44 protein-coding genes, 1 tRNA gene and 1 riboswitch are annotated in these 49714 nt (G+C 70.7%); of the genes, 22 read left to right on the top strand and 23 right to left on the bottom strand.

Going from position 1 to position 49714, the window contains the following annotated elements; genetic code table 11:
• Positions 1–99: 99 nt before the first annotated feature.
• From ACZ6QO_RS36200 to ACZ6QO_RS36175, 6 genes are all read right to left on the bottom strand, one after another.
• Complete coding sequence (locus ACZ6QO_RS36200) at positions 100–4356, bottom strand: golvesin C-terminal-like domain-containing protein (protein WP_465857756.1); 4257 nt, start codon at positions 4354–4356, stop codon at positions 100–102.
• A 340-nt stretch (positions 4357–4696) separates the two neighbouring features.
• The gene (locus ACZ6QO_RS36195; RefSeq protein ID WP_465857755.1) at positions 4697–5218 is read right to left on the bottom strand and encodes a hypothetical protein; all 522 of its coding nucleotides are present in this window, start codon (positions 5216–5218) and stop codon (positions 4697–4699) included.
• Positions 5219–5448: 230 nt separating this feature from the next.
• A tRNA-Lys gene (locus tag ACZ6QO_RS36190) sits at positions 5449–5525 on the bottom strand.
• 150 nt (positions 5526–5675) lie between these two features.
• Positions 5676–6293 carry a hypothetical protein gene (locus ACZ6QO_RS36185; protein ID WP_465857753.1) on the bottom strand — a complete coding sequence of 206 codons (618 nt, stop codon included), beginning with the start codon at positions 6291–6293 and terminating at the stop codon, positions 5676–5678.
• A gap of 304 nt (positions 6294–6597) precedes the next feature.
• Positions 6598–6739: riboswitch (cyclic di-AMP (ydaO/yuaA leader) on the bottom strand.
• A 764-nt stretch (positions 6740–7503) separates the two neighbouring features.
• On the bottom strand, positions 7504–7899 hold the full coding sequence (locus ACZ6QO_RS36180) for an OsmC family protein (RefSeq protein WP_465857751.1): 396 nt from the start codon (positions 7897–7899) through the stop codon (positions 7504–7506).
• A 30-nt stretch (positions 7900–7929) separates the two neighbouring features.
• Complete coding sequence (locus tag ACZ6QO_RS36175; RefSeq protein WP_465857749.1) at positions 7930–8205, bottom strand: hypothetical protein; 276 nt, start codon at positions 8203–8205, stop codon at positions 7930–7932.
• 249 nt (positions 8206–8454) lie between these two features.
• Here ACZ6QO_RS36175 and ACZ6QO_RS36170 point away from each other — a divergent pair, with 249 nt between their 5' ends.
• Positions 8455–8832, top strand: coding sequence for a phage holin family protein (locus ACZ6QO_RS36170; RefSeq protein WP_465857748.1), 378 nt, complete (start codon positions 8455–8457; stop codon positions 8830–8832).
• Positions 8833–8858: 26 nt separating this feature from the next.
• Here ACZ6QO_RS36170 and ACZ6QO_RS36165 read toward each other — a convergent pair whose 3' ends face one another.
• Positions 8859–9875, bottom strand: a complete 1017-nt coding sequence (locus ACZ6QO_RS36165) for a LacI family DNA-binding transcriptional regulator (protein ID WP_465857746.1) — start codon at positions 9873–9875, stop codon at positions 8859–8861.
• A gap of 191 nt (positions 9876–10066) precedes the next feature.
• Between ACZ6QO_RS36165 and ACZ6QO_RS36160 the strand changes: the two genes are divergently transcribed.
• Together ACZ6QO_RS36160 and ACZ6QO_RS36155 are read left to right on the top strand one after the other, a co-directional pair.
• Entirely contained in the window at positions 10067–10966 is a 900-nt protein-coding gene (locus ACZ6QO_RS36160; RefSeq protein WP_465857745.1) for an amidohydrolase, read from the top strand.
• A complete protein-coding gene (locus tag ACZ6QO_RS36155) occupies positions 10963–11472 on the top strand; it encodes a cysteine dioxygenase (RefSeq protein ID WP_465857744.1) in 510 nt (169 codons plus the stop codon). Before ACZ6QO_RS36160 ends, ACZ6QO_RS36155 begins: the two co-directional genes overlap by 4 nt.
• On the opposite strand, the gene ACZ6QO_RS36150 is transcribed toward ACZ6QO_RS36155, so the two are convergent.
• Entirely contained in the window at positions 11427–12755 is a 1329-nt protein-coding gene (locus ACZ6QO_RS36150) for a glycerophosphodiester phosphodiesterase (RefSeq protein WP_465857742.1), read from the bottom strand. The genes ACZ6QO_RS36155 and ACZ6QO_RS36150 overlap by 46 nt on opposite strands.
• A 260-nt stretch (positions 12756–13015) precedes the next feature.
• Between ACZ6QO_RS36150 and ACZ6QO_RS36145 the strand changes: the two genes are divergently transcribed.
• Complete coding sequence (locus ACZ6QO_RS36145) at positions 13016–14311, top strand: ABC transporter substrate-binding protein (protein WP_465857741.1); 1296 nt, start codon at positions 13016–13018, stop codon at positions 14309–14311.
• A 21-nt stretch (positions 14312–14332) separates the two neighbouring features.
• Here ACZ6QO_RS36145 and ACZ6QO_RS36140 read toward each other — a convergent pair whose 3' ends face one another.
• Together ACZ6QO_RS36140 and ACZ6QO_RS36135 are read right to left on the bottom strand one after the other, a co-directional pair.
• The gene (locus tag ACZ6QO_RS36140; protein ID WP_465857739.1) at positions 14333–15487 is read right to left on the bottom strand and encodes a CynX/NimT family MFS transporter; all 1155 of its coding nucleotides are present in this window, start codon (positions 15485–15487) and stop codon (positions 14333–14335) included.
• A gap of 189 nt (positions 15488–15676) precedes the next feature.
• Entirely contained in the window at positions 15677–17137 is a 1461-nt protein-coding gene (locus ACZ6QO_RS36135; protein ID WP_465857737.1) for a benzaldehyde dehydrogenase, read from the bottom strand.
• 386 nt (positions 17138–17523) lie between these two features.
• On the opposite strand from ACZ6QO_RS36135, the gene ACZ6QO_RS36130 reads away from it, so the two are divergent.
• The gene (locus ACZ6QO_RS36130; RefSeq protein ID WP_465857736.1) at positions 17524–18315 is read left to right on the top strand and encodes an IclR family transcriptional regulator; all 792 of its coding nucleotides are present in this window, start codon (positions 17524–17526) and stop codon (positions 18313–18315) included.
• Here ACZ6QO_RS36130 and ACZ6QO_RS36125 read toward each other — a convergent pair.
• On the bottom strand, positions 18301–18423 hold the full coding sequence (locus tag ACZ6QO_RS36125) for a Scr1 family TA system antitoxin-like transcriptional regulator (RefSeq protein ID WP_465857734.1): 123 nt from the start codon (positions 18421–18423) through the stop codon (positions 18301–18303). The two genes, ACZ6QO_RS36130 and ACZ6QO_RS36125, sit on opposite strands and share 15 nt — an antisense overlap.
• Here ACZ6QO_RS36125 and ACZ6QO_RS36120 point away from each other — a divergent pair.
• The gene (locus ACZ6QO_RS36120; RefSeq protein ID WP_465857732.1) at positions 18410–18694 is read left to right on the top strand and encodes an ATP-binding protein; all 285 of its coding nucleotides are present in this window, start codon (positions 18410–18412) and stop codon (positions 18692–18694) included. The genes ACZ6QO_RS36125 and ACZ6QO_RS36120 overlap by 14 nt on opposite strands.
• Positions 18695–18868: 174 nt before the next feature.
• Positions 18869–19303: an ester cyclase gene (locus tag ACZ6QO_RS36115; RefSeq protein WP_465857730.1), complete on the top strand. Its 435-nt coding sequence runs from the start codon at positions 18869–18871 to the stop codon at positions 19301–19303.
• Positions 19304–19402: 99 nt separating this feature from the next.
• Here the strand turns inward: ACZ6QO_RS36115 and ACZ6QO_RS36110 are convergent, their stop codons facing one another.
• Positions 19403–20722, bottom strand: coding sequence for an MFS transporter (locus ACZ6QO_RS36110; protein ID WP_465857728.1), 1320 nt, complete (start codon positions 20720–20722; stop codon positions 19403–19405).
• Positions 20723–20839: 117 nt separating this feature from the next.
• On the opposite strand from ACZ6QO_RS36110, the gene ACZ6QO_RS36105 reads away from it, so the two are divergent.
• From ACZ6QO_RS36105 to ACZ6QO_RS36075, 7 genes are all read left to right on the top strand, one after another.
• On the top strand, positions 20840–21817 hold the full coding sequence (locus tag ACZ6QO_RS36105) for an ArsR/SmtB family transcription factor (RefSeq protein ID WP_465857726.1): 978 nt from the start codon (positions 20840–20842) through the stop codon (positions 21815–21817).
• Positions 21818–22581: 764 nt separating this feature from the next.
• Positions 22582–23958 (top strand): ricin-type beta-trefoil lectin domain protein, encoded by a 1377-nt coding sequence (locus tag ACZ6QO_RS36100; protein WP_465857724.1) that lies wholly within the window; start codon positions 22582–22584, stop codon positions 23956–23958.
• 234 nt (positions 23959–24192) lie between these two features.
• The gene (locus ACZ6QO_RS36095) at positions 24193–24807 is read left to right on the top strand and encodes a pentapeptide repeat-containing protein (protein ID WP_465857722.1); all 615 of its coding nucleotides are present in this window, start codon (positions 24193–24195) and stop codon (positions 24805–24807) included.
• An 871-nt stretch (positions 24808–25678) separates the two neighbouring features.
• Entirely contained in the window at positions 25679–25858 is a 180-nt protein-coding gene (locus ACZ6QO_RS36090; protein ID WP_465857721.1) for a hypothetical protein, read from the top strand.
• 94 nt (positions 25859–25952) lie between these two features.
• Complete coding sequence (locus ACZ6QO_RS36085; protein WP_465857719.1) at positions 25953–28004, top strand: ABC transporter ATP-binding protein; 2052 nt, start codon at positions 25953–25955, stop codon at positions 28002–28004.
• A gap of 95 nt (positions 28005–28099) precedes the next feature.
• Positions 28100–28438, top strand: coding sequence for an ArsR/SmtB family transcription factor (locus tag ACZ6QO_RS36080; RefSeq protein ID WP_465857717.1), 339 nt, complete (start codon positions 28100–28102; stop codon positions 28436–28438).
• Positions 28435–28746 (top strand): SRPBCC domain-containing protein, encoded by a 312-nt coding sequence (locus ACZ6QO_RS36075; protein WP_465857715.1) that lies wholly within the window; start codon positions 28435–28437, stop codon positions 28744–28746. The genes ACZ6QO_RS36080 and ACZ6QO_RS36075 overlap by 4 nt, the downstream gene beginning before the upstream one ends.
• Here ACZ6QO_RS36075 and ACZ6QO_RS36070 read toward each other — a convergent pair.
• Both ACZ6QO_RS36070 and ACZ6QO_RS36065 read right to left on the bottom strand, forming a co-directional pair.
• Positions 28691–29134 (bottom strand): MerR family transcriptional regulator, encoded by a 444-nt coding sequence (locus ACZ6QO_RS36070; RefSeq protein WP_465857714.1) that lies wholly within the window; start codon positions 29132–29134, stop codon positions 28691–28693. The genes ACZ6QO_RS36075 and ACZ6QO_RS36070 overlap by 56 nt on opposite strands.
• A 323-nt stretch (positions 29135–29457) precedes the next feature.
• On the bottom strand, positions 29458–30114 hold the full coding sequence (locus tag ACZ6QO_RS36065; protein ID WP_465857713.1) for a TetR/AcrR family transcriptional regulator: 657 nt from the start codon (positions 30112–30114) through the stop codon (positions 29458–29460).
• Positions 30115–30184: 70 nt separating this feature from the next.
• On the opposite strand from ACZ6QO_RS36065, the gene ACZ6QO_RS36060 reads away from it, so the two are divergent.
• Entirely contained in the window at positions 30185–31525 is a 1341-nt protein-coding gene (locus ACZ6QO_RS36060) for a GH1 family beta-glucosidase (RefSeq protein WP_465857711.1), read from the top strand.
• 47 nt (positions 31526–31572) lie between these two features.
• Here ACZ6QO_RS36060 and ACZ6QO_RS36055 read toward each other — a convergent pair whose 3' ends face one another.
• Positions 31573–32472 carry a coiled-coil domain-containing protein gene (locus tag ACZ6QO_RS36055; RefSeq protein ID WP_465857709.1) on the bottom strand — a complete coding sequence of 300 codons (900 nt, stop codon included), beginning with the start codon at positions 32470–32472 and terminating at the stop codon, positions 31573–31575.
• 414 nt (positions 32473–32886) lie between these two features.
• On the opposite strand from ACZ6QO_RS36055, the gene ACZ6QO_RS36050 reads away from it, so the two are divergent.
• Positions 32887–34323 (top strand): aldehyde dehydrogenase, encoded by a 1437-nt coding sequence (locus tag ACZ6QO_RS36050; protein ID WP_465857707.1) that lies wholly within the window; start codon positions 32887–32889, stop codon positions 34321–34323.
• 168 nt (positions 34324–34491) lie between these two features.
• Here ACZ6QO_RS36050 and ACZ6QO_RS36045 read toward each other — a convergent pair whose 3' ends face one another.
• Positions 34492–35619: an acetate/propionate family kinase gene (locus ACZ6QO_RS36045; RefSeq protein ID WP_465857706.1), complete on the bottom strand. Its 1128-nt coding sequence runs from the start codon at positions 35617–35619 to the stop codon at positions 34492–34494.
• Positions 35616–36371, bottom strand: a complete 756-nt coding sequence (locus ACZ6QO_RS36040) for an alpha/beta hydrolase (protein ID WP_465857704.1) — start codon at positions 36369–36371, stop codon at positions 35616–35618. Before ACZ6QO_RS36040 ends, ACZ6QO_RS36045 begins: the two co-directional genes overlap by 4 nt.
• 546 nt (positions 36372–36917) lie before the next feature.
• Between ACZ6QO_RS36040 and typA the strand changes: the two genes are divergently transcribed.
• Entirely contained in the window at positions 36918–38771 is a 1854-nt protein-coding gene (typA, locus tag ACZ6QO_RS36035) for a translational GTPase TypA (protein ID WP_465857702.1), read from the top strand.
• Positions 38772–38788: 17 nt separating this feature from the next.
• Here the strand turns inward: typA and ACZ6QO_RS36030 are convergent, their stop codons facing one another.
• The 3 genes from ACZ6QO_RS36030 to ACZ6QO_RS36020 form a co-directional block, all read right to left on the bottom strand.
• Positions 38789–39676 (bottom strand): polysaccharide deacetylase family protein, encoded by an 888-nt coding sequence (locus tag ACZ6QO_RS36030; protein ID WP_465857701.1) that lies wholly within the window; start codon positions 39674–39676, stop codon positions 38789–38791.
• Between the two features lie 29 nt (positions 39677–39705).
• On the bottom strand, positions 39706–40011 hold the full coding sequence (locus ACZ6QO_RS36025) for a hypothetical protein (protein WP_465857699.1): 306 nt from the start codon (positions 40009–40011) through the stop codon (positions 39706–39708).
• A 238-nt stretch (positions 40012–40249) separates the two neighbouring features.
• Complete coding sequence (locus ACZ6QO_RS36020; RefSeq protein ID WP_465857697.1) at positions 40250–40831, bottom strand: helix-turn-helix domain-containing protein; 582 nt, start codon at positions 40829–40831, stop codon at positions 40250–40252.
• An 88-nt stretch (positions 40832–40919) separates the two neighbouring features.
• Here ACZ6QO_RS36020 and ACZ6QO_RS36015 point away from each other — a divergent pair, with 88 nt between their 5' ends.
• Entirely contained in the window at positions 40920–41753 is an 834-nt protein-coding gene (locus tag ACZ6QO_RS36015) for an EamA family transporter (protein WP_465857758.1), read from the top strand.
• A 42-nt stretch (positions 41754–41795) separates the two neighbouring features.
• Here ACZ6QO_RS36015 and ACZ6QO_RS36010 read toward each other — a convergent pair whose 3' ends face one another.
• Both ACZ6QO_RS36010 and ACZ6QO_RS36005 read right to left on the bottom strand, forming a co-directional pair.
• Entirely contained in the window at positions 41796–42179 is a 384-nt protein-coding gene (locus ACZ6QO_RS36010; protein WP_465857695.1) for a RidA family protein, read from the bottom strand.
• A gap of 206 nt (positions 42180–42385) precedes the next feature.
• On the bottom strand, positions 42386–42982 hold the full coding sequence (locus tag ACZ6QO_RS36005) for a sigma-70 family RNA polymerase sigma factor (protein WP_465857693.1): 597 nt from the start codon (positions 42980–42982) through the stop codon (positions 42386–42388).
• A 286-nt stretch (positions 42983–43268) separates the two neighbouring features.
• Here ACZ6QO_RS36005 and ACZ6QO_RS36000 point away from each other — a divergent pair, with 286 nt between their 5' ends.
• On the top strand, positions 43269–44342 hold the full coding sequence (locus ACZ6QO_RS36000; RefSeq protein ID WP_465857691.1) for a PLP-dependent cysteine synthase family protein: 1074 nt from the start codon (positions 43269–43271) through the stop codon (positions 44340–44342).
• A 71-nt stretch (positions 44343–44413) separates the two neighbouring features.
• On the opposite strand, the gene ACZ6QO_RS35995 is transcribed toward ACZ6QO_RS36000, so the two are convergent.
• On the bottom strand, positions 44414–45424 hold the full coding sequence (locus ACZ6QO_RS35995; protein WP_465857689.1) for an ABC transporter substrate-binding protein: 1011 nt from the start codon (positions 45422–45424) through the stop codon (positions 44414–44416).
• Between the two features lie 311 nt (positions 45425–45735).
• On the opposite strand from ACZ6QO_RS35995, the gene ACZ6QO_RS35990 reads away from it, so the two are divergent.
• From ACZ6QO_RS35990 to ACZ6QO_RS35980, 3 genes are read left to right on the top strand one after another with little or no spacing between them, the layout of a single operon-like run.
• Entirely contained in the window at positions 45736–46800 is a 1065-nt protein-coding gene (locus ACZ6QO_RS35990) for a FecCD family ABC transporter permease (protein WP_465857687.1), read from the top strand.
• A complete protein-coding gene (locus ACZ6QO_RS35985; protein ID WP_465857685.1) occupies positions 46797–47954 on the top strand; it encodes a FecCD family ABC transporter permease in 1158 nt (385 codons plus the stop codon). Before ACZ6QO_RS35990 ends, ACZ6QO_RS35985 begins: the two co-directional genes overlap by 4 nt.
• Complete coding sequence (locus tag ACZ6QO_RS35980) at positions 47951–48754, top strand: ABC transporter ATP-binding protein (protein ID WP_465857683.1); 804 nt, start codon at positions 47951–47953, stop codon at positions 48752–48754. The genes ACZ6QO_RS35985 and ACZ6QO_RS35980 overlap by 4 nt, the downstream gene beginning before the upstream one ends.
• Positions 48755–49714: the final 960 nt, after the last annotated feature.

The raw sequence follows: 49714 nt of genomic DNA, 5'->3' as shown, positions 1-49714 counted from the left end.
CCCCCCCCCCCCCCCCCCCCCCCCCCCCCCCCCCCCCCCCCCCCCCCCCCCCCCCCCCCCCCCCCCCCCCCCCCCCCCCCCCCCCCCCCCCCGCGCCTGTCAGGTCCGGGGTCTGTCACACAGATTCACGGTATCCGGATCGGCGGGTCCCGTGGCGGGCGGCAGAACACCCCAGGGATTCCCCCACCGGTACGCGATCGACGAGCAGTTTCCCCACGGGTGACCCAGGGTGGCGATCGGCGTCGGCACCCGGCTGAATCCGACGAAGTCCCCCTTCATCACGGGCGCCGCGGTCTGCGAGAACGCGCCCTGCTGATTCATCGCCTGGCCATTGTGGTACAGGTAATGGTCGGGCATGAGGCTGGCGTTCAGAATGGGCAGCGGCTCGCCGCCGGAGGGCGCGTGGCGGCGCACCGAGCCGTCCGCGCAGGCGAGGAAGTCCAGCTGCTGCCAGATGGGCGGCGCGTTGTAGAAGATGGAACCGGTGTTGCCGGTGCGGAACAACAGGTTGTAGATCTCCGCCGCGACCCTGGAGGCCGCCGGTGACATGGACGTCGCCGCGTCGATGCGGGACGCCCAGGCGCCGAACCGGTCCGGCACGGCCGTGCCGAGCATCGGGCCGTAACCGATGATGCCGCCCGAGACGTATCTGGCGTGCACACAGTCGCCGTCGCCGTTCGCCGGGTTACCCTGGTCGTCCACCACCGTGGCCTCGCCCTTGTCGGCCCACGCCCTGCCGGGCAGCCGGCCGGTGGAGTTGGGCGCGGCGGTCCTGGACCCCCCGTCGTGGCGGTTGAGATTCGCGGCGGTGTAGCCCAGGTCGGGTGGCGCGAATCCATAGCCCTGCTGGAACGCCGCCAGCGTCTCCATGACGAAGGCGGGCAGAACGGTGTCGCCCGTACGGTGTTCGAACTCCGTGGCCTCACTGCCGCTCACGATCGTCCCGGTGTCGTCCACCACGAACGACACCCGCACCCGGGATCTGACCTTGTAACTGGTGTCGTCGGTGTCGAATCGCGTGGGCTTGGCGGCGCTGGTCGGGCGATCGGTGTAGGGATTGGCGAAGTGGATCCAGTTGGTGATCGCCTTGCCGGGCGAATGCTGGACGGGATCGACGCCGGCCTCGACGACCTGCTGTCTCCACCGTTGCATCGCGTCCTTGAGCTGCGGCATGACACACGAGGTGGTGGGACCGCCCGAGCAGGCGGGGGCGGCCAGCACCTCACCCGTGACGCTCATCGCCCAGTCGTACAACGCCTGCCGGTTCTTCAGCGGCGTGTTGAGCAGCCAGGTGGACGCCACGTCGGAATCGATGTCCTGGTCCTCGTCGAACAGGGCGACGGCGTCGACCGAATGCTCCGCGAAGGTGCCGTGGACGGGCTGGAACGCGATGGCGTCCCAGACCACCGCCTGGCTTCCGTTCCCGTTCTCCATGACGGTGCTGAGCCGCACCACCGGGGCGGCGTCGAACAGGTAACCGCCCAGCGAGACCCACCGGTTGCCGGTCCCGTCCTGGTCGACCGTGCGGGTCCTCGTCCCCCTTGCGGTCTCGATCTCGTACTTCACCGCCTTGGCGGAGCCGTAGTGGTCGGGCAGGTGGACGAACACCCTGGCCGGGCCGTTGATGGCCTGGCCGAGCGTCCAGGTACCCGTGATCTTGAACTGGGTCTCGGCGCTCCTCCTCGCGTATCCGATCCACTGGTGGCCGCCGAAGCCGTTGCCGAGCTGCTGGAAGTCCGCCTTCGAGACCTCCTGCCCCGCCCCGTTCCTGCCGAAGGCGAGCGACAGCGTGCCGGAGTTGACCCACCCGGAGTTGTCGCAGCCGCCGCGTATCGCGGGCACCGAACGCGGCACGTCGTCGACGATGAGCGCCCCCGACGGAAGGCCGGGCGTGCGGCACGGGGTCAGGTAGTCGGCCGGTTCCTCCCTTTCCGTTCCCGCCCAGACCGCGTCGGAGTAGCGGATGGTCCCCTCGTGCCCGCACGCCGCCGTGCAGTCGGTCTTCCATGTCTTCGGCGCGTGCCACCAGCATTTGAAGTCCGCCCGCGTACATCGCCCGGGGGTGCTGTCGGCCGGTGACTCGTAGTTCGTCGTCCCCGGCTGGCATTCGTTGTGCTGGCCCCCGCTCGACGCGGGCAGGCAGAAGGCGTTGAGGTCGACCGCGAAGAGGTTCGCCTTCTGGACGACCGGCACCACGGCGGAGCGATAGGCGTCGCTGTTCCACCAGGCGGCGTTGTATCCCGCCTGCTCCTTCCAGGTGCCGGAAGCGGTGTCCCAATAGCTCTTCGTGATGGGCCAGGCCGCCCAGCCGAGCACCTTCTCCTGGTAGGGCCAGTACTGCGGCGTCGCGGCGTCGGCGTAGGTGTTGCCGTCCAGGAAGGGATGCCGGCCGGGCCGCCAGACGCCACTCGACGGGTTGTTGGTCCAGCCGAGGCCCCAGGCGCCGCCGTTCGCGGAGGCCTCGGCCTTCGGATGCCAGCCGGAGTTGTAGGCCCAGACGGCGTAGTACCAGCTCTCCAGCATGGCGGGATCGCCGTTGTTGGCCTTCATCGTCCCGCCGGTGTCGGCGTAGATCTGGTTCCACTTCTGCACCAGCGTCCGCAGGCCCGCGGCGATGTTGGTGACGTAGTCCACCGCCACCGCCTTCTGGGTGCCGGCCGGCCACGCGGTCTCGCCCGGGCGCTCCGAGCCGGCCTTGCGCATGCCGTCGGTCTGCTGTGATATCCCGTATCCGCAGTCGGCCTTGGAGAAGTCGATCGCCCAGTCGTTGGAAGGGTCGTCGTCATAGACGTCCACACCGTAGTAGTTGCCGACCAGGGGATTTCCCGTCTCGCCTTCCAGCGCGAGGCGTTGCGCCTGCCACAGGTTGGACTCCTGGGCCAGGATGCCCAGCATGATGTTGGTCGGCACCCGTCCTCCGCCCTGAAGGTCGCCGGCGGCGAACATGGTCTGCGGTGACCAGGACGGCAGCCCCGACCCCTTCCAGCCGGCCGGCCGCGACAGGGTCAGGCGTCTCATGACCAGCTGGTCCACCGCCCACTCCACCTGCCGCCAGTGCGGCTGGTACACCTGCACCAACGGGTCGTTCCTGGGAACGGCGCAGGTGTACCCCTCGTCCACCGTGCCGGCGGCCGCGGCCAGCCGGGGGTTGACGACCCGGCCGGCGTCGCCTTCCGGCGCCATCTCGGCGGCGGGCCGCACCTCGAAGCTCACGTCCGACTTGGTCGAGGCGACCGTCGCGGTGATCGCGATCGCCTCCGGTCCCGCCGTCGCACGACCGGCGCCGCTGATCCCCGTGCCCTGGGGGTTGTCGCGCGGCCCGTTCCGCAGGCCGCTCGGCACCACTCCGCGGATGACCAGCCCGCCGTCGGAGGAGACCTGCGCCTCGGCCTTCGCCGGCAGCACGGAGATGCCCTTCGGCAGCTTCTCGACCTCGGCCGGCGTCCCGACCAGGAAGGTCCTGCCGCCTCTTCCCCCGCGGACGGCGAGCCGGCCCGGCTCACCGGTGGCCAGGGTCCGGGTCTTCGTACCCCGGTGGTACCTGACCCGGACGAGCTTGCCGTGCGCCTCGGTGAACGTGACGCCGCCCTCGCCGTCCGCGCGCAGGTCGAACGGGACCGAGTCGCCGGTCGCGACGGTCGTGACCTTGCCCGAACCGGTGACCCGCACGACGGCGTCGCCGTCGACCGCGAGCAGGTCGTCGCCGGAGGGCACGGCGGAGGTGATCTGGCCGGGGACCACGGCCGCCAGTTCGACCTTCGCGCTGCCGGTGTCCACCTTCAGCAGGCGGCTGCTGTTCTTGACCTCGTCGGCCCCTTGGACGAGCGCGACGTCGCCGCCCGCGCCGCAGCCGGGGTTGAAGTACGCCAGCGTGACCTGGTCGCGCAGCTTGGCGACCGCACCGGTCGCCACGTCGACGACCGCGGCGAACGCTCCTCGGGCGAACAACCTCGTCCGGTTCGTGAAGTGGCGCGGGGCGTACACGACGACGACCTTCGTCCCGGAACCGGTCAGGCACGCGTTCCCGATCCAACGGTCGGTGTCCATGCCGGGCTCGCTCAAGGTGGTCAGCGTCCGCCATTGGTAGCCGGATCGCGCCTCCGCGACCAGCACGTGGAAACCGGTCGCGTCTCCCGCCGTGGCGACGGCCAGGTCCTTGGAGGTCTTCCACCCCTCCGGCAGCGTCTTGTCCCGTTCGGCGACCGCGATGGAGGAGCGATCAGGCGTGGCGGGATCCGAACCGGTCCCCGGTCTGTCGCCCGCCGTCCCGTCCGGCGCCGATTCCGCGACCGCGCTCGCGGTGGCGGCGCCGCCGGGAACCACGGTCGCGGGCCCGAAGAGCAGTGCGGTGATCATCAATACCCGAGCTGATGTGCTGACAGTCCGCAATAACACGTTGGCTCCGATGCAGGGCTGGAAGGCGCCTTCAGCGGCGCATCACGACGGCTCGGCCGGGCGCGTTTCGAGGGCCGGCGAACGGGTTTTCCACCGAACGAATGCATACGAAAGAGAAGGGGAGAGCACGAGTCGCGTTCGAAAGGCGCGGAGTACCGGCCGCCATCCCGATTCTGCATAGCGCCGGCATGCCGCTCAAGGATCTGACGGATCCGCGACAGCGTGCCGAATGAACCCTTGCCAATCAGACCGGCAGGTGTTATCAGCGGAAATGAGCGCGGACGTACGCGGAGGGAACCGGCTATCGGCCGCTGTGCGGCGTTCCGGCCAAGAAGCGGTCGGCCGCCAGCTCCACCACGCCGTCGCTGACCCTGACGATGGCGGGATACGCGCCGACCCGCATCGCCTCGTGGACCGACTCGCCCAGAGGCGCGACGCAGGCGACGACCATCCCGCGCGGCAGCCCGTCGATGACCTCCCGCACCTCGCGGCTCGACGGCGAACCCGCGACGAAGACGACGGGCGGCGCCTCCTCGTAGCTGATCTTGTGCAGGGCTTCCACCACGCCTTCGCAGGCATCGCAGTCCGGAGTGACGAACACGGCGAGCCTCGGTCCCACGGAGAAGTCCGCACGAGACAGCCGGGTGCCGTTCAAGGCGGTCACCTCGAATTCACCGACGACGTGCCCGGCTTCGGGGAGCGTCGAATGCTCGTCATGGTGCCCCGCTCGTTTCAACTCCCGCAACCGCCGCACGATGGCCAGCGTCACCGCCATGTTCGCCGCCAAGAGCAGACCCATGAACGCGACCGCGATTTCCAGCATGAGCGGGACCATAGGCGCGGCGCGTCCTTCCGCACCACGTGCGCCGATCAGGCGGTCGGAAACCCGACAGAGACCACGCCTTTCTGCGCCTTTTCCGAGGCCGTCGGCGGCATTGCCACCGGGAAGACCTGGCCGGGGACGAAAGCCCGCGACGATCGGGCGCGGGCCCTGGAAATGACTGTGGGCACCCTCCGTCAAGTGGAGAGTGCCCAGGTCATCGGCTGTCGCCGTGGTGCGCCGCCAGGGACTCGAACCCCGGACCCGCTGATTAAGAGTCAGCTGCTCTAACCAACTGAGCTAGCGGCGCGTTGACTACCGTGACTTTAGCAGTCCCGGCGAAGCTACGCACATCGGCGGGAGGTCGGCGTGCCGGTACCAGGGGGAAGCACCGGCACGCCGTTTCCCGGGGAGGCTCGGGAGCACAGCGGCTTCGGCCCGCCTCGATGTGCGCTGAAGGTCAGGGAGCGGAGACGAGCGCCAGGGTGGGCTCGGCGGGGTCGTGGTCGTACTCGCCCCATGCTCCGTCGGAGAAGGGCACCGGGAGGTTCTTCTTGCCCGGGCCGCCGCCCCACTTGGTGATGACGTAGTCCACCTTGATGTGGCCGGCGTCGAAGCCGGTCACCATCAGGTTGGAGTTGTTGAAGTCGCCGCCGGTCAGCTCGGCGAAGGTCTTGCCGTCGATGTCGAGCATGACACCGCTCTGGGAGGGGATGCCGGGGCCGCGGTCGCCGATGAAGAACGGCGCCTTCCTGCCCTTGTAGATCACATAGCCTTCGGTGCCCAGCGGCCAGCTCGGGCTCGCGAACAGACCCTTCTGCATCGGCTTGCCGATGGCCGGCAGACCGGTGTCACCGGCGCGGCCGGAGGAGTCGTCCCAGAAGTAGGAGGCCATGGTGGAGCCCTTCAGCATCACTCGCTGAGTGGCGACGGTGGTGGCGACGCCGTCCTTGGTGCGCTCCGGGGAGCTGGCGGCGTGGGCCGCGCCGGCCGTCCCCACCGCGGCGGTGCAGATCATCGTGGCGCCGATGATGCGGGAGACCATGCGACATCTGGGGGTGTTCGTGAAAAAAGACATGGGAGGTCAGGATCTTTCATCAGAAGACATGGGGACCCGGGCTCCGAGTTCGGTCAAGAGGGTTCGGCGCCGGGAGAGGAAAGCGTTCTCAACAGGCGCGAGCGGGCGACGAGGGCATGGTCTACCGCTGCGCGAACGCTTTCTTACGTGGGTCGGTCGGGGGGTGGCGTCGATGCCACCACGTCGCAAGGCTGCTGCGAGTCACCCGGTCGGTTGTTAGAAACCGACTTTTGTGCCGCTTCTGACGGCAAGATCCGGGTCTAGGGTAGCCCGGAGGACGGAGTGGGGCGGTGTGTCCACTCGAGTCTCCTCTCCAATGACGTCTACCGGGTTAGCTGACGGGTTCGGACGTGGAGTTCGCCCTACCGCTCGCGCGGATTCACCCCGGAAGGACTTGGGTCCCCGGTTCCCGTGGGCCGGGTAGGCCCGATGGGATTCGACGTTCGGACGGCGGCCTTCCGGCTGAAGACCAGGTCACCGTTCGTTCTGGTAGAAGACGTTACCGGCCAAGTCAGGACAAAGCAAACGAAGTGTCTACAAAGCATTAGAAGATCTACGTTACAGGCACGAAACACCACATATCGGGCAATTCTCCCCAACCGGGCGGCCGACGCGGGGGTCCGACGCGATACGGGTGTGACGGCTGTGACCACAAGGGAAGCGGTGCCTGCCAGAACGTCTTCGCACGCCCCTCCTGGGCCGTCATCGGTAAAGCCCTGGTTGGCGAACACCCGCCGGAGAAGGTGCCCGCCCGCCACCACAACGAGGGCGGCAGCTTCGCGGCGGAAGGGCGAGGGGCCTCGCGAGGGTGAAGGGCTCCGGGATGGCGAGCGGCTTCGCGAGGGTGCGGCTTCGCGAGGGTGAGGAGCTCCGGGAGGGTGAGCGGCTCCGGGAGGGTGCGGGGCTTCGGGCGACCGGGGGTGGACATGAGTCGGGGCCGGACAGTCCCCCGCCTGTCCGGCCCCGACCTTTCACGGTCCAGCGCCGATGCCTTCCCCCAAACGCATCGGGCGGTCCCGCTATACGGACGCGGTCCCCCACCGCGTCCTCTGGTGAAAGCTTCGCCGCGCCCTTCCGGGCGCCGGTCGCATCCCCCTTGACCTGCCTTAACACTACATACCGGGGCCTGAGGCGCTCGTCATCCCACGGTATAGATTCGGTCTAAGTCGCGGGCATGACCAGGTACGGGACGACCCGGCGGCCGGAGCGGCTATTCGGGCAGTTCGAGGTTGACCTCGACGCCCTTCTGCAGCGTCCGGCTGACGGTGCAGTGCCGCTCGTGCACCCGGTGCGCGACGGCGCGGAAGACCTCGTCCGCCTCGGCGTCGCCCTCGGGCAGCTCGACGTCGTAGGTGATCGTCATCGGTCCGAGCAGCGTGGGCTCGACCTTCTCGGCCTCGACCGTCATCGCCAGCCGCACGAGCCGGTGCCCGCGCTTGGCGGTGAGCGGCTCGACGGTCACGATGTTGCAGCCGCCCAGCGCGGCGAGCAACAGTTCCACAGGGGTGAACAGACCCTCTTCGCCGCTGCCGATGGGGATCTCCGCCCCGCGCCCGTTCCGGGCCACGAAGCCGCTCTCAGTACGCTCTACATTCACCGATGCCATAACTGGAGCCTAAGAGCGTGTCCGGCGTCCTCAGGCGTCGGGGTGCTTGGACAGGTACGCGAGGTACACCGGGCGCAGCGCTTCGCCGAGTTCGCCCTCGCCGGACGCCACGGCGTCGCTGAGCAGTGCCGACACCCGGCTGAGGTCGTTGGCCGTCTCCTCGGAGTGACCGCTCGCGGCCTCGGCCGCCGGGATCACCTTGAGAAGGTCCCACAGGAAGCCCAGGTCGCCGTGCGTGACCGCATAGCGCACCGCCCTGTCGTGCAGTTCCCTGGGCGACAGCGACTGCAGCTCGTCCTGATCCATACCGGCTCACCCCCTTGTAGCCCTTTCCCCCCGATCACAAGGGATATGCACATCCAGCCCCCCTGACGATCACCTCGCACACCTGCCCCGCGCTCGGACGCCCGCCCCGCCGCCGCCCTCCGGAGGCGGGGATAGGGCCGTCCGGCGACCGGCGGTCCCGGCGGCATCGATCTTCACCGGCGCGAAAAGCGCGTACACCAGGTCCTCACCCTCTACCGCCCGCCGTCGACTGGTGCCACCATCGAAAGAGTGAAGATCATCATCAAGATCCTTATCGTCGCGGGCGCACTCTGGGCGGCGACCCGCCTGATTCCGGGCATCACCGTCTCGGGGGGCACCACCGCGCGCACCGCCGGCACCCTCGTGGCGGTCGCCCTGATATTCGGCATCGTCAACGCGGTGCTCAAACCGATCATCAAGACGTTCGGCTGCGCCTTCTACGTGCTCACGCTCGGGTTGTTCGCCCTGGTGGTGAACGCGCTGCTCCTGCTGCTGACCAGTTGGATCGCCGAGCAGGTGGACCTGCCGTTCCACGTGGACGGCTTCTGGGCCGCCTTCCTCGGCGCCATCCTGGTCGGCGTGATCACCTGGCTGCTGGACATGCTGCTCGGCCTCAACGAGGACTGAGGGCTACCGCGCCGGCCTGCCGGCCCTCAACGAGCGCCGAGGTCGGCCACCGAGCCGCGCTCGCACAGCTCGGGCGCCTGGATGATCCTGCGCCTGCGGTGCCGGCCGTCCGCCGCCGCGGCCACCAGGCGGACGGCCGCGCGGACGATGCCGTCGATGTCCCAGTCGACCGTGGTGAGGCCCGGGGTGAGCAACCTGGACATGGGATGGTCGTCGTAGCCCATGACCGAGATCTCGCCGGGGATCCGCAGGCCCAGTTCGGCCGCCGCCGCGTACACCCCGTAAGCGATGGAGTCGGAGAAGCAGAACGCCGCGCTCGGCCGGGACGCGCCCGAGAGCAGCTCTCGCGCGGTCCCGGTCATGGCGGCCAGCCCGTGCGGCGCGGTCACCACCTCGATGTCCAGCCCCAGGCGCTCGGCCTCCGCCGTCACGTGGACGTCGGCCGGGCGGTCAGGGGTGCTGGGCCGGGTCGGAGTCAGGACGGCGATGCCGCGGTGCCCCTTACGGCGCAGGTAGTCGAGGGCCAGTGTGACCCCGCTGCGGTTGTCGAAGACGACCTCGCCCGCCGTCCTCGCGTCGAGGAGCGCGTCGCCGATGGCGACCACCGGAAGGCTCTCGGCCAGCTGTGACCAGAACTGCGCGGCCGGGTCGACCGGCTGCACGATCAGCCCGTCGACGCGCTGGTCGCGAAGCTGGAGCGCCAGCGCGCGCTCGCGGGCGGGGTCGCCGGCGGCGTCCAGGATCAGCGCGTAGCGGTCCTTGTCGCGCAGAGCCCGCCCCAGGCCGATGGCGAGCGACTGCTGCCAGAGGTCCTCCAGCGAGCCGCACAGCACGCCGATCATGCCGGTGCGGCCGCTGGCGAGCGCCCTCGCGATCGGATCGGCCTCGTAGCCGAGCGCCGCGGCGGCCCGGCGCACCCGCTCGATGGTCTTGTCGGAGACCTGCATGCCGCGCAGCGCGTACGAGACGGCCGCCGGCGACAGGCCGGTCGCCTCCGCCACCTCGCGGATCGTCGCCCGTTTACGCGGCTGGGAACGCGGCATCCGCCCAGCTTATGCCGAACCCCCCCGACCGGTGGGGTCCAGACCGTCTCGCAGCATGGACGGACGGTTGACGGGCGAAGAGGTGAAGCGTTTCACTGAAACGTATCAGTGAAACGATTCACAGGCGGCCCGACGAATAGCCAACTAAGCCAGTAGGTAATATAGGATGGCCTGGTCGACGAGGAGGTGTCATGGGGATCGACGTTCACCAGCACATCTGGACGCCCGGGTTCGTGAGCGCGCTGCGCCGGCGCGCCGCGCCGCCGTTCCTCTCCGGCTGGACGCTCTTCCTCGACGGCGAGGCGCCCTACGAGGTGAACCCCCTCGACCATGACCTCGGTCACCGGCTCGCCTTCAACCGCGACCACGGCGTCGGCCTGGCGCTGGTGTCGCTGTCGAGCCCGCTCGGCGTCGAGCACCTGCCGCCGGCCGACGCCTGGCCGCTGCTCGACGCCCACCACGAGGGGTCGCTGGCGCTGCCGCCGTCCTTCCGGGCCTGGGCCTCCACGTGCGTCAGCGAGATCGACGCCGGCCGCACCGCCGAGGCGCTGGACGCGGGCTTCGCCGGGCTTCAGCTCCCCGCGACCGCCCTGGCGGACGCCGCGGGCCTGGCCCGCGTCGCGCCGCTGCTCGACCTGCTCGAAGAGCGCGACCTGCCGCTGTTCGTCCACCCGGGTCCCGCCGCGGCCGCCGAGGGTCCCGCCTGGTGGCCGGCGCTGGTGCCCTACGTCCAGCAGATGCACGCCGCCTGGTACGCCTTCCAGGCGTTCGGCCGGGCCCGGCACCCCCGCCTGCGCGTCTGTTTCGCGCTGCTGGCCGGTCTGGCGCCCCTGCACGTGGAGCGCCTGATCGCCCGGGGCGGTTCCGGCCGCGGCACAGTCGACCCGGACGTCTTCCTCGAGACCTCCTCCTACGGCCACCAGGCCATCGACGCGATCACTCGCGTGGTGGGCGTGGAGGTCGTGGTCCTCGGCTCGGACGCGCCCTACGCCGCGCCCGCCCCCACGCTGCTCGGCGAGGCCATCGAGCAGCAGATATCCCTCACCAACCCCACGCGTCTGCTCGATCTGGAAGGAGCGGTGCACCGATGACCTGGGAATCCCTGCCCGACCGATACCTCGACAAGCACGAACTGCGCGTCCTGGTCGAAGACCTCGCGGCCCGGCCCGAGCTGTGGTCGCCGCACGTGGCCTTCGGAGAGAGCGGAGAGGCGCGTCACTACGCCTCGCTGCACCGCGACTCGTTCGTCGACGTCTGGGTCATCTGCTGGCGCCCCGAGGACGACACCGGCTGGCACGACCACGACGTCTCCTCCGGCGCCGTGCGGGTGGTGGCGGGCACGCTGAGGGAGTCCAACCCGCGCATCGGCGGCGCCCCGCTGGAGACCCTGGTGTCCGAGGGCGAGGTGCTGGCGTTCGGCCCCGAGCACATCCACCGGATCAACGGCCACGCCGAGGCGAGCGTGTCGATCCACGCCTACTCTCCCCCGTTGTGGCGCCTCGGCCAGTACTCCATCAGCGACGACGGCGTCATGCGCCGAGCCTCGGTGAGCTACGCGGACGAGCTGCGCCCCGCGGGCTCCGAGGCGCTCGTCTGACCGAGGCCGCCCTCGACGGGCATTTCGACCGCCATGGCGTCGCGGACGTGCCGCGCGATGCCGGGGTCGTCGCTGAACACCCCGTCCACCCCGAGCCCGTACAGCAGCCGTAGCCAGCCGGCGACGTCGCCGTGCGCGCTCGCGTACCGGGGCGCCGCCGGGTCGCCCCGGCGGAACGCGCCGGGCAGGTAGGCGTTCTCCGGCCGGACGGTCCAGACGTGGATGTCCAGGCCCTGGAGGTGGGCGTCGGCCACCAGCGTGGTGGCGGCGCGCAACCGGCCGTCGCGGTCGACGGGCTGTACCAGATGGGTCGGGACGCCGACGGCGTCGGCGTAGGAGGCGATCTCGGCGAGCCCCTCGGGGGTCGCCAGATCGCGGTAGGTGCGCGGGTCGCCCTTGACGGCCAGGTCGCGCGGCGCGCCGGTCGCCTCAAGGAGCTGGACCAGCCGCAGCCGCGTCCTGCCGTGCAGCGCCCGCAGGTTGCCGGTCTCGAACGACTGGACGAAGACCGGGTCGGTCCGCTCACGCCAGCCGTGCCGGTCGAGCGTCGCGAGCATCGGCTCCTCAAGCGGCAGCCCGATGGAGGCGAAGTAGCTCGAATGCTTGGTCTCGGCATAGACGCCGACGCCCCACCGCTTGGCCAGCGCCACCACCTCGTCGAAGGTGGCGATCGGCGCGAGGCCGTCGAAGGCGGCGCTGAGCGGGCGCAGGGCGGGCAGCCGCTCGACGGCGCGCAGGGTGCGCAGCTCGGCCAGCGTGAAGTCCTCGGTGAACCAGCCGGTGAACGCGCGGCCGTCGATCACCTTGGTCGTCCTGCGCGAGGCGAACTCCGGGTGCCGGGCGACGTCGGTGGTGTGGGAGATCTCGCTCTCGTGCCGGACGACGAGCACGTGGTCCTTGGTGGACACCAGATCGGGTTCGAGGAAGTCGGCGCCCATCGCGATGGCGGTCCGGTAGGAGAGCAGGGTGTGCTCGGGCCGGTACGCGCACGCGCCGCGGTGCCCGATGACGATCGGGTACGACCTCGAGACGGCACGGCGCGCGGAGAAGAGGCCAACAGACGCGGCGGAGAACGGGCCGGCCGCAGCGGACACCTGACCGGCCGTCACGGAAACCGGACCGGCCGTCGCGGACAGCGGACCGGCCGCGGCGGAGACCGGGTGAACCATCGCGGCGGTGAGGCCTGACGTGCCGGACGACGCGCCGGCGGATGCGGCGCCGCCCGGCAGCAGGGTCAGCATGCCGGCCAGCGCGCCGGCCACGGGCCATCGAACGCAGGTCACACTCGATGGTATGCCTGGTCAAAGGCCATGCTCTCGGCAGGACACGCGCGGCGGGACATACCGATGGGCACCGACTATCGGCGATCACCAGCGACCGCCCGCCTTTATCGGCAATCATCTCCACAGAGGAACGATCATCCCCGCGTACCAGTAGAACCGGCTGCCTTTCCGGCCAGATCAGCCCAGATCCGTCCAAATTCGTGGCGGGATCCGGCCGGATCCGGCGCGGACGTGTGGGCAGCGCGATCTCGGAGGCTTGCATGCAGGGCTTACCCCTTCCCCGCCGCGCCTTGCTCAAGGGCTTGGGTCTCGGCGCGCTCGCGGCGGCCGGCACCGCCTGCGACGTGGCCGGCGGGGACTTCCGGGGCGACACCGACAAGATCGTGATCGGCTTCGTGAGCCCGCAGTCCGGAGCGCTGGCCGGCTTCGCCTCCGGGGACGACTTCGTCGTGGACCGCGTGCGCCAGACCCCGCCCTACGCCAAGGGATTCACCGTCGGCGGCAGAAGGTACGACGTCGAGATCGTGGTCAAGGACAGCGTGTCCGACCCCCGCCTCGCCGCGCAGGCGGCCCGCGACCTCATCGCGCACCACAAGGCCGACATGATCCTCACCAGCTCGGCCCCCGAGACGACCAACCCGGTGGCGTCGGTGTGCGAGGCGAAGGGCATCCCGTGCGTGGCGACCGTCGTCCCCTGGGAGGCCTGGTACTTCTCCCGGCAGGCCGACCCGGACAACCCCCGCCCTTTCACCTACACGACCATGTTCTTCCTCGGCGTCGACCAGTTCGGCGGATGCTTCGTCCCGATGTGGGAGCGGATCCCCACCAACAAGGTGGTGGCCGGCATGTTCCCCGACGACCCCGACGGCAACGCCTTCCGGCGCGCCTGGCCGCCGATCATCGAGAAGGCCGGGTACACCTGGGTGGACGGCGGCGCCTACCGCGACGGCCGCGACTTCGCCCGCATGATCGCCAAGTTCCGGCGGGAGCGGTGCGAGATCTTCATCAACGCCCCGCTCACCCCCGACTTCAACCGCATGTGGCGGCAGGCGGCCATCGAGGGGTTCCGTCCCCGGCTGGCCACGGTGGCCAAGGTCCTGCTGTTCCCCTCCGACACCCTGCCCCTCGGCCACCTGGTGGACAACATCGCCACCGACTCCTGGTGGGGCCCGTACATGCCGAACACCTCCTCGCTGGACGGCGAAAGCGCCAAGAACCTCGCCGAGGCCTACCAGTCGGCCGGCGGCCGGCAGTGGCTGCAGACCCTCGGCTCGGTCTACTCGCTGTTCGAGATCGCGCACGAGGCGTTCACGAAGGTCGACTCGCCCCGGGACAGGCAGGCCGTCGCCGCGCGGCTGAGGACGCTCAACTACTCCGGCATGTCCGGCGTGCTGGACTTCTCCCGCGGGCCGGTGCCGGGCGTGGCCGTCCAGCAGCCCGTGGGGGTGCAGTGGAAGCGGGGCGTCGGGCGGTTCCCCTACGAGATGATGGTCGTGGACAACAGCCTCAACCCCGCCGTCCCGATCGGCGCCGACCTCGCCCCCACCAACCCCTGAGCGGGCCGTGGCGCCGGGGTCTCAGGTCCGCGGGTGAGCGGGCGGACGTCCGGCCAGCACGCCGGAGACGAGTTGCAGCCCGCACACCGCGAGCCCGGCGGCGAGCGGCGCCGTCCAGCCGCCCGAGAGCTGGTGCAGCAGGCCGATCGCGAAGGGGCCGAGGGCCGCGAGCAGGTACCCGGACGACTGCGCCACCGCCGACAGCGCGGTCACCGAGGCCGGGTCCGGCGCCCGCAACGTGATGATCAGCAGCGCGAGCGCGATCGAGGCGCCCTGGCCGAGCCCCAGGATGACCATCCAGAGCCACGGCAGCGTGGCCGGCGCGAACAGCACGCCGAGGTACCCGGCGATCGTCAGCAGCGCGGCGGCCACGATGTGCGGCACCTGCGTCCGGGCCCGGCCCGCGTGCGAGGGCACCGTGAGGGTGGCGGCGATCTGGGCGACGTTGGTGAGGGCGAGCAGGTAGCCGGCCTGGTCGGCGGGCAGCCCGGCGTCCCGGAAGATGGTGGGCAACCACGCCAGCATGATGTAGAAGGTCAGCGACTGCAGGCCCATGAACGTCATGACGTGCCAGGTGACGCGGCTGCGCAGCAGCTCGGCGTACGGCCGGTGCCCCGCTCCGCCGCGCCCGGCGCCCGCCCGCCGTCCGAACGCCTGGGGCGCCCACAGCAGCGCCGCGGCCAGCGCGAGCACGGCCACCGAGCCGGCCGCCGCGCGCCAGCCGTATCGCTGCTCGATCGGCACCATCAGCGCCGAGGCCGACGCGGCGCCGGCCACCAGGCCCGAGACGTAGACGCCGGTGAACAGCCCGACGCGCTCGGGGAAGTGCTGCTTGACCACCCCGGGCATCACCACGTTCATGATCGCGATGGCGGCGCCGGCGACGGCGGAGCCCGCGTAGAGGGTCACGACGCCGCCGAGGCCGCGCACGAGCGTGCCCGCGGCCAGGATGAGCAGCCCGATCAGCAGGGTGCGGTCGAGCCCCGCCCGGGTCGCCAGCGCGGGCGCGACCGGCGCCAGCAGACCGAGGCAGACCACCATGACGGTGGTGATCGCCCCACCGGCCGCGGGCGTCAGGCTCAGATCACCCATGATCTCGCTGAGCAGCGGCGACACGCCGGCCAGCGCCGGCCGCAGGTTCAGTGCGGCGAGCACGAAACCCGCGACCAGCAGCACCCGCGCCGCGCCGGACCTTCCGCCGAGGCCGGGAACGGACGCCCGCCCGCGCGCGGCGGCGGGGCGGGGAGACCGTGACCCTTCTCGTTCCGGTTCTGGGGCGGTGGACGGGGAAGTCATAGACCCCGGAGCCTACCCGTGGCCATCAGTACACCCGCGGCCGGCCATCGGCGCAGGTGGCGGTGACCATCAGAACGGGTACGGGGCGATGTCGCCCTGCATGGTCACCCACTGGGTGTCGGTGAACGCCTCGATGTTCGCCCGGGTGCCGCCGAACCTCGACCCCGTGCCGGAGGCGCCGACGCCGCCGAACGGCGCCACCGCCTCGTCGTCCACGGTCTGGTCGTTGATGTGGACGATGCCGGTGGGGATGAGGTCGGCGAGCGCCAGCCCTTTCATGGCGTCGCGCGTGAGGATGCCCAGCGACAGCCCGTACTCGCTGTCGGACGCCAGCGACGCCGCTTCCTCCAGGGACGAGAACGGCATGACCGGGGCGACCGGGCCGAACACCTCTTCCGCGTACGCGGGCGCGGACGCCGTCAGGTCCGTGAGCACGGTCGGGCGGTAGAACAGCCCCTCGTAGGTGCCGCCCGCCGCGAGCCGCGCGCCGCTGTCGACGCTGCCGGTGACCAGCGCGTGGACCTTGTCCCGCTGGCGGTGGTCGATGAGCGGGCCCAGGGCGACCTCCTGGGTGGCCGGGTCGCCGACCGGCATGTGGTCGGCCTTGGCCGCGAGCCGCTCGACGTACTCGTCCTTGATCGACGCGTGGACGAGGTGGCGTCCCGCGGTCATGCAGATCTGGCCCTGGTGGAAGAAGGAGCCCCACGCGCCGGCGGAGACCGCGAGGTCGAGGTCGGCGTCGGGCAGGACGACCAGCGCCGAGTTGCCGCCCAGTTCCAGGTGGACGCGCTTGAGGTGCCGGGCGGCCAGTTCGCCGACCTTGCGGCCCGCGGCCGTGGAGCCGGTGAAGGAGACGACCCGGACGCGGGGGTCGGCGACCAGCGCCTCGCCGGTGTCCGCGCCGCCGGGCAGCATGTGCAGCACGCCCGCGGGCAGCCCGGCCTCCTCGAAGACGCGGGCGATGGCGACGCCGCCGCAGACGGCGGTGCGCGGGTCGGGCTTGAACACCACGGCGTTGCCGAGGGCGAGCGCCGGGGCGACAGACCTGATGCCGAGGATCAGCGGCGCGTTGAACGGCGAGATCACGCCCACCACCCCCACCGGCACGCGGCGGGCGAGGCTGAGGCGCTTCTTCGCGGTCGGCAGGATCTCGCCGGGCGGCTGGGAGGCCAGCGCGGCGGCCTCGTAGCACTCCTGCGCGGCGACGTAGGTCTCGAAGCCGGCCTTGCCGGGGATGGAGCCGGACTCGCGGATCAGCCAGTGCTGGATCTCGGCGGCGTGCTCCTCGAACAGCCGGCCGGCCCGGCGCAGGACGGCCGCCCGCTCCTCGAACGACGCGGCGGCCCACTCGCGCTGGGCCTTGGCGGCCCGCTCTGCCGCGGCGGCGACATCGGCGGGGCCGGCGACTCCGGCGCGGCCGATCTCCTCCCCGGTGGCGGGCTCGATCACCGGCGCGTCACCCGCCTGGGACCGCGCCCATTCGCCGCCGTAGACCGCTCCGGACCAGATCTTGGGTTCGAGGAAATCCATGGTCAACACCCTTTCTGTGGTGCTGTGGCGCTGTGGTGCCGTGCTTCGGTTTCGTCGGTGGGGCGGCTGCGGGGGAACGCTCCAGGCGACTGCGGAAGGCGACATGCCGTTCGCAAAACGAACGATCGTTCCGAGTGAGAACTTTTCACTGCAAGCTATCCCCGCCGCAAGATCGCGTCAATGTCCGAAAACACCATTAGCGCGACGCGCCATGACGGCCCGCACGCCAAGACCTGCCGGTCACCTGGGAACGTCCGTCCGGCGAGCCGGTTCTCCTGGCCGCCTGCTATAACCGTCTCGGACCACTCGCACCCCGCCGGTACGAACCGCGCGGGGTCGCCTGATCGCCTGCTGGTACAACGGTCACCGCGGAAGGGGCCCCGAACATGGCGGAGGAGTACGTCCAGTCGCTGGCCCGCGGGCTGGCGGTCATCCGGGCGTTCGACGCCGCGCACCCTGAGCTCACGCTGAGCGAGGTGGCCCGCTCCACCGGGCTCACCCGCGCCGCCGCGCGCAGGTTCCTGCTCACGCTGGTCGAGCTCGGGTACGTCCGCACCGACGGCCGGCTGTTCGCGCTGTCCCCGCGGGTGCTGGAGCTCGGGTACGCCTACCTGTCCAGCCTCTCCCTGCCCGAGGTCGCCCTCCCCCACCTTGAGCGGCTGGTCGCCGAGGTCCACGAGTCCGCCTCTGTCTCGGTGCTCGACGCCTCCGACATCGTGTACGTGGCCCGCGTGCCGACCACCCGCATCATGCGGGTCACCATCAGCATCGGCACGCGCTTCCCCGCCCACTGCACCTCGATGGGCCGGGTGCTGCTGGCATGGCGGCCGCCCGACGCCCTTGAGTCGTACTTCGCCGCCGCCGGCCTGGAGCGGCGCACCGCCCGCACGATCACCTCGCGCGAGGCGCTCACCGCCGAGCTCGAACGGGTGCGGGCCCAGGGGTGGGCCATGGTCGACCAGGAGCTGGAGGAAGGGCTGCGCTCGATCGCCGCGCCCATCCGCGACCGCGCCGGCCAGGTCGTCGCGGCCGTCAACCTCTCGTCGCACGCCAGCCGCACGTCCGTCGAGTCCGCCCGCCGCGACCTGCTCCCCTCGCTGCTGGCGACCGCCGCCCGCATCGAGGCCGACCTGCGGACCACCGCCGGCCCCCACCGCACCGTCCTACCCGCCACCTGACAGGCCGTCCGACCGGCCCCGGCGTCGAGTCCCCGATTGCTCGCTCATCACCTCAGGGCCGCCGATAGGGCGATGCAGGACACCCTCATCGAGAATGGCCCAAAGCATCGGAGGCTCGCTGGCGTCTGAGCTCACGACGAACGCCGTCGTCCACTCCGACTCCCGTGACGGCGGATTCATCGTCATCACCCTGGCGCAGTGTGACCAGACCGTCCGGCTCACGGTGCGGGACGCGGGGGCCGGCACGCGGCCGTGCGTCTCCAGAGATCTCGACGGCGAAGGAGGACGCGGGCTGTTCCTCGTGGAGCAGATCTCCCAGCGCTGGGGAGTGGACGAGAACCTCACCGGCCGCGCCGTCTGGTGCGAGGTCAAGTACTGAGACCGGCCCACGCCCCCGGCGGGAGCCCGGACGCGAGGTGGGGCGCCGCCGCTGATCCGGCCTTCCCGCAGGAACCTCCGGCAGGAATCTTCCCGTAGCGGTCTTTCCGTCGGGACGGGGCCGGAGGTGGCCGGGGTAGCGTGATTTCGTGACGCGAGGAAAAGGGGGCTCGCGATGTCCGACTTCCAGGAAGTCACCAGCCGGATGGTCGATGCCATCAACGCGCACGACCTTGAGGCGCTGGCGCACTGCTACACGAAGGATGCGCTCTACATGTCGCCCAGCGGCAAGGGGGAGGGCCCTGACGAGATCGGCTCCTTCTGGGCGTTCTTCCTGGCCGCGTTCCCGGACATGCGATTGACGCCGTGGGTGAAGTTCACGCACGAGGACACCGTGGTCATGGAGTGGATCCTCACCGGGACGCACACCGGGCCCTTTCTCATGCCCGACGGCGAGGTGATCGAGGCGACCGGCCGGGGGGTGTCCATCCGGGGGTGCAGCAGCCGCGTCTTCCAGGACGGCCTGATCACCATGCACTGCATCTACTACGACCAGCTGGAGCTCCTCACCCAGCTCGGCGTCCGCCTCGTTCTCCCCGAGCCGGAGTGACGGCCTCGGACCGCCCGGCGCCCGGCGGGTCTCTCGCTACGGCGACGGATCGGCGGCAGCCGTACGAGGGGGCGTCGACCGGCCGCGCGTACCGGTGGATCAGCCGGTGTGCACCGGTGCAGACGCGGCGGGCCGGGGCTCGGGCCGGAGATGCGGCGCCAGGGCGAGGGCGGCGAGGGTGCCGGCGGCCCCGATGATCCCGATGGCCAGATGCGCGGGGACCAGTTCGGCGATCGCGCCCGCCAGCGCGGCGCCCAACCCCTGGGCGGTCATCTGGCCGGAGGTGAACAGCCCGAACGCCTGACCGAGCGCGTCGGGCGGCGCCGCGTCGACGAACCGCCGTTGCAGTCCGAGGTTGTAGGCCAGGCACACCCCTGTCAGCACCGCGAGCGCGAGGCACCAGGTAAGCGAGGGGCGGGCGGCGAACCCGGCCAGCGGCACCCCGGCCGCCAAGGCCAGCGGGAGGGACAGGCGCTCGCGCAGGGCGGGCGCGGCGAACCTGCCGACGACGAAGTCCCCGAGCGCCATCCCGACCGCGAACGCCGCGAGCACGACTCCCGCCTGGGACGGCGCGCCCCGTTCGCTGAGGTACGGGATGACCAGCGCCTCCGCCCCGGCCACGAACATCACCGGAACCCAGCCGCACAGCAGCAGCCCCCGGAAGCGCCGGTCGGCGAGCAGCCGGCGGTTCACCCGGAGCGTCGCCAGCACCGCGTTCCCTCCATCGCCCGCCACCGGACCGCCGTCGTCGCCGGCACCCGCCCGCGCCCGCTCCCGGTTCGCCCGTACGTACTCGCGGCCCCGCGGGCGGGTCACCCGGGCGGGACGGTCGGGAAGGCCGAACCGGAGGATGACCGCGCTGATCGCGGACAGGGTCGCGGTGATCAGCAGGGCTCCCCCTGGTCCGGCCAGCGCCAGCACGGCGCCGCCGGCGGCCAGGCCGGCGATCTGCGCGGCCCCCGCGGTGACCGTGAGCACCGAGCGGCCGAGGACGAACGCGTCGCCGGGGAGCAGCTCCGGGAGCGTGGCGGTGCGCGCCGCGCCGAACACCGGGTTCAGCGCCCCGGTCAGCACGACGAGCAGCAGCATCGCCCACACCGGCAGCCCGGCGAACCCGAGGATCAGGCAGACCGCGACCCGGACCAGCTCACCTGCGATCATCAGCCGCCGGGGGCGTACCCGGTCGGCCAGCGAGAGCAGGAACGTCCCGCCGACGACGTAGGGCAGGAACCCGCTCATGTAGGCCATCGCGGACAACCCGGCGGAGCCGGTCCGCCCGTACACCAGCGCGGAGAACGCGAGCATCTTGACCGAGTCGCCCGCCACCAGCAGCGCGAAGCCGCCGAACAGCACCCGGAACTCGGAAACGGCGAACACCTCGCCGAACGTGGCCTGACGCTTGTGATCTGTCTGGGTCATCCACACCTCCCGTGACGATGCTGTGGTCCGCGGCCGCCAGTGGCTAAGGTTTCGGAAATAGCCGAAAGATCAGATCTGGCCGAGTGGGCGGAGGTATGGGGTGACGTGGGAAGAGTGATGCGGATCGAGGTGACTCCGCAGGACGTCATGACGAGCCGATTCGCCGTCTCCCGGCTGATCGAGACCATGCACGCCCTGTGGCTGCTGTCGGGCAGCCATGAGGCGGGCGTGCACCGGCCGTGGGTCGAGCGGAACCGGCCCGCCTACGAGCGGCTGGGGGAACGGCTGCCCGCGCTGCCCGCACTGATCTCGCTGTTCCGGCGGGGCCAGTACAACGCCGACTTCATCGCCCCTCCCCCGACCGGGGTGAACGTCGCCTTCGAGAACGAGCTGGCGGTGATGCGCGCCACGCCCCTGGCGCAGGCCCGCGAGGAGATCGCCAGGAACCTGCGCGGCGGCCCGAAGCCGTCGCGGGAGGCCATGGCCGTGCTCCAGCGGCCCGACATCGTCGAACTGCTCGCGGACGTCCTGCGAGCCACCTGGGAGGAGATCATCGCGCCCGGCTGGCCGCGCTTCCAGGCGATCCTCGAACGCGACGTCGCCCACCGCGCCGGGCGCCTGGCGGCCTACGGGTGGGCGGCGGCGCTCGACGACCTCAACCCCCGGGTGCGCTGGCGCTCGGACGGCGGCACCGGCCACATCGCGGTACGCCTGGACGTCGACGGCGACGACGAGCGACACCGGCTCGACGGCCGCGGGCTGCTTTTCGTCCCCAGCGTCTTCGGGCCGGGGGTGGGAGCGTACCTGGAGGACGCCTGGCCGTACGCGCTGGTCTACCCAGCCCGCGGCCTCATCCCGAACGAGATGCCGTCGCGAGGGCTGGCGCGGCTCATCGGCGGCACCCGCGCGGCGATCCTGCTGAGGCTCCCGGCCACCACCACCCAGCTCGCGGCCCTGCTCGATCTGAGCCTCGGCGGCACCGGCGACCATGTGGCCGCACTCCGCGGCGCGGGCCTGATCAGCGGCACCCGAGTAGGACGCTCGGTGGTCTACCGCCGGACCCCTCTCGGCGACGCTCTGACGGAAGGCGGCTGAGCCTTTCCATCCGACGTGGCGACGGAAGAACCGCGCGAGGCCGGCGAGGCGTGCCGCGCCGAAGCCGGCGTCCTGCGCGGTCATGGATCTCGGAGAGCGCTTTCACCTCGGATGGCGGACCTCATCTCGGCCGGCGGCCTCCGATTTCGGGCAGGGTCCTCATCTCGAATAGCGGACCTCAGTTAAAACCGACGTTTCACCTCGTCGAGAACGCGCTCCGCCGAATGCTTTTCGGGGATGGCGGCGGACGCTTATGAACACCGATTCTCACATCAGCTCCAGGCGGGAAGCCCGCGACCCGTGCGATCTGAGATTCGCCAATCCAGACCGAAAGTATCGGGATTCTGCCGAAACTTCTGGGAGAAGCGCGACAGCACGTGACGGCTGGCGTCCTGTCTTCATAGCGGGCGGCCGCCGTCCTTCGCCCGACAGGCGATCGGCCTCTTCACTACGAAAGTTTCATCCTGTGCGACCGGAGCGGGCGCGACCCTTCCCCTGGCCAGCACGTGCGGAGGGCACGTCCCACGGGCCCGGCGTCCGGGGCCGCGAAGCAAGTTACTTGACATCCGCAATGAGGTCGTATTTGCTCCCTTGCACTACACCTGATACAGCGCGCAAACGACATACCGATAAGTCCTGTAAACGTTAGCGCTCACATTTCGGTTCCGGTTTCGCAGCCCCCGGCATTCGATGCCGCTGATGGAGAGGAACGCAGAACATGTCGTTATCGTCGGCCCGGTCCCTACGGCCAGAGGGAATCGCAAATGCTCAAGCATAGGTCAATATTCGGGGCCGTGGCGCTCGCGGCGGCCGTCGTCCTGGTGACGGGGCACGCGGCGATGAGCAGCGGCAGCAGCACGGGAGCCTCGGCGTCCGCCGCCGCGCTCGCGGGTACCGCGGGATGCGGGAAGAATCCGACGCTGACCAGCGGAACGCGGAACATCACGACCAGCGGCAAGAACCGCCAGTACATCCTGCGGCTGCCCTCGAACTACAACAACAACACGCAGTACCGGCTGTTCGTCGGCCTGCACTGGCTGAACGGCACCATGAACGACGTCGACTCGGGCGGAAGCGCCGGAGCCTCCTGGTCGTACTACGGGCAGCGGCAGCTGTCGAACAACAATGCGATCTTCGTCGCGCCGCAGGGCTTCAACAACGGCTGGGCCAACAACGGCGGCGAGGACGTCACCTTCGTCGACGACATCCTGCGCCAGGTCGAGTCGGACCTCTGCGTCGACACCTCGCTGCGCTTCGCCATGGGGTGGAGCTACGGCGGCGCCATGAGCTACTCTCTCGCGTGCTCGCGCCCGAACGTCTTCCGCGCGGTCGCGGTGTTCTCCGGCGCGCAGCTCAGCGGCTGCAACGGTGGCACCCAGCCCGTCGCCTACATGGGACTGCACGGCATCACCGACAACGTCCTGAACATCTCGCAAGGCCGGTCGCTGCGCGATACGTTCGTCCGTAACAACGGCTGCACCGCGCAGAACCCGCCCGAGCCGAGCCAGGGCAGCCGGTCGCACATCGTCACCGCCTACTCCGGATGCCGCGCCGGATACCCGGTCGTGTGGGCCGCGTTCGACAACGGCCACCTGCCCGACCCCGTCGACGGGACCTACACCGGGAACGGCGCCCAGACCTGGACCAAGGGCGAGGTGTGGAAGTTCTTCTCCCAGTTCCAGAGCACCTCCACCGACCCGACGCCCACCCCGACGCCGACCGTGACCCCGACCGTCACCCCGACGCCGACCGTCACCCCGACCATCGGGACCGACTTCCGGCTGCGCAACGAGGCGGCGGGCCGGTGCGTGGACTCGCCCAACAGCGCCACCGCCAACGGCACGCTGATGCAGATCTACGACTGCCACACCAACGCCAACCAGCGCTTCACCTACAACTCCGGCCGGCTGCAGACGCTCGGCAAGTGCCTGGACTCCCCGACCAACGCCGGCTCGGGCACCCGCGTCCAGATCTGGGACTGCCACACCAACAGCAACCAGCAGTGGACGTTCAACTCCAACGGCACCATCACCAACGGCGCCAACAACCTCTGCCTCAACGCCAACGGCACCGGCAACACCTCCACCGTGACCGTCAGCTCCTGCAACGGATCCGCCAACCAGAGGTGGACCCGGGCATGATCACCCGCTAACCGATGACGGACGCCGGGTCCGGGCGAAGTTCGCCTGGGCCCGGCGCGCTTCGCGTGCACGGCGGCCGGGAAATGTCGGGGCGGCGTAATAGCGTGGGCCGAGCGCGCGGCGGACGTACGGCGTGCGCCCTGCAGGCATCGAGAGGTCCACGCCGAACGTCCACACCGAGAGGTCCGAACCTTATGAGCTCCCGCACCGCCCGCGACCGTCACGCGGCCCGCCGTGGCTGAGCGCGGGCACGGCCACCCCGCCCCCGAGATCCTCACCACCGTCGTGTCCGACGACTGGGACGGGCGCGACGTGACGGGCGAGCAGCACAGCCAGGTGGCCTTCGTCGACGTCGACATGACCGAGATGATCAACGAGGGGGCGGTGTTCTCCGACTGCTCCTTCCGGCGCGTGCGGTTCAACGCCTCACGGCACACCGACGCCGCGTTCGTCAACTGCGCCTTCAGCCGGTGCAACTTCTTCGACACCGAGTTCACCGGGTGCAAACTCGTCGGCAGCGCGTTCGACGGCTGCGCCTTCGACCTGCTGAAGGTCGACGGCGGCGACTGGTCGTTCACCGGGCTTTCCGGCGCCAATCTCGCGGGCGTCTCTTTCAAGGACGTGCGCATGCGCGAGGCCGACCTCAACGGCGCGCGGTGCGAGGGCGCCACGCTCCAACGGGTCGACCTGTCGGGCGCCTCGCTGCACCAGGCCGATCTGTCCCGCTGCGACCTTCGCGGCAGCGACCTGTCGTCCGTCGACCCGCTCAACGTCAAGCTGCGGGGCGCGGTCGTCGACCTCCCCCAGGCCGTTCTGATCGCCACCGCCCTGGGCCTGGACGTCCGCTGAGCCAGGACGGCCACTGAGCCCAGGACCGCCGCTGGGCCCAGGCCACTGGGCGCAGGAGCGCCACTGGGCCAGATCGTCCGCTGAGCCGGGTCGTCGCGGTCAGGGGGCGAGCTCGGGCCGGCGGCGCCGTGCGTGCCAGGCCCGAGCTCGCGGGCCGCATGTCCCAGGGTCCGGTCTCCACCCCTCCGAGGTGACCTCGCCCCTCGTGCGGGACACGGGCCGTCGTGGCGGCCGGCCCACGGCGGCGCCCCGCGCGGGCACGCCGCGCGCGACCGGAGGTCTCCCACCGGCGGGGGCATGCCCCGGGACGAGGGGCTCGGCCATCACGCAAGTGTTCCATCAACCAACGCGACGCGCTCATTTCCCGTCACGATTCGCATGTATGAAGGCCGTCGAACGCCGCGCGGGGGGACACCCGTGGTTTCCACCGCCGAATCGTGATTTCCAGGTAGTGGTCCGACGGATCCCTGTCAAGGTCGTACGACGCCCCCGGCATGCCCGGCCGAATACATAGTTTTTCAGGAAATACCACCTTCCGTAATTGTGACCGTATTGGTTACTCTGCTCTGATCACGCACAGCGAAGGCGCCCGGCTTGGCACGTTCCCGCGTGAGACGCGATCAGCCGGACAGAGACCCACGATCGAACGGCAGGAGATCGACGGTGGAGCGACGACAGGGTCACCTCGCTCCCCCTGACGTCCTCCGGAAGATGCCTGCTCAAAACATGTTTTCGGCCGATCCGTTTCATACGAAGAGTGATCTACCCAGGCCACGACTGCGATCCGCCATCACGGAAGGTAAGATTCCACGAGCATCGGCCTCGCGGACGACCTCCGGGCCGGCAAGGCACCTCACGTCGGGAGACGCAGATGGAAACCGTCGACCTCGAAGACCTGAGCCTCGAACTCCTCCTCATAGCCGCCCTGCACCACGAGGCCGAGCGCCTCGCCGCCGACCTGCCCGCACCCGCCGAAGGCCGCGCTGATTGGCGCGGCCGGCGTCCCGGACCGCCGCCGCGCGGCCTCGCGACCCGTCCGCCCAGGACATAAGTCGCCACGAGCAGTAATTGCGACTTTCAACTTAAAGGTGTCCGCTTTACCACCGCCGCTTTAAACTGTCGGTGGCGGCGGTCACACTGCGAGCATGGCCGACCTTCCTCAGGAACCATCCGCTCCGGGCGGCTCCACGCCGAAGAACGACCCACCCCAGCAACCCCCGTCCGCCCCCGCCGCGCCCGCCGCTTCCCCGCCGCGCGACGCCGTGCCCGTGCCGTCCCGTCCCGAGGTCACCTCCCTCGAAGACACGCCGATCGAGCTCGGCGAGGTCTCCATCGGCGACTGGTACGCCCACGTCGAGACGATGACCGGGGTCGGGTTCCTCACCGTCGCCCGCAGGCTGCCCGCGCTCATCGGCCACGCCGTCCGGCTCGCCTGGCAGGCGAGCCCCCGCGACACCGCGGCGACCGTCGCGCTGAGCGTTCTGGGGGGCGTGTTCACCGCGTTCGGCCTGCTCGCCACGACGGGCGTCCTCCAGGCGCTGTTCTCGGCGGGCCCGACGCCCGAGCGGGTGAGGGCCGCGCTGCCCAGCCTTCTGCTCGTCGGCGGCGCCGCGACGCTGCGCACCGCGCTGGAGGCCGGGGCCGGCTGGGCGCAGTCCCGGCTCGAACCGCAGGTCAGCCGCATCGCCGAGCGACAGCTGTACGACCTGACCAGCCGCGTCGACCTCATCCGCTATGACGATCCCGACTTCCACGACGCGCTCGAACGGGCCCGCCTGCGCGGCGTCTCCACGGTCGACAGCGTGGTGACCTCCGCGATCGACCTGCTCACCGGCCTCATCGGCATCGGGGCCGCCGCCGGAGTGCTCGGCATCCTGCACCCGGCGCTGCTGCCGCTGCTCCTGCTGGCCGTCCTGCCCGACGCCTGGGCGGCCGTCCGCTCGGCCCGCATGCGCTACACGACGATGTACACCCTGGTCCCGGTCCGGCGGCGCAGGTGGATCCTCAGCGATCTCATGGCGGCCCGCGAGACCGCGGCCGAGGTGCGCTCGTTCACCATGCGCCGTTTCCTCACCCGCCTGTTCGACGCGGTCGCGGGCGCCGAGCAGGACGCCATGCTGCGCATGGCCCGGCGCCAGACGGTGGCGCGCGTCATCGGCGAGGCTCTCAGCGGCGTCGGCACCGGCATCGTGTACCTTGCGCTCGGCGTGCTGCTCGCCGTCGGCTCCGTGCCGCTCGCCGTGGCGGGCACCGCCGTGCTCGCCATCCGCTCCGGCCAGACCTCCCTGGCGAACCTCATGTACGCCACCAACCGGCTGTACGAGGACGGCCTGTACTTCACCGACTTCCTCGACTTCTGCCGGCAGGCCCGTGAGCGCACCGGCCCGGCGCGCGACCACGAGGCGCCCCCAGAGTTCCAGCGCATCACCGTCGAAGATGTCACCTTCAACTATCCGGGCAAGGACGAACCCGCCCTCGACCACGTCTCGGTGCACATCGACCGTGGCGAGGTGGTCGCGCTCGTGGGCGAGAACGGCTCGGGCAAGACCACCCTGTCCAAGATCATCGCCGGCCTGTACGACCCGGCCGAGGGCCGGGTCCTGTGGGACGACGCCGACATCGCGCGGGTCGACCAAGAAGAGCTGCGACGTCACATCGCGGTGATCGCCCAGGACCACACCCGCTGGCCACTGACCGCCCGCGACAACATCACCATGGGCCTTGAGAAGGGCGAGCCCGTCCTGCAGGCCTCGGCCCAGGTCGCGGGGGCCGACCAGGTGATCGCCGAGCTGCCGCACGGCTACCGCACCCTCCTCGACCGCCGCTTCAAAGACGGGCACGAGCCCTCCGGCGGGCAGTGGCAGCGCATCGCGGTGGCCCGCGGCTTCTATCGCGACGCGCCGCTGCTGATCTGCGACGAGCCGACGGCCGCGCTGGACGCCCGCGCCGAGCACGCGCTGTTCGAGCGCATCCGCGGGCACGCCGACGGGCGCACCGTCCTGCTGATCACCCACCGCCTGGCGAGCGTGCGCTACGCCGACCGCATCTACGTGCTCGACCACGGCAAGGTCGCCGAACAGGGCACCCACGACGAGCTCATCGCCCTCGACGGCATCTACGCCGACCTCTACACCCTCCAGGCCAGCGCCTACGGCCCCGCCTCCGACCACCGGCAGACCCCGACCAACGCCATCTGACCCCGCTCTGAGAACGCGCCATGACCGGGCACCGCCTGGACGACCCCAATACTTTGCCCTTGCGCTAAGTGTTCCGGTGCACCAAACTTAGCCGCATGGCACAGTATTCGGCCGAGCTCGACGGCGTCTTCGTCGCCCTCGCCGACCCGACGCGGCGCGACGTCATCCGACGCCTCAGCCGTGGCCCGACGAGCGTGGGCGACCTCGCCCGCGAGTTCCCGATGACCCTTCCCTCGTTCATGAAGCACGTGCGGACGCTGGAGACGAACGGCCTGATCCGCACCGTGAAGCTCGGCCGGGTGCGCACCTGCGTGCTCAACCGCGAGCGTCTCGCCCTCGTCGACGACTGGCTCGCCGAACAGCGCCGGCTGTGGGAAGAGCGCACCGACCGGCTCGAACGCCTCGTCACCGATCCTCAGGAGAACCAACCGTGAACGTCGATCTCGACCTGGCCCTCGAACGGGTCATCCGCGCCCCTCGCGAGGCCGTATGGAGCGCGTGGACCGTTCCGTCGCGCTTCGAACAGTGGTGGGTCCCGGCCCCGGCCCTGTGCCGCGTCGACCGCCTGGAGGTCCGGCCCGGCGGCGCGCTCGTGACGCGAATGAGCGACGACGGGGTGGAGTTCGTCCCACACCTCGACGCGACCTTCCTCGTCGTCGAGCAGCTCAAGCGCATCGTGTGCCGGATCAGTTGGAGGCGGCGGTCTCCTCGGTTCGGGCAGAGGAGTTCGGCTCCTCGGTGAGGGTGCAGGAGGCCGACTCGTCGTGCTCGGCGAGGATGTCGCGGTAGTGGCGGATCTTGCGCTGGATGGCGGCCTGCCGCTCTCTCAGCCGGGCGATCTGCTCCTCGACCTCCCGGTCGTGGGCCTCCAGCAGGGTGATGCGGTCGCCGATGGTCTGGCGCCCGCCGCGAACCAGCGCGGTGAAGCGCAGCATCTCGGCGATCGGCATCCCCGTGTCGCGCAGGCACCGCACCATGCCGAGCCAGCCGACGTCCTCCTCGCTGAACCGCCGCTGCCCGGCGGCGTTGCGCTCGATCGGTTCGAGCAGGCCGATGCGCTCGTAGTAGCGGAGAGTGTCGAGGCTGAACCCGGTCTCCTCCGCGACCTGTCCCGGTGTGTAGACGCTCACCCACCGAGAATGCCACCTGGAGTGGACTCCAGGTCAACCCTCCGGCCCTCCGGCGGTCCCCCGTCTACCCCCGTGGCGGCGGAGTCGTCGCGGAGTCCAGCCAGGCGTCGATGAGCGGGGTGAAGTTCTGGCCGGTCCGCGCGTTGACGAAGGCGGTGAAGGAGGCCCGGTCCTGCTGGGTGTCGCGGTGCTCCTGCGCCCATGCGCGGGCGAGCGCGAAGAACTTCTCGTCCCCCAGCGTGTTGTATGGTCCGGAGGCCGCCCGCCGTGTCGACGGTGAGCCCGAGCGGGTGACTGTCGGGCCGCTTTACCGCGGACGCCGTTCAGCGTTCGGGCAGATGGTCGGCCAGGTAGCGGCGGATGAGGTTCTTGCACTCGGCGATCAGCTCGGGGTCGCCTTCGGGGTGTGCGCGGAACGCGAGCTTGAGCACGGCGTCCGCGGCCTCCACGGCGACCACGAGCGCGCGGTCCAGGCCCGGCCCACGGGGAGCGCCGAGCAGGTCGATGGTGAGCGCCCGCAGCCGGTCGGCCACGATGACGTTGTTCTCCAGCGCGGCGTCCAGCAGGCGGTTGGTGCCCTTCAGCGGCGGCGCGCCGGGGGCGGGCATGATCTCGCCGAAGTCCACGATGGCGAACCCGGGGGTGCTGCGCTTCATCGCCACGAACTCGTCCACGGCCAGATGGACGGCGTCGGTCCAGTCGGAGATCTCGGCCGCGGCGAGCCGGACGGTCAGCCGGTCGAGGAAGGCGTCCAGGTTGCGCAGCGCCAGCGCCCGCACGAGCCCCTGCTTGTCGGGGAAGAACTGGTAGAACGTGCCGATGGGCACACCGGCGCGGCGGGCGACCTCCTTGGTGGTCAGCCCGTCGTATCCGACCTCGTCCAGCAGTCGCGCGCATTCGTCCAGCATCCGCTCGACCCGCTCCAAGCTGCGGCGCTGGGCGGGGCGGCGGCGAAGCGTCCCTGTGGAGGCGTTCATCATCCTCCCATCATCCTCCCGAAACCGGTTGCCGCGGTTAACATGAGGATCACTCATATCACCGGAGGTCGTCATGTTCCTTTGGGGTACCGCCACAGCGTCCTACCAGATAGAAGGCGCGGCGGCGGAGGACGGCCGGGGCAGGTCCATCTGGGACACCTTCGCCCACGAACCCGGCCGCGTGCGTGACGGCCACACCGGAGACGTCGCCTGCGATCACTACCACCGCTGGTCAGAGGATGTCATGCTCATGGCGGATCTGGGGGTGAACTCCTACCGCTTCTCCATATCGTGGCCGAGAATCCACCCCGGAGGCGGCCGGGAGGTCAACCAGGCCGGGCTCGACTTCTACGACCGGCTCGTCGACGGCCTGTGCGCCAAGGGCGTCACCCCGGCGGTCACCCTGTTCCACTGGGACCTCCCCCAGGCGCTGGAGGACGAGGGCGGCTGGCTCAACCGCGACACGGCCCACCGCCTGGCCGACTACGCGCACACCGTGGCCGGCCGCCTCGCCGACCGGGTGCCGATGTGGATCACGCTCAACGAGCCGTTCGTCCACATGGTCCTCGGCTACGCCCTCGGCACGCACGCGCCGGGCCGCGCCCTGTTCCTGGACGCGCTGCCGGTCGCGCACCACCAGCTTCTCGGGCACGGCCTGGCCGCCCAGGCGCTGCGGGCGAACGGCGCCGGACGGGTGCTGGTCACCAACAACTGCACGCCCGTCTGGCCCGCGTCCGACTCCGCCGAGGACGTGCGGGCGGCCGACGCGTACGACACCCTGCACAACAGGTTGTTCAACGATCCGGTGCTCCTCGGCGCCTACCCGGACCTGTCGGCGTTCGGCGTGCCGGAGATACAGGCCGTCCGCGACGGCGACCTTGAGATCATCGCCGCGCCGCTCGACGGCCTCGGCGTCAACTACTACAACCCGACCCGCGTCGCGGCCCCCGCGGCCGGAGCCGACACCGGAGGGCTGCCCTTCGTCGACGCGGGCATCACCGGCTACCCGACGACGGCCTTCGGCTGGCCGGTGGTGCCCGACGGGCTGCGCGAGCTGCTGACCGGCCTCAGGGCCCGCTACGGCGAGGCGCTGCCGCCGGTGTACGTGACCGAGAACGGCTGCTCCCAGGCCGACGAGCCGGGCCCGGACGGCGTGGTGGACGACCGCGAACGCATCGCCTACCTGGACGGGCACATCGCGGCGGTGCGGGCCGCCATGGCCGAGGGGGTGGACGTGCGCGGGTACTACGTCTGGTCGCTCATGGACAACTTCGAGTGGGCCGAGGGGTACGGCCAGCGGTTCGGCCTGGTCCACGTCGACTTCGCCACCCAGAAGCGCACGCCGAAGGCGTCCTACCACTGGCTGAGGAACCTGCTCGCCGCCGAGCCCGAGCCCGGGACGCCGACCGCATAGCCCGAGCCCTGGACGCCGGTCGCCGGGCACGAGCGCGCGACGCCGGCCTAGAACACCGAGACGTGGACGTGGTCGTAGTGGTTGGCGGTGATGCCGCCGCGGTCGGACATCGTCCGCCAGCCGGCCCCGGTGCGGATGTCGTAGTAGCGCTGCCGCCAGATGATGTACATGATGCCGATCTGGCGGCCGTTCTCGATGCACCACTGGGCCAGGGCGTCGCCGCGCGCCTGTGCGGCGGCGTCCGGCATGCGGCCGCCGCTGCTCATCATGAAGTCGCAGGCGCGTCCCTTGCCGTGCTCGCCGGGGTCCCCCGCGCGCAGGCAGCCGACGCCGAACGGCATGGGGAAGCTCTGCATGATGACGTTGCGGATGCTGACCATGCGGGCGGTGAGGCCGCTGCCGGCGTCGGGGGTCTGGAAGCCGAACTTCTTGAGCAGCCGCTCGACTTCGTCCTTCTTCTCCTCCAGCCGGGCGATCTCCTTCTTGAGGGCGGTGATCTTGCCCTCGGCCTCCTTCTTGGCGGCCTTCGACTCCTTGATCAGCCGGGAGATGCGGTTGAGCCGCTGGTTCTTCTCCTCGGCCAGGTAGGTGACGGTGGCGACCTGCCCGAGGATCGAGTCGGGGTCGCCGGTGTAGGTGAAGACCTGGGGGCCGTCGACCGAGCCGGACATGTAGGAGTTGGCGAAGAACTGCCCCATGCGCCGCTCGGTGTCGGCCAGGTCGTCCCGGAGCGCCTTCACCCGCCGCCCGGACTTCTGCACGGCCCGGCGGGTCTCCTCAAGGCTCTGGATCTCGCCACGGTAGGTCTTCTGGAGCTCGGCCGCCTGCTTGGTCAGCTTGTCGAGCTGGGACTGCGGGCTGGGCTTGGCCTCGGCGGGCGGGATCACCAGCGCCGTGAACAGGCCCAGGAGGACGGCCGCCAGCGCGATCGCACGGCCTGATCGCATGAGCCCTCCCCATTCCAGACGACGCCCCGGGACTATAGAAGCCGATCTTCGGGGCTGTAGCTCGACCGGAGGAACCTATACACCATTGGCGAAGTATCTACCACTTCGCGACAGAGCAACGTGCGGGAATCCCGAGAATTGGGCCCACTACACATCCGGACAGTCGGCAACATATCGCGACATCGATGGATGGCGTGGACGCCGCCTTCGCGCACCCGCGCGCCAGGGCGACCGATCCTATCGGGGGCCGACCGGCCAAGCCGCCCACTCCGCACTCTTGTCGAGATGTACAGAACATGGTTCTGTCATATCCACCGGACGCCGCGGATCCGCCGTGACGTACCCTCGCGACGGGTCAAGCGAAGCAAGCGTCCGGTCAACAGACCAGGCCCGCCCGACCAGGAGGCAAGACTCATGCTCCAGCACGACCGTCTGTTCATCGGGGGCGACTGGGTGACGCCCGCGGGCACCGCGACGATCGACGTCGTCTCGCCGCACACCGAGGAGGTCGTCGGCCGGGTGCCCGACGGCGCCCCCGCCGACATGGACCGCGCCGTGGCCGCCGCCCGCCAGGCGTTCGACAACGGTCCGTGGCCGAGGATGTCCATGGCCGAGCGCGCCGAGGTGGTCGGCAGGCTGGCCGAGCTGTACGCCGCGCGGCAGGCCGAGCTGGCCGAGCTGATCACGCTGGAGATGGGGTCTCCCATCACCTTCTCCCAGCTGGGCCAGGCCGCGCCGCCGCTCGGCATGCTGCAGTACTACAGCGAGCTCGGCAGGACGTTCGCGGTGGAGGAGGAGCGCCCCGGCTTGTTCGGCCCGATAACGGTCCGGCGCGAGCCGGTCGGCGTGGTCGCCGCCGTGGTGCCGTGGAACGTCCCCCAGTTCGTCATCATGACCAAACTCGCCCCGGCCCTCGTCGCCGGCTGCACGGTCGTGATCAAGCCGGCCCCCGAGACACCCCTCGACTCCTACCTCCTGGCCGAGATGATCAAGGAGGCCGGCATCCCCGAGGGCGTCGTCAACATCGTGGCCGCCGGCCGCGAGGCGGGCGAGCACCTCGTCTCGCACCCGGGCGTGGACAAGGTGGCCTTCACCGGGTCCACCGCCGCCGGCCGCCGCATCGGCGCCATCTGCGGCGAGCAGCTGAAGCGCTGCAGCCTTGAGCTCGGCGGCAAGTCGGCGGCCATCATCCTGGACGACTGCGACCTGGGCTCCGCCCTGGGCTTCCTGTCCATCGCCTCGCTCATGAACAACGGCCAGGCGTGCGTGGCGCAGACCCGCATCCTCGCCTCCGCGTCCCGCTACGACGAGGTGGTCCAGGCGATCGCCGACATGGTGGCAGGCCAGCCCGTCGGCGACCCCGCCGACCCGGCCACCGGCATCGGCCCGCTGGTGGCCCGGCGCCAGCAGGAACGCGTCGAGGGCTACATCAAGATCGGCATCGACGAGGGCGCCAAGCCGGTGATCGGCGGCCTCGACCGGCCGCGCGACCGCGGCTGGTACGTGGCGCCGACGGTCTTCGCGGGCGTCTCGAACGACATGCGCGTCGCCCGCGAGGAGATCTTCGGCCCGGTGCTGTCGGTGATCCAGTACGAGAACGAGGAGGACGCGGTCCGCATCGCCAACGACAGCGACTACGGGCTGTCCGGCTCGGTGTGGACCGCCGACACCGACCACGGCATGGACATCGCCCGCAGGGTCCGCACCGGCACCTACGGCGTCAACGTGATGAACACTCTGGAGCCGTCCACGCCCTTCGGCGGGTTCAAGGCGAGCGGCATCGGCCGCGAACTCGGGCCCGAGGGCCTGGCCGGCTATCTGGAGTACAAGTCGATCGCCCGCCTGGGCTGAGGCCCCGTCTCGGCCGCCGCAGTGCGCAACCGTCGCCCAGCGCGCCCCCGCGTCGCTGGGCGACGGCCCCGCAGTACAAGGATGTCCGAGATCGCCCCCGTCAGGAGTCCAGCCCCGGTAAGGACTTCCCCTGGCGGACCTCATACCTCCTTTGGAGGTAGACGACGTTTATTCGGATTTGGTTCTCGCCACTATGTCGGCGGTCTCGATGGCGATCTGCAACTCCTCGTCGGTCGGCACGACGGCGACCGCCACGGCCGAGTCGTCGCAGGAGACCAGCCGCGCGCCGCGGACCGAGGAGTTGCGCAGCGGGTCCAGCCGGATGCCCATCGGCGAAAGGCCCGAGAGCACCTTGCGCCGCACCGCGCCGGAGTTCTCGCCGACGCCGCCGGTGAAGACGATCACGTCCACCCGGCCGAGCACCGCGGTGTAGGCGCCGATGTACTTGCGCAGCCGGTGGCAGTACACGTCGTAGGCCAGCGCGGCGTCCTCGTCCCCCGCGGCGGCCCGTTCGAGCACCGTGCGCATGTCGTTGTCGCCGCACAGGCCACGCAGCCCGCCGCCGTGGACGAGCATCGCCTCGACCTCGTCGGGCGTCATGCCGCCGCGGATCAGATGGAAGATCACCCCGGGGTCGAGGTCGCCCGACCGGGTGCCCATGACCAGCCCTTCGAGCGGGGTCATGCCCATGGAGGTGTCCACGCAGCGCCCCGCCGACACGGCCGAGGCGCTCGCGCCGTTGCCGAGGTGCAGGACGATCACGTTCGCCGCCTGCGGCTTGCCGACCAGCTCGGCGGCGACGCGCGAGACGTAGGCGGTGGAGGTGCCGTGGAAGCCGTAGCGCCGCACGCCGAACCGCTCGGCGACCTCGCGGTCGATGGCGTAGGTGCGCGCGGCCGGGCCGATCGTGCTGTGGAAGGCGGTGTCGAAGACGGCGACCTGCGGCAGGTCGGGGTGGAGGCGGCGCATGACCTCGATGCCCGCCAGGTTCGACGGGTTGTGCAGCGGGGCCAGCGGCGAGGCCTCCTGGATCTGCTTGACGACGTCGTCGGTGATCAGGACCGGCCCGGTGAACGTGGCCCCGCCGTGGACGACGCGGTGACCGACGGCGGCGAGGTCGCCGGAGTGCGCGGCGACCTCCTCGGCGACTCTCCCGAGGGCGGCCTCGTGGTCGGGGAACTCAGACCCCGGCTCGCCGATGCGCTCGATGGTGCCGGTCAGGTGCCGCGTCGGCCCCTCCAGGCCGATGAGCTGGTATTTGACCGACGACGACCCAGAGTTGACCACAAGGATCACTGCCGTGCCCCCACAATCCACGTTCCGATGCGTTTGATGAGGTCAGGGGTGGCGGCGGACTCGGCGTGGCCGTACCCGGGTTCGACCCACAGCTCCTTCGGCTCGTGGGCCGCGTCGAAGAGCTGGTGGGCGTGTTCGAGCGGGAAGAAGGCGTCGGCGTCGCCGTGCACGATGAGCAGCGGCGTGGGCGCGATGCGCGCGACCGCCTCGTGCGGCGCGAGCGGCACGGGATCCCACGTGCCGGCCTGGATGCGCGTCCTTTTGGCCAGCCGCGCGACCAGCCGCCCGGACGGCCGTTCGATGGCCCAGTGGACCTGCCGCATGGGGCGGGTTCCCCGGTAGTACCAGCGGGCCGGGCCGCTCACGGCGACGACCGCGTCGGTGCCCTGGTGCAGGGCGGCGTGCCTGACGGCGACCGCGGCGCCCATGGAGAAGCCGACGGTGGCGACCCGGGTGTAGCCGATGGAACGGGCGTGCGCCACCGCCGCGTCCAGGTCGAAGACCTCCGCGTCTCCGACCGTGGAGAGCCCGCCCGACCTGCCGTGGCCCCGGAAGTCGAAGGCCAGCACCCCGCCGAAGCCGCTCAAAACGTGCGCGATGCGCCGTGTCGTGCCCTCACGCCAGGAGCCGGTGAAACCGTGCGCGACGACGATGCCGAGATCGGCGTGGCCTCGCGAGGGGGTGTGCGCGGCGTCGATCCGTACGCCGTCCTTGGTCATCAGCGTCGCGGGGAATGCTGCGGCAAGGGGCATGGGAAGAGCTTATTGGGCGAGCCCGCCGCACAGAGGGCGGAGGTGTGCGCCGAAGTTCCCGCCGAAGAGGCCACCGAGGTTCCCACCGCGGTTCCCGCCGGCGTGAGCGCCTGCGCCTTGGCGACGACCGGCGCCGTCACGCTTCCGACCACGAACGCCGCCACGACCACGCCCCAGACGGCGAGGCGGCACCGTTCTCCCTTGCGCCGCCTGCACGTGGTGTGGCCTGCCGAATCGGTGACCCGGTGCACAGAGGCGGCGAGTTGCGTCAGTCCTTCGTCCACCATGCTGGCTGTCTTCCCGGGCGAGGCGCTTCTAGTCCAGAACGCGCCCTCGCGGGCCGTTTACGGGCGGCCCGCGGCGCGGGCGGAACCGGGCTTCGCCGCTGGTGGGAGGCCGGTCGAAGGCCGTATCACGAATTTGTGAACACGGCCGGAAATGTTCTCTTTGCGCGGCCGCGGCACATGGTGGTAACGCCGATCAACTAAAATGGTGGAGGCCGCAGTGTCCGCGGCCGGCCTCCACGACCCAGAGCGAGACTCCATCATGCCTTTGAACAGCCGCGACGACCTGCGGAACATCGCGATCATCGCGCACGTCGACCACGGCAAGACCACGCTCGTGGACGCCATGCTGTGGCAGTCCGGGGCGTTCCGCGCCAACCAGGATGTCGACGAGCGGGTCATGGACTCCAACGACCTGGAGCGCGAGAAGGGCATCACCATTCTCGCCAAGAACACCGCGGTCAAGCACGGCGGCATGACCCTCAACATCATCGACACCCCCGGCCACGCCGACTTCGGCGGCGAGGTCGAGCGCGGCCTGTCCATGGTCGACGGCGTCGTCCTGCTGGTCGACGCCTCCGAGGGGCCGCTGCCCCAGACCCGCTTCGTGCTGCGCAAGGCCCTGGGCGCGAAGATGCCGGTCATCCTGTGCATCAACAAGGTCGACCGCCCCGACGCCCGCATCGCCGAGGTCGTCGACGAGGTGTACGAGCTGTTCATGGATCTCGACGCCACCGAGGAGCAGATCGACTTCCCGATCGTCTACGCCTCGGCCAAGGCCGGCCGCGCCAGCCTCAACCGTCCCGACAACGGCGGCATGCCCGACTCCGAGGATCTGGAGCCGCTGTTCCAGACGATCGCCGAGACCATCCCGGCGCCGGTGTACGACCCCTCCGCGCCGCTGCAGGCGCACGTCACCAACCTGGACGCCTCCAGTTACCTCGGCCGCATCGCGCTCTGCCGCGTCCACCAGGGCACGATCAAGAAGGGCCAGCAGGTCGCGTGGTGCCGCACCGACGGCACCATCCAGCGGGTGAAGATCAGCGAGCTGCTGATGACCGACGCCCTGGAGCGCAAGCCCGCCGAGCAGGCCGGCCCCGGCGACATCATCGCCATCGCCGGCATCCCCGACATCATGATCGGCGAGACGCTGGCCGACCCCGACGACCCGCGCCCGCTGCCGCTGATCACCGTGGACGAGCCGGCCATCTCGATGACGATCGGCACCAACACCAGCCCGCTCGTCGGCAAGGTCAAGGGCTCCAAGGTCACCGCCCGCATGGTGAAGGACCGCCTTGAGAAGGAGCTCGTCGGCAACGTGTCGCTGCGCGTGCTGCCCACCGACCGGCCCGACTCCTGGGAGGTCCAGGGCCGCGGCGAGCTGGCGCTCGCCATCCTGGTCGAGCAGATGCGCCGCGAGGGCTACGAGCTGACGGTCGGCAAGCCGCAGGTCGTCACCAAGACCATCGACGGCAAGGTGCACGAGCCGGTCGAGCGGCTCACCGTGGACGCCCCCGAGGAGTACCTCGGCGCGATCACCCAGCTCCTCGCCGTCCGCAAGGGCCGCATGGAGCACATGACCAACCACGGCACCGGCTGGATCCGCATGGAGTTCGTGGTCCCCGCCCGCGGGCTCATCGGCTTCCGCACCGAGTTCCTCACCGAGACCCGCGGCACCGGCCTGGTGCACCACGTGTTCGAGGCGTACGAGCCGTGGTTCGGCGAGCTGCGCACCCGCAACAACGGCTCCCTGGTAGCCGACCGGGCCGGCGTCGTCACCGCGTTCGCCATGCTGAACCTTCAGGAGCGCGGCACGCTGTTCGTCTCGCCGACCACCGAGGTGTACGAGGGCATGATCGTCGGGGAGAACTCCCGCTCCGACGACATGGACGTCAACATCACCAAGGAGAAGAAGCTCACCAACATGCGCTCCTCCACGAGCGAGGAGACCGAGAAGGTCATCCCGCCGCGGATGCTCTCGCTGGAGCAGGCGCTGGAGTTCTGCCGCGAGGACGAGTGCGTCGAGATCACGCCCGAGACCGTCCGCCTGCGCAAGGTCGTCCTGGCCGCGGCCACCCGCGGCCGCTCGGCCGCCCGCGCCAAGCGCGGCGGCTGACCCGCCGCGCACCGCGTTCAGGGGCTCGTGCTCTGCTCCCGCCGCTCGTCGGTCTCGCCGGCGTAGCGGCGGCCGGGCACGAGCTCGCGCGGGCCGTACAGTTCTGACACCGTCACGAAGGTGTAGCCCTTGGCGCTCAGCTCCGCCAGCAGGTGGGGCAGCGCCTCCATCGTGGTCTTGTGAATGTCGTGCATCAGCACGACCGCGCCCGGCCGGGCGGCGGAGGCCCGCCGGGCGACCAGGGCGCTGTCGCGGTCGCGCCAGTCGAGGGTGTCCAGATCCCACAGGATCTGCGCCAGCCCTGCCTTCCCGGTCTCGTCGGCCACCTTGCCGTCGGTCGCCCCGTACGGCGGGCGCATCAGCCGCATGGTGATCCCGGTCACCGACTTGACCACCTGCTGGGTGCGTTCGAGCTGCGACCGCAGGCCGTCGCGGGACAGCGAGGTCAGCGGCGGGTGATCCCACGAGTGGTTGCCGAGCTGGTGCCCCTCGGCCACCATGCGCCGCAGCAGGGGCGCGGTCACGGGGGTGACCATCTGCCCGACCACGAAGAACGTCGCCCTGGCGTTGTGCCGCGCCAGCGTGTCGAGCACCCTGCCGGTGTAGTCGAAAGGGCCGTCGTCGAAGGTCAGCGCCACGCATCTGACCTGTCCGCAGCGGATGGAACGGTCGCCCGGGGCCACGATGGGCCGGGTGCCCGGCCACCCGGGTTGCTGGGCGATCACGCGCAGGGCCAGCAGTGCCGGATCGGAGACGGCCCGGACCGGTGCGGACCCGCGCACCCGGATGACGTCATCCTTCGTCCCCTTCTGCGCCGGCGCCCGTACGTGGCCGCACCCAGGCAAGCCTACGAGCAGGCCGAAGAAGAAGGCCAGCCACAGCAACACCACCCGTGCAGACGCCACCGCGCGCTCCCCCCGTACAGCGGCAGGGGTCACGGATAGTTCTCGGCCGCTTCCCCCCGCAGAGTCTTGGCCAGCTCGTCCCACCAGGGAGGAGCGACGGCCTGCAACTCGGCGTAACGACGCGCCACCCGAATGGCGCAACCCTCCGCATCCGTACCCAGATGGCGACGTTTCACCACACCCTCCTGCCAACGGTAAAAACCATCACGGAAGGTCACTACTAGGCCAATCCAGACAGAGAGGATCGCTTCATCGCATACGTCGTACGCGTCGGTCACCCCCAGGCTCTTGAGCTCCACGCGGAGCTTCGCCAGAGCCGCGCGGGCCTCAGTCACCCGTCCACCCCCCGGAGGGGGCTCGGCGGGCCGGACCGGTAAGGCGTCAGGGCACACACAAGGGTGATGTACCCCCGTTGGCGGAAGCTTTGCACTCGTGTGGTCGAGACGTGACCTTTCAGCGGTGAGCCGCGTCAGTGAACCTGTCGAGCCGGACCCGGACGACACCGGGGCCGGCAGGGGCCCACCGCCGGCCGGGCGCACCGGTCGGGCGCGTCACCCCTGGTCGCGGGCCTGGCTAATGGTCGAGAGGCTCGCGCGGCTCGGTGACGACCATGACGAAACGCAGCACCTCGCCGCCCTCGTTGGCGTAGCGGTGCGGGCGGTCGGCGCTGAACAGGACGGCGTCGTCCCGCTGGAGCAGGTGCCTGCCGCCGTACACCGACAGGGTGAGCTCGCCCGACAGGACGGTGAGCATCTCGCGCGTGCCGGGCGGGTGGGCGTCACCGTCGTGGTGCTCCCCCGGGTGCAGCGTCCAGTCCCACAGTTCGAGGATGGCCGGGGCGTCGGAGCCGAGCAGCAGGCGGGCCGAGCCGCCCTTGTCGCTGCGCCACAGCGTGGCCGCGTCCGCGGCGGCGACGACCCGGACGACCGGCGTGTCGGACACCTCGACCAGGCGGGCCACGGTGACCCCGAGCGCGTCGGCGATGCGGGTGAGCGTGGTGACGCTCGGATTGGTGCGGCACTGCTCGATCTGCACCAGCATCCCGCGGCTCACGCCGGACCGCGCGGCGAGGGCGTCCAGGGTGAGGCCGCGGTGGGCCCGCTGGGCCCGCACGTTGTTGGCGATCGCCGCGGTGACGGTCTCCGGGTCAGCCATGCGTACAGTGTAGTGGGATTTGTTAACACCACATTGCACCCAATATATTGCACAAACAGGACAATGTATTGGGGGCTGAGCGATCATGATGGCGGTGTTGCTCGCGACCACGTGCGCCGTGGTCTACGGGACGGCGGACTTCCTCGGCGGTCTGGCGACCAAGCGCTCCCGCGTCGTCGCCGTGGTGATGCTGACCCAGGTCACCGGCCTGGTCTTCGTGCTCCCGCTGCTCCCCCTGCTGCCCGGCAGGCCGAGCGTCGCCGCGCTGGCCTGGGGCATGACGGCCGGCCTGTGCGGAGGGCTCGCCGTGATCCTGTTCTACCGGGCCCTGGCGGGCGGGGTGATGTCGGTGGTGGCGCCGACGACCGCGACCACCTCGGCCACGCTGCCCGTCGCGGCGGGCCTGGCGATGGGCGAACGCCCTGAGGCGGTGGTCCTGTGCGGGGTGGTGCTCGCGCTGGCCGCCGTGGTGCTCGTCAGCCGCGAACCCGGGGGCAACGCCGGCGGGGCGTCGCTCTACCCGGTCATGCAGGCTCTGGTGGCGGGCCTGGGGTTCGGCGCGTTCTTCGTCCTGCTCAAGCAGGTGCCCGCCGACGCCGGCATGTGGCCGCTGTTCGGTGCCCGCCTCGCCTCGGCGATCGGCGCCGGCGCGCTGGCGCTGACGACCGGGCGCACGCTCAGGCCCGGAAAGGGCGCGCTGCCGGCGATCGTCGCCGCCGGGGTCCTGGACATGCTCGCCAACGTGCTGTACCTGCTGGCCGTCCAGCGCGGCCTGCTGGCCGTCGTCGCGGTCCTCGCCTCCCTCTATCCGGCGAGCACGCTGCTACTCGCCAGGTACGTGCTCGGGGAGCGGCTGAGCGCGTTGCAGGCCACGGGGGTGGGGCTCGCCCTCGGCGCGGTGGCCCTCATCGCCTCGGCGTAGGAGGGCCGGCCGCTTCGTCCACCGCCCGTGGCGGGGCTCAGGTCAGGCGCGGTGGGCGGTCACCTCGATCTCTATGCGCATGCGCGGGTCCGACAGGCCGCAGACGAGCATCGTCGCCGCCGGCCGCACCTCGCCGAAGTAGCGCCGCAGCACCGGCCAGCACGGCTCGAAGTCGTCGGCGTCGGGCAGCATGTAGCGCACGCGGATCACGTCCTCGAACGAGCACCCCGCTTCCTCCAGCGCGGTCCCGATGTTCCTCATGCACTGTTCGACCTGGTCGACCACGCCGTCGGCGATGGTCATGGTCGCGTAGTCGAACCCCGTCGTCCCCGCGACGTGCACCCAGTCGCCGACGACCACCGCCCGCGAGTAGCCGACTTCCTTCTCGAACGTGGAGCCGCTTGAGATCAGTCTGCGTGTCTTCATGGCGAGCACGCTAAGCAACGGTACGGCGTACGTCCACAGGACGAGCCGGTCGGCGCGCGTCCGACATCGGCGCCCGCGGAGAACACGAGCGGAAAGGCGAGGAAGGGCGGGCGAGGAACGGTGAGAAACGCGTGAAAAGCCCGGATGACGGCATGCAAAGACCGGCGCGGCGGGCGCCACGCCGGTCCGGTCGTCTCGTCTCGGGCTCAGGCCGCCTGGAACTGGGCGGGGGCCCGCAGCGCCCCCTCCTCGTGCGCGTAGCCCTCCAGCATCGTCCTCAGCTGGCGGCGTCCGCGGTGCAGCCGGGACATGACCGTGCCGATGGGCGTGCCCATGCGCTCGGCGATCTCCTTGTAGGCGAACCCCTCGATGTCGGCCAGGTAGACCGCGACCTTGAAGTCCTCCGGCAGGGAACGAAGGGCGTTCATCACGACGCTGTCCGGCAGCTGCTCCAGCGCCTCGGTCTCAGCGGAGCGCAGCCCGGTGGACATGTGGGACTCGGCGGCGGCGAGCTGCCAGTCTTCGATGTCCTCGGCCGCGGACAGCTTGGGCGAGCGCTGCTGCTTGCGGTAGTCATTGATGAAATTGTTGGTCAAGATGCGATGCAGCCACGCCCGCAGGTTCGTGCCCGGGCGGAACTGGTGGTAGGAGGTGTACGCCTTGGCGACGGTCTCCTGCACCAGGTCCTCGGCATCGGCCGTGTTGCGTGTGAGGCGCATGGCGGATGCGTAAAGCTGGCTCGTCACGGGCATGACATCGCGCTCGAACCATGCCTGACGCTGCTGTTCGGTCATCGAGATCATTTAATCCCCCTCATGCCTGCTGTCCCCCGTTACCCATCCGGCATGAACCCATGCAGGCTCTGTAACCGCTTTACTCCATCTGACGGCTGATCACATGCTCACGGTTCACCCATAAGGGTGACGTTAGGGGTCGAAGCAGGTCAGCAGGGGTTCACCGGTGACAGGCGAGGAGCGGCGTCTACACACCCCCAAGCCGGACAAGTCTCATTATAGTAACAGACAACAGGCAAATCACGGGAAAGTGTGGTAAGGGTCACACATATCGGCCACAAGTTAACGTATGCCCATGAAGTACGTGGATAGGCATGATCCGGAAGCCCGCACCTGGGTGGCCGAAGCGATCCGGACGGTCGAGGCGGACGCCAACCGCAGCTGCGACACCCACCTGCACGTGTTCCCGCTGCCACCGCAGTGGGGCATCGACCTCTACCTGAAGGACGAGTCCGTCCACCCGACCGGCTCGCTCAAGCACCGCCTGGCCCGCTCGCTGTTCCTCTACGGGCTGGCCAACGGCTGGATCGGGCCGCAGACGACCGTCATCGAGGCCTCCAGCGGCTCGACCGCGGTGAGCGAGGCGTACTTCTCCCGCATGCTGGGCCTGCCGTTCATCGCGGTGATGCCGGCGTCGACCTCGCCGGAGAAGATCGCGCTGATCGAGTTCTACGGCGGCAAGTGCCAGCTCGTGGACAACCCCCGGGCCATCTACGAGGAGTCCCGCCGGCTCGCCGAGGACACCGGCGGCCACTTCATGGACCAGTTCACCTACGCCGAGCGGGCCACCGACTGGCGGGGGAACAACAACATCGCCGAAAGCATCTTCCAGCAGATGGCCCTGGAACGGCATCCCGAGCCGTCCTGGATCGTCGTCGGCGCGGGCACCGGGGGCACCTCCGCCACCATCGGGCGCTACATCCGCTACCGGCGCCACGCCACCCGGCTGGCCGTCGTCGACCCGGAGGGGTCCGCCTTCTACCCCGCCTGGGTCGCCGACGACTCCCGCATGATCGCCTCCGGCTCGGGGATCGAGGGCATCGGCCGCCCCCGCGTGGAGCCGTCGTTCCTGCCCACGGTCATCGACCGCATGATCCAGGTGCCGGACGCCACCTCGATCGCCGCCATGCGATGGGTCCGCGAGGTCACCGGCCGCCACGTCGGCGGGTCCACCGGGACCAACGTCGCGGCGGCCGTGCAGATCATCAAGAGCATGCGCGAGAACGGCAAGCAGGGCAGCGTGGTCACCCTCATCTGCGACGGCGGCGAACGCTACCGATGTACCTACGACAACGACGACTGGCTCGCCGAACGCGACGTAAACATCCGTCCGGCCCTCGCCGAACTGCGTTCCTTCCTCACCTGCTAGCCCGCCCGGCGGCCGACCCCGGGCGCCGGCTTCGTACCGGCCGGCGCCGGGGCGGCGGCGACGCGGGGAGGTCAGGCGGTCTTGGCGGCGTCCACCTGGAAGAACCCGGCCACGTCGTCGAGGATCACGTGCGCGCCGAGGATGCCGCAGGCCGTCATCCAGGTGATGTCGGCCACGTCGTGCCGCTCGCCCTTCAGCCGGCCCCACAGCGGGTTGGCCTCGAACTTGTCCTGCACCTTCTTCACGTCGCCCTTCTCGTCGGGATAGGAGGCGATGAAGAGGTGGTCGGCGTCCAGGTCGGCGATGCGCTCCTCGCTGATGTTCACCGCGATCGTGTCGGTGCTCGTCGGCTGGTCCTTCGGGCGCGGGAAGCCGGCGTCCTTGAGCACGACGCCGGAGTAGGAGTTCTCCACGTACAGGCGGACGGTCGGCTCGCCGGCGAAGCGCGCGACCGTGACGGTCGGCATGGTGCCCCCGTTCTTCTCCTTGACCGCCTGGCCGATCTTGGCGGCCCGCTCCTCGAACTGCTCGATCTTCTGCTCGGCCAGGTCCTCCTTGCCGAGGGCCCTGCCCACCAGGCGGAGGTTGTCCTTCCAGATCGCCCCGCTGGTCTCGCTGAACACCGTCGGCGCGATCTGCGCGAGCTTGCCGTACAGGGCCTCGTGCCTGACCTTGGCCGAGATGATCACGTCGGGCCTGAGCGCGATGATCTTCTCCAGGCTGGGCGCCTCCAGCGTGCCGACCGACTGGGCGTTCGCGCCGTACTTCTGGGCGGCGGGGCCGAGGTAGTCCGGCAGGCGCTCGGTCAGCGCCCGGTAGGTCGTGAAGCCCACCACCTCGGCGTCCAGGGCGAGCGCCGCGTCCACGAAGCTCTGGTCGAGCGCCACGACGCGCACGGGCTTGGCGGGGATCGTCGTCTTCCCCATGGCGTGCTCGACCACCCGCGGGAAGGCGCCGGCGCCCGCCGCTCCCCCGCTCTGCGGCGCGGCGCCGGGGTCGGCCGTGGTCGTGGATCCGGCTCCGCATCCGGACAGGCCCATGAGTACGGCCAAGGTCACGCCCAGCGCGCTCAGCACTCGCATCGGAAGTCATCCCCCAATAAAGGTTAGGTCAGCCTTAGTTAGTTTAGGCATGCCTAACATGGCATACTCGGCTCAGAACGGCAAAGAGCGGGCACGATCGAGAGGGTGGTCATGACAACGCAGGCCACCTGCACGGAGCCCACGACGGGCGCCGCCCCGACGCGCGTCACCCGCGCGGAGTTCATGACGGACGCCGTCCCCACACACGTCCCGGCCACCCGCGCGGAGTTCACGACGGGAGCCGTCCCCTCGCGCGCCCCGGTGATCGCGTCACGGACGTGCGCCCGGCATCCGTTCGCGAGGACGGGCGGGTGAGCGGGCTCATCGACGTGGCCGGCCGCGCCGCGCCTCCGGCGCGTACGCCCCTGCGCGCTCTGCGGGCCCGCCGGCTCACGACGCTCGGCGTCCTCGCCGGGGCCGTCCTGGCGGCGGTCGTGCTGAGCCTCATGATCGGCGCGAAGGCGGTGGCCCCCGCCGACGTCTGGCACGCCCTATGGAGCCCGACCGGCACCGACGACGACCTCATCGTTCGCGGGCTGCGCGTCCCCCGCACGGCCCTCGGCCTGCTCGCGGGCCTCGCCCTCGGCGTCGCCGGCGCCCTGATGCAGGGGCACACCCGCAACCCGCTGGCCGACCCCGGGCTGCTCGGCGTCACCCAGGGCGCCGCGTTCGCGATGGTGCTGAGCATCGTCGTGCTCCGGATCGGCAGCGTCTACGGGTACATCTGGTTCGGTCTGGCCGGAGCCCTGGTCGCCAGCGCCGCCGTCTTCGCCCTCGGGCTGGCCGGCGGCGGGCGCGCCGGTCCCACGCCGGTCACGCTCGCGCTGGCCGGCACCGCCGTCAGCGCGTTCCTGCACGCGCTGACCTCGACCGTCGTCCTGCTGGACCAGCAGGCCATGGACGTGTTCCGCTTCTGGCAGCTCGGCTCGATCGCCGGCCGCGACAGCGTGGTGGCCGGGCAGGTGCTGCCGTTCGTCGCCGCCGGCGTGCTCATCGCGTTCGCCAACGCGCCGGGCCTCAACGCCCTGGCCCTCGGCGAGGACGTCGCCCGCGCGCTCGGCCGCAACATCGCGCTCACCCGCTTCGCCGGCATCGCCGCGGTCACGCTGCTCACCGGGGCCGCCGTGGCGGCCTGCGGGTCCCTGGCCTTCATCGGCCTGATCGTCCCGCATCTGGCCCGCGCGCTCTCCGGCCCCGACCACCGCTGGCTGCTGCCCTTCTCCGGCCTCATCGGCGCGGCGCTGCTGCCCGCCGCCGACGTCGTCGGCCGGATGGTCGCCCACCCCGGCGAACTGGAGGCCGGCGTCATCCTGGCCCTGCTCGGCGCCCCGTTCTTCATCATCTTGATCCGCCGCGCCCGATCGGTACGCCTGTGACCGCCCACCCGGCCTCGACTCCGCCCTACCGGACCGCCGAGCCCCCGGCGCCGGCCCCTGCCACGCCCACCCGGCACGACGGGCCACGGCGGCCCGCCGGCCGCCGGGCGGTGCGCGTCGGCGGGCTGTCCTTGCTCCCCCGGCCGCGCGCGATCGCCGTCGCCCTGATCGGCCTGGCCCTGCTGGCCCTGCTCGTCGGCCTGCACCTGCGCCTCGGCGACATCCCGATGACCCTGGCCGAGGTCTTCCGCGCGCTGCTCGGCGGCGGCACCGGCGGCGAACGCCTGGTGGTCATGGAGCTGCGGCTGCCCCGGGCGCTCACCGGAGTCCTGGTGGGCACGGCCCTGGGGATCGCCGGAGCGATCACCCAGGCCATCGCCCGCAACCCGCTCGCCGACCCCGACATCCTCGGCGTCACCTCCGGAGCCGGTTTCGCCGTCGTCGGAGTCATCGTCGCCAGCGGGACCACCCACGGAGGGCCCGGCGGCACGCTGGCCTCCGTCGGCATCCCCCTCGTCGCCCTGGCCGGCGGCCTGGCCGGCGCGCTGCTGGTCTACGGGCTCGCCTGGCGGCGCGGACTGGACGGCCACCGGCTCGTCCTGGTCGGCGTCGGCGTCGTCGCGGTGTTCGCCAACCTTCGGTTCTGGCTGCTCACCGTGGGCGACGTCAACGACGCAGGCCGGGCCATGGTGTGGATCAGCGGCTCGCTGAACGCGCGCGGCATGGAGCACGTCGTCCCGCTCGCCATCGCGCTCATGGTGATCCTCCCGTTCACGCTGGCCGGCACCCGCGTCCTCGGCGCTCTGCGCCTCGGCGACGACACCGTCAAGGGGCTCGGGGTCCGCCTCGACCTCGCCCGGGGCGCGATGCTGCTGTGCGCCGTGCTGCTCGCCTCGATCTCGACCGCCGCGGCCGGGCCGATCGCGTTCGTGGCACTCGCCGCGCCGCAGATCGCCCTGCGGCTGGCCGGGGTCGCGCGGCCCCCGCTCGTCGTCTCCGCCGTCACCGGCGCCGTCCTGGTCACCGCCGCCGACCTCGCCGCGCGCACGGCGACCCCGGTCGAGCTGCCCGTCGGCGTGGTCACGGCCGTGCTCGGCGCCCCGTACCTGATCTATCTCCTCGTCCGCACACGGCGCGCCAAAGGTGGGATATGAGACTCCAGGCCGTCGACGTCAAGCTCGGCTACGGCGATCGGCTGATCGTCGACGGGCTCGACCTCGGCATCGAGACCGGGACCGTCACCGCGATCATCGGCCCCAACGGGTGCGGCAAGTCCACGCTGCTCCGCGCCCTGGGCCGGCTGCTCAAACCGGTGTCGGGCCATGTCCTGCTCGACGGGCGGCGCATCGACCGGATGCCCAGCCGGGAGGTCGCCAAGATCCTCGGCGTGCTGCCCCAGTCCCCCGTCGCGCCCGAGGGGCTCACCGTGGCCGACCTGGTCGCCCGGGGACGGCACCCGCACCAGGCGTGGTACCGCCAGTGGTCACCGGGCGACGAGACCGCCGTCGAGGACGCGCTGCGCATGACCGGCCTGCTGGACCTGGCCGACCGCCCCCTGGACGAGCTGTCCGGCGGCCAGCGTCAGCGGGCGTGGATCTCCATGGCCCTCGCCCAGGGCACCGACCTGCTCCTGCTGGACGAGCCGACGACCTTTCTCGACCTGGCCCACCAGATCGACGTCCTGCAACTGGTCACCCGCCTGCGCGACGAGGCGGGACGCACGGTGGTGATGGTGCTGCACGACCTCAACCTCGCCGCCCGCCACTCCGACCGGCTCATCGCCATGCGCGACGGCCGCGTGGTCGCCGCCGGCACCCCCCACGAGGTGATGACCGAACCCGTCCTCGACGAGGTCTTCGACCTAGAAGCCAAAATCATCCCCGACCCGGTAACCGGCACCCCCCTCGTCGTCCCCATAGCCATCCGCCACCCCCACCGAGAACAACCCGCTTGACCGAACGGCCGGCACCGTTGTCCCTACCGCGCCCCCGGCCAGCCGAGCACTTCCGGTAGCAGCTCCTCGACCCGTTCGCAGCCGAGCGTGGTGAAGGATACGTGCCCGGCTCGTCGTGCCTTGTCGGCCGCTCTTCGCGAGGTGGCACTCGGCTGAAAATTTCTGCACCCTTCACGCCGGTCGGTGGGACCGTGGACCGGTAAGTGTGAGTAAGTCCTGGTGGGAGCGGATCATCCCGCACCACGGCGGGTGGCGCCGGCACCGTCACTTGACGGGACCCCGGCGGGTCGGATTTGCTCCGCCGCGTCACACCTACTGACCCCTGGCGGAGAAGAAGAGGCGCGTCTCAGTGAATGTTAGCGCTAACATGGCGTTCGCGATCTTTGCGCTCCTTGATCGGACCGCCTGAGCTCAGACAACTCGGCCATGTCAACGCCGCCGGCTCGCTCTCCTCGCTGAACGCGTCCCCTGGAGTCCGCATGAGGATCTCTCGCTACACGTCCGGCCTTCCGCCAGGGTCGCCACGGTGGTCGCGGTGACCCCGGCCGTCCTTCGATGCCGCGGCACCGGGCGATGACCGACCGATGGCGGGGCGATCTCCGCGACGGGCGTGAACACCAGCGAGCGCGGCGTCCCGGTCAACGGCCGGGACCCGACCTGGTCGGTTCTCGCCGGACGGACGATCGGCCGATCCCCTCTACCCAGGCCTGCCAAGGCACGGGTCCTGACGGCGGTGGCGCCCACAGCGCACCGCCCTGGCGGCTCGGACCGCCACCCCAGACGAATTCCACCTGCTGACGCCGGGAGATCGCATGATGTACGCATGGAAGCGGTGGCTGACCGCCGCGTTACTGGCCGTCGCCGTCGTGGCGACGGGAACGGCGACCGGGATGGGCGTCGCCAGCGCCGAGTCCAACGGCGGGGTACGGGTCATGCCGCTGGGCGACTCGATCACCGAGG

It is taken from the genome of Sphaerisporangium sp. NPDC049457, assembly GCF_055586705.1.
This window is presented reverse-complemented; position numbering and strand designations above follow the sequence as displayed.

Excerpts from the sequence above, each read along its gene's own strand:
- ACZ6QO_RS36200 (WP_465857756.1), bottom strand. The coding sequence starts at position 4,356 with ATGATCACCGCACTGCTCTTCGGGCCCGCGACCGTGGTTCCCGGCGGC.
- ACZ6QO_RS36195 (WP_465857755.1), bottom strand. The coding sequence starts at position 5,218 with ATGCTGGAAATCGCGGTCGCGTTCATGGGTCTGCTCTTGGCGGCGAAC.
- ACZ6QO_RS36185 (WP_465857753.1), bottom strand. The coding sequence starts at position 6,293 with ATGTCTTTTTTCACGAACACCCCCAGATGTCGCATGGTCTCCCGCATC.
- ACZ6QO_RS36180 (WP_465857751.1), bottom strand. The coding sequence starts at position 7,899 with ATGGCATCGGTGAATGTAGAGCGTACTGAGAGCGGCTTCGTGGCCCGG.
- ACZ6QO_RS36175 (WP_465857749.1), bottom strand. The coding sequence starts at position 8,205 with ATGGATCAGGACGAGCTGCAGTCGCTGTCGCCCAGGGAACTGCACGAC.
- ACZ6QO_RS36165 (WP_465857746.1), bottom strand. The coding sequence starts at position 9,875 with ATGCCGCGTTCCCAGCCGCGTAAACGGGCGACGATCCGCGAGGTGGCG.
- ACZ6QO_RS36160 (WP_465857745.1), top strand. The coding sequence starts at position 10,067 with ATGGGGATCGACGTTCACCAGCACATCTGGACGCCCGGGTTCGTGAGC.
- ACZ6QO_RS36155 (WP_465857744.1), top strand. The coding sequence starts at position 10,963 with ATGACCTGGGAATCCCTGCCCGACCGATACCTCGACAAGCACGAACTG.
- ACZ6QO_RS36145 (WP_465857741.1), top strand. The coding sequence starts at position 13,016 with ATGCAGGGCTTACCCCTTCCCCGCCGCGCCTTGCTCAAGGGCTTGGGT.
- ACZ6QO_RS36135 (WP_465857737.1), bottom strand. The coding sequence starts at position 17,137 with ATGGATTTCCTCGAACCCAAGATCTGGTCCGGAGCGGTCTACGGCGGC.
- ACZ6QO_RS36130 (WP_465857736.1), top strand. The coding sequence starts at position 17,524 with ATGGCGGAGGAGTACGTCCAGTCGCTGGCCCGCGGGCTGGCGGTCATC.
- ACZ6QO_RS36120 (WP_465857732.1), top strand. The coding sequence starts at position 18,410 with ATGGCCCAAAGCATCGGAGGCTCGCTGGCGTCTGAGCTCACGACGAAC.
- ACZ6QO_RS36125 (WP_465857734.1), bottom strand. The coding sequence starts at position 18,423 with ATGCTTTGGGCCATTCTCGATGAGGGTGTCCTGCATCGCCCTATCGGC.
- ACZ6QO_RS36115 (WP_465857730.1), top strand. The coding sequence starts at position 18,869 with ATGTCCGACTTCCAGGAAGTCACCAGCCGGATGGTCGATGCCATCAAC.
- ACZ6QO_RS36110 (WP_465857728.1), bottom strand. The coding sequence starts at position 20,722 with ATGACCCAGACAGATCACAAGCGTCAGGCCACGTTCGGCGAGGTGTTC.
- ACZ6QO_RS36105 (WP_465857726.1), top strand. The coding sequence starts at position 20,840 with ATGCGGATCGAGGTGACTCCGCAGGACGTCATGACGAGCCGATTCGCC.
- ACZ6QO_RS36100 (WP_465857724.1), top strand. The coding sequence starts at position 22,582 with ATGCTCAAGCATAGGTCAATATTCGGGGCCGTGGCGCTCGCGGCGGCC.
- ACZ6QO_RS36090 (WP_465857721.1), top strand. The coding sequence starts at position 25,679 with ATGGAAACCGTCGACCTCGAAGACCTGAGCCTCGAACTCCTCCTCATA.
- ACZ6QO_RS36085 (WP_465857719.1), top strand. The coding sequence starts at position 25,953 with ATGGCCGACCTTCCTCAGGAACCATCCGCTCCGGGCGGCTCCACGCCG.
- ACZ6QO_RS36080 (WP_465857717.1), top strand. The coding sequence starts at position 28,100 with ATGGCACAGTATTCGGCCGAGCTCGACGGCGTCTTCGTCGCCCTCGCC.
- ACZ6QO_RS36065 (WP_465857713.1), bottom strand. The coding sequence starts at position 30,114 with ATGATGAACGCCTCCACAGGGACGCTTCGCCGCCGCCCCGCCCAGCGC.
- ACZ6QO_RS36060 (WP_465857711.1), top strand. The coding sequence starts at position 30,185 with ATGTTCCTTTGGGGTACCGCCACAGCGTCCTACCAGATAGAAGGCGCG.
- ACZ6QO_RS36055 (WP_465857709.1), bottom strand. The coding sequence starts at position 32,472 with ATGCGATCAGGCCGTGCGATCGCGCTGGCGGCCGTCCTCCTGGGCCTG.
- ACZ6QO_RS36050 (WP_465857707.1), top strand. The coding sequence starts at position 32,887 with ATGCTCCAGCACGACCGTCTGTTCATCGGGGGCGACTGGGTGACGCCC.
- ACZ6QO_RS36040 (WP_465857704.1), bottom strand. The coding sequence starts at position 36,371 with ATGCCCCTTGCCGCAGCATTCCCCGCGACGCTGATGACCAAGGACGGC.
- typA (WP_465857702.1), top strand. The coding sequence starts at position 36,918 with ATGCCTTTGAACAGCCGCGACGACCTGCGGAACATCGCGATCATCGCG.
- ACZ6QO_RS36020 (WP_465857697.1), bottom strand. The coding sequence starts at position 40,831 with ATGGCTGACCCGGAGACCGTCACCGCGGCGATCGCCAACAACGTGCGG.
- ACZ6QO_RS36015 (WP_465857758.1), top strand. The coding sequence starts at position 40,920 with ATGGCGGTGTTGCTCGCGACCACGTGCGCCGTGGTCTACGGGACGGCG.
- ACZ6QO_RS36010 (WP_465857695.1), bottom strand. The coding sequence starts at position 42,179 with ATGAAGACACGCAGACTGATCTCAAGCGGCTCCACGTTCGAGAAGGAA.
- ACZ6QO_RS36005 (WP_465857693.1), bottom strand. The coding sequence starts at position 42,982 with ATGATCTCGATGACCGAACAGCAGCGTCAGGCATGGTTCGAGCGCGAT.
- ACZ6QO_RS36000 (WP_465857691.1), top strand. The coding sequence starts at position 43,269 with ATGAAGTACGTGGATAGGCATGATCCGGAAGCCCGCACCTGGGTGGCC.
- ACZ6QO_RS35995 (WP_465857689.1), bottom strand. The coding sequence starts at position 45,424 with ATGCGAGTGCTGAGCGCGCTGGGCGTGACCTTGGCCGTACTCATGGGC.
- ACZ6QO_RS35980 (WP_465857683.1), top strand. The coding sequence starts at position 47,951 with ATGAGACTCCAGGCCGTCGACGTCAAGCTCGGCTACGGCGATCGGCTG.